The organism is Nitrincola sp. A-D6, assembly GCF_000764495.1.
In the GTDB taxonomy this organism is placed as follows: Bacteria; Pseudomonadota; Gammaproteobacteria; order Pseudomonadales; family Balneatricaceae; genus Nitrincola.
This window is the reverse complement of sequence record NZ_JRLB01000050.1, coordinates 1-49,759: the sequence shown is the minus strand read 5'-3', so window position 1 is coordinate 49,759 and position 49,759 is coordinate 1. Positions and strand designations below refer to the sequence as shown.

The following is a 49,759-nucleotide window of genomic DNA, read 5'->3' as shown; positions in this document are numbered from 1 at the left end:
TAGGTAGGGYTTTGCTTTTATATGTAAAGGATGTGCGCTATGTCGTGGGGGTATAGGTTGTAAACAAGTGTGTAGCTTATTGCACCTTATGCCACATTTGACTGGCCGCATGGAAACTGTTGACCATGGTTGCGAGTTTTTCTCCATCGATAGCTTTACAAATTTTATTTGCAGGTTGTTTAAAGGTGGGGGTGTCTTCTGCCGCTACCATGGCATTAATGATGGACTCTTCTGTTGCTTCTACAGCGGCCATGTAAAAATCATCAAAGACCTCATCGTTTAAATAGTCCATTGCACAAACCGGTGCCGATAGTTGCGGTAAGTCCCGTTCATTCGCAGTGCTAAAGGCGAGGAAAATATCGCCAGAGTTATTGCCCCCCGGAGAACCATTTTTCCCAACGCCAAGGGCGGCACGTTTGGCAAGGCGTTTGAGCTGATGGGGCAGCATTGGTGCGTCTGTGGCAATAATGACAATGATAGAGCCTTGTTCATGCACAGGGTGAATGCGGTCGTGAGGCATCAGTTTTCCAATCGGAGCACCCAACACGGTAAACCAGGGACGAATACCATGGTTGGCCTGCACTAGGGCGGCGACCGTGTAGGTTGTGTTGGCTATTTCGACCCGTCGAGAGGCGGTTCCAGTGCCGCCTTTAAAATCATAGGCAATCATCCCTGTTCCACCACCGACGTTGCCTTCTTCGATTTTACCTGACTTGGCATTGGCTAATGCTTCGAGTGCATCCTGCTCGGTAACATGCATGGCATTGATGTCATTGATGACACCATCATAGGTTTCTGCGACGACTGGCATGGCCCAAAGGTGGTTGTTATGCCATGCGTCTTTGTATTGCGCTACAGTCCATTTCACGGCGGCGTGGTGGGTAATGCCAACGGCATGGGAATTAGTGATCATAAGGGGCCCAACAAAATAGCCACCATCCTGAATCCAGTGAGTACCTGTCATTTCACCGTTACCATTGAGTGCGTACATACCTGCCCATACCGGTTGTGGTGTGGTGTTTCGTCCACGGGGTAATATGGCCGTTACACCGGTTCTGGTGGGCGAGCTTGGATCATCGTTTATCAGCGTTTTGTAACCTACTTGAATTCCGGGAACATCCGTAATGGCATTGAAGGGGCCTGTGGTTCCAGGGAAAGGTAGCCCCAGTGCACGTGCGCGTAATTTGGGCATAGTTCAGCCTTTTGTTCTTAAGTGTGTAGAGGTGTTTTTAGATTTGAAGTAAATGCCAGCCGAGGCGACGACCACGGAAAACAGCAGCATCAGTGTTGCAATAGCATTGATCTCGGGTTTAATACCACGGCGGATCATGCCAAGAATGAAAACAGGGAGTGTGGTTGAGTCGACGCCACTAATAAAATAAGTAATGACCAGATCATCCATGGAAATGATAAAACTTAATAACGCACCACCGATCACCCCAGGCAAAATTAATGGCAAGGTAACGCGTCGGAAAGTCTGCCATTCATTGGCACCAAGATCCGCAGACGCGGCTTCTGTTAGGGGGTTCATGCCGGCGAGTCGGGCGCTGACGACAATAAATACATAGCTGGTTAGAAACGTGCAGTGGCCAATAATGATGGTACTACTACCTAGCGTAAAACCAGCACCAAACGAAAAAAATCAGCAGGGCAATACCTAAGACGATATCGGGCATGAGCATAGGTACAAACAATAGCAGACGGTAAAACGATTGCAGTTTAAAGCGGTAGCGTGCCAAGGCAACCGCTGTGCTTGTCCCTAGCAACGTAGCAATCAGCGTGGCGCTGGTGGCAACAATGAGACTATTTACCAGCGCATTGAGTAGTTGATCGGTTGAGTCCACGTAGCTGGAAGAATCGGATAAAGAAGTTTTTGCACCAAAAATACTGCGGTACCAGTCTAGTGTAAAACCATCCCAGATCATGATGTTAACTGGGTTGGCGTTAAATGAATAAATAACAATCAATATTACGGGTACATAGAGAAAAACAAAAAAGAACACACTGTAAATGGATAATAATCGGCCTAAAAGCGTTTGTTTTTTCATCATGAACTCCTATAAAGCGGCTTGGCTTCTGGCTGATTTGTATAAATAAGCTGACAGAATTATTAGCATCATGAAGATAATCACCATGGACAGCGCCGCGCCAAATGGCCAATTACGTGCATAGAGGAATTGCTGTTCTACCATATTGCCGATCATTAACACTTGGGCACCACCAAGTAGGTTGGGTACAACAAAGTTGCCGAGGCTGGGTATAAATACCAAAATACAGCCAGCCACTATGCCAGGTAGTGTTAAGGGAAAAATAACCTTTCGAAAGGTAGTGAAAGGTGTGGCACCTAAGTCCTCAGACGCTTGAAGTAAATTTTTATCGAGCTTTTCAACACTGGAGTAAATGGGTAAGAACATGAATGGAATAAAAATATATACCATGCCGATAATGACAGCTGTGCCAGAAAACATAAGATTTAAAGGTTCTGTGATAATGCCTGTGGCTTGTAGAAATTGATTGGCGAAGCCTGAGTTACGTAGTATTAAAACCCAAGCATAAAGGCGCACTACCATGCTGGCGAAAAAGGGTAGAGTGATCAGGAATATGCAAAGGGACTTCTTTTTTGCAGATAAGGTAGAAACCCAAAATGCGACCGGATAACAAATGCATAAAGTACAGAGTACGGTGGCAAGGGCCAGTCCAATAGAGTTCAGCAATATTTTTAGATAAACAGAATCGAACTCTTCATAAAAACCATCGGCCCAGCCAAATACCCGGCCATAATTCCAGTGATAAAAATTCCATTCAACACCACCGTATAAGCCTGGTTCTAAAAAGCTATAGGTGAGCATGATCAACAAGGGTCCAACAAAAAAGATCAGTAAAAATAAGCTGGTTGGCGCCAGTAGAGCGAACAGCATAAGCTGCTGACGAGAGACGTTAAATACTTTCATATACGCCTCTTGCTAGCTTTGTTAATGGAAGTGTATGCACTGCGTTGATCTGATAATGCAGTGTGATTTCATTGCCTTTTACTAAAGGCTGGTTGGTTTTTCGGGTTAAGGCTGAAAATGCCATGCCATTTTCCAGTATGCCATGCAGTTGGTAGTCAGTACCGATAAACACGGTCTGTGTTAATGTCATGGTTAACTGTCCTTGAGGGCTTTGTTGATCAGTATTTGGGGTTAAAGACAGGTGCTCTGGTCTTAATAGCAGCTCAATCTCATCACCAAGCGCTGGCGAAGTGTCTTGGCTGTGGATGAGTAAGCCGTTGCAGCTTACGTCTATACCCTGTTCCGTTTTGTTGACTACGATGCCTGAGAGGAGATTACTTTCACCAATAAAATTAGCCACAAATTGCGTCTGCGGCGTGTGGTATATCTCATTGGGGGTTCCCACTTGTTCAATTTTTCCGCCATTGAGCACTACAACGCGATCAGACATGGTGAGTGCTTCTTCCTGGTCGTGGGTGACGAATATGAAGCAAATGCCGAGTTCGGTTTGTAGGTTTTTGAGTTCAAGCTGCATTTTTAGACGCAGATTTTTGTCCAGCGCCGAAAGTGGTTCATCCAGCAGTAGTAATTTAGGACGATTAATAATGGCGCGAGCCAGAGCAACACGTTGTTGCTGACCACCTGACAGTTGGGATGGTAGGCGTTTCTCAATCCCACTTAACCCGACCATGTCCAGGGCTTCTGCGACATGTTTATTACGTTCTGCTTTGTTGACTTTAGCAATGTCTAAACCGTAACCGACATTGTCACCGACGGTCATATGAGGAAACAGAGCATAGGACTGAAATACTGTATTGACCGGACGTTTATGAGCAGGTTGATGAATAATCGATTGCCCATCTAAGAGAATGTCACCGCTGTCTAGGGTTTCAAATCCAGCTATTATTTTTAATAGGGTTGTCTTGCCGCATCCTGATGGACCTAATAAGGTAATAAATTCGCTTTGAGCAATGGATAAATTAATATCATCCAATGCATTGATAACACATCCTTCAGGTGTGATGAACTGACGATGCGCATGACGAATTTTTACATATTCAGGTAAGGGAGTAGACGTTGACATAACAAGCCTCAAAGAAAGAAAAAGGGCGGGTGAACCCGCCTAAGTTCTGGGTTTATTGATAAGTAACGTTATGATGTGCGGATTCTAGTCCACGCACGGTCATAGAGTCTGATGCCTTGGCCTAACTCTTTGAATAACTGTAGTTTGTTTTTAACGTCTTCAGGTGGGTTAATGCTTGGATTGTTGCGCAAACTCTCAGGTAGCAACTCGATTGCTTTGGTATTCATTGTGCCATTGGTTTGCTGGCTGGTATTTAAAGCCGCAATCTCTGGTTGGGTAAAAAACTCCAGAAACTTCTTGGCATTATCTTTATTGGGAGCGCTTTTCAGGATACACATGTTTTCTTGGTACATGGTGGCACCTTCTTCCGGAATAATGTAAGCCAGCTCATTTGGGTTATCGAACACGTAGAGCATAGCTCCGACATACCATTGTGCGGCTACAATATCACCGGATTGCACCATAGGAATGCTATCGTAGGTAAACGCAGAAATATTGTTTTTTTGCTTAATGATATAATCTTGAGCAGCTTGTATATCATCTCGATCAGTAGTATTAACGCTTGTACCATTGGTGATCAAACCCACACTGATGACTTCTCTCATGTCATCCAGCATGGCGATATTTTTCCCTTCTGCTGGGAGTTCGAAAAAATCCTCCCACGAACTCAAATTTGGAGCCAGATTTTTATTATACAGTATTCCTACTGATCCCCAGGCGTAGGTAGGCAGTATTCACCATGCGGGTCAGACTCAGAATTTAGAAAGTTAGTATCAATATTTTCAAAACCTGAATATTGATTGATGTCGGTTTTTTCGAGCAGATCTAGTTTAGCCATGATGTCTTGCATATGTACGGAAGGGAATACTATGTCATACCCTGTCGCACCAGCTTGTAATTTGGCTAGCATTTCTTCATTTGATGAATAGGTATCCAATTTAATTTGGATGCCTGTTTCTTCAGTAAAACGCGTTAATACTTCAGGGTTAATGTATTCGCCCCAGTTATAGAGGTTAAGTGTTTCTGCGGCCGAAGCTGAGTGAATGAAGCCGAGAGAGGTGATTGCAATGCTTGTTAAAGCGAGCGCATTTTTTACCTTGTGACGACTTTTTAAAGAAAATAACGGTTTCATAGTCTGCCTTCTTGATGATGTCTTAAGGAGTTGTTTTTGCCTGTCAAAGCGCCGTCATTTCATTCTAGATGATAGTATCTTTCTTTCAATATCAAAATATGATATGTTTCTAACAATTTTAAATTCTATAAATATTAATAGTTTATGAAGATAGATTCCTTTTTAAACGTAAATTTATTAATAAGCATGCACCTTTTTGGTTTGTTTTGGACTGAAATTGCACCAGATGATGGCAAAAAATGCGTGAACAGGGGGGCATTGGTAGAATGAAAAACACCTTTTCTTCAAAACCTGAATACATAGCGACGACGACGGCGCAGAAAATTCAGGAGTGGATTCCGCTAGTGTCTAAATCAGAGGCACGTGTGGCGCAGTTTATTTTGCTTAATCTGGATCAAATTAGTTATGAAACAGGCGCTTCCATTGCTGAAAAAGCGGCCGTTAGCCAAATTACAGTCAGCCGATTTTTGAAACGGGCTGGCTATCAAGGAATTTCGGCGCTGAAAGAGGAGCTTCAGAAAGAGTTCATTCCGATTGAAGCAAATGAAAGTCAGCGATTGTCATCAGACTTTTTTTATAAAGACAATCTAAAGCAAGAATTAAAAAGTATGGTGCGCTTATACGAGCAATTTGAAACGGAAAATTGGGAGCGTTTAGTGAGTTGTGTGAGCGCGGCTACCCGAGTGTATGTGACCGGTTTTCAGTCCATACGAGGGACCTCCGAAGATTTTTCCCGGCGCTTATCGCTTGCACGTGACCGGGTGCAGTATTTGTCTCCACACGACGGTATGCTGGGAGAGTGGTTAGAAGATAAACCCAGAACGCGACAAGGCTACGATACCCTGGTAGTTCTGGATGTTGTGCCTTATGCCTCTGAAAGTAGAAAGTTGTGTGAGGTTGCTGTCGAAAAGGGCATTCCAATCGTAATAATAAGTGATGAGTTTTGCCACTGGGCAAGTGAATACAATGCCCACGTGATTTACTTTAAGTCCAAATCTGGATTGTTCTTAGAGTCGACCTGGGGGCTAGTGTTAACAACAAACATGTTGATTGATGCGGTTTCACGGCGAAACCCCAATAGCGATGCTCGAATAAAGCGCTGGCAAGATATGGCTAAACGTTTGGCACTTTTTTAGCGGGCCTTTTCTACAAATATATAATAAGTGAATGATGATGGGCTGAGTAACTATCTGGGCTGTTGCAATTCTATATATATTTACGATCAACTGCGTCATGAAAATTTGCCTTGATTCAGTGCTGATATTTCTTCAGCAGCCGATCAATGGAAATACTACCTGCTCCATGTACCATTAGATAAAGCAACACCACGGCCCAAACCCCATGAAGCGCATAGGCTCCTGGATACACCATAATCTGTATTACGGCAGTCATAATCAACAGTGACAGTGCTGAGATGCGGGTGGCAAGGCCGAAGAGAATCAGTATGGGAAACAGGTGTTCTGCGGCGGTGGCCATAATAGCCGCCATTTCTGGCGCGATCAGGGGCAGTTGATACTCCTCCCTGAACAGAAACACGGTCGAGTTGGCCAGGCTTGGCCAACCCAGACTGAACTCACCCGTAACGAAGTTGATGGCGAAACCTTCAATTTTGGTCTGCCCGGATTGCCAGAATACCGCCGCGATAGAAAATCTCCCCAGCAGTGCAATCAGCGAATGTGGGATACGCTCAAGTAACAACAAAAAGCGGCTATAGAGATCAATCATAGTATTCATTGCAGTGCACCTTTTTTTTGTGAGTGATCAATCAGATCAGTAATTGCCTGTTGCTGAATGAGCAGTTGCAGTACTGCAACCGGATCAAAGGGGTAAGTGGTTTCTGTGGCCTGTGCCAACGGCATGCCCTGGCTCAGGTGACGGATGAATTCGGCAGCACCTGGATCAATGCTATGTAGCTGCACCTTCAGCGCAGGACGTGACAACATGAAGCTTTCAGGTTGATGAATATTGATTTGACTTAAATCGGCCGGTGAGCTGCCCTGATGGGCATGCCAGATAGAAGCAACGGCGAAATCTGATGTTAAAATCCGGATCGCAGCGGCCAATTTTAGGCCGGTATAGCTAAGAGCATAGTGATCCTCGACCAGGCGAGTGAGTCGGTCGCTTTTGATCGGCTGGCTGTCGGCACAGTGGCGACTGCTTTGGATGGCGTACTCAAGCCTTGCCATATCCGCCAGATAAGGAACCGATGCGGCGGGTGGAAAATCTGCGATAAAGTCAGAAAAAGTCTGACCATAGAGCAGCATTATGGGTGTGATGGGTGGGTGATGAGTCACAAACTCCCTGGCCATGGCACGGAAAAAAGCCTCGCCTACCAGTTGTTGGACCACCGGAAAATTGCCAGCCAGAACATTGATCAGTGAGGACATAACATTATTGCGATAAACGGCAAAGCGGTGTTCGCCATCGGTTTGATTCCAGTTTGTCAGCCCTGCAGGTAGTGCTGAGTCGGCATTTAACAAGGCATCATGGAAAGGCTTATGCATGTCGCTGCTCTCCCTTGCTGTGGTGCTGGCTGAGCAAAATTTGCTCAGCCAGATTCGCTTCAGCGCACAGTGTTTCCAGAGACGGGATGTTGCCATCCCGTTCCAGCAGCGTAGGGCGAGGGCCGGTGAGTGCCAGAGTCGCCTGGTAAAGTGACCAGACCTGGGGCGCTACTTCAGCATCATGGCTGTCAATCAGCAGCGGTGCCCCATCACTGTCATGATCGGTAGCAAAGCCAGCGAGGTGGATTTCACCAACGGTATCCAGCGGTAGTGCGTGAATATAATTGAGCGAGTTCTGGTTGTGATTGGTACAGGCGACATGCACATTATTGATATCCAGCAGCAGCCCGCAGCCAGTTTCACGAACAATAGCCGTGATGAACTCGGCTTCTGACATGCTGGATTGATTAAATTCAAGGTAGGTCGCCGGATTCTCGAGCAGCATGCGTCGTCCCAGCCGGTTTTGGACGTGATCAATCTGCTCACAGACATGGCGCAGGGTTTTCTGAGTATAGGGAACTGGCAGCAGGTCATTCAGGTAATGGCCCTGATGTGTTGACCAGGCAAGGTGTTCAGAAAAAAGTTCGGGTTGGTAACGATCCAGCAGAATTTTAAGGCGATTCAGGTGTTGCTCATCGACCGGTGCTTGTGCCCCGATTGACAGGCCCACGCCATGAATTGACAAGGGATAATGGCTGCGGATACGTTCAAGGTAAAAATGAAACGGGCCGCCGTCGACCATGTAGTTTTCAGCATGAATCTCGAAAAATCCTATATCCGGCAGGAATTCGAGGATCATATCGAAATGATCGGGTTTAAGCCCGATCCCCGCCCGCTCGGGCATAGCATTGCCCAAGCGGGCGGGGATTGAATGAATCAGGTCTGACACGGCGGCCTCCTTGGGTTGGCTGGGGATTAGCCCTGCTTTTCAGCAAAGGCTTGTAGTTGGCCATAACCAGTAGGTGAGGTTTCTGATTCAACCTGCTCACAGGTGCCTGCCGGTACTAAAGACCAGGCATTTCCCTGGTAATCTTTTGTTGAGGTGCCTGCACAAGACGTGCCTGGACCAGCGGCACAGTCATTCTGGCCAGCAAGCGCTACGCCGAAACACTTTTCCTGCTCAGCGTCAGCGGCATGAACTGTCCCTGAAATGGCCGTCACAGAAAGAGCGGCACCCAGTGCCATTGCCAGAGATGCTTTGGAAAGGGTCTTATTGATAGTATTCATTGTCATTACCTCATAGGTTTATTTTGTGTGGAGCATTTTTATTAGTACTACCATGAGTCGCCTGCCACTAATTTTCCTTACACACGGATTTGAAAAAAATTAAGCCAGCATCGCAACGTCTTAACAGTACTAACCATTTAGTCATGCTGAAGGCGCGAAACCTTACAGTTTCTGTGCGGATAGCATTGAGATGTCTCTGACTTTTAATGCGTGCCTGACTATGCGCGTCCTGGCTGGTGTTTTAACAGAGGTGGGATGGTAATCCCGAATACCCAAGCAGATTAGACCTTGTAGAAAACGCTGGCTTCATAGGTATAAATGGAGAAGTTTATCTATTTTCCGGAGGCGCTACCGGACAACCAGGATGATTGGCACTGGCGCTGAGTAGCAGATCTGAGTACCAGGCGCGGGCAGCCAGGCCGGTATTATCAGCATCGGTCATCAGCGCCAGGGCTTGAATCTGTGGGTCTGGATTATCAAAGTAAATCTTGAAGTCGTCGATCAGATGGCGGCTTTCAGCCACCCAGCGATGCAGGCGTTCATCTCCGGACTGCAAGGCCAGCAGGCGAGCACGGGATGTATAGGCATTCGGCCAGTCAGTGCCTTGGGGCTGCTCACTGGCCCAGACATAGTTGATGGCTTGCACCTGCCAACGAAAAAAGCCGGTCGATGCCACGGCATATACCCTGGCCGGATAGTCATCACCGGCTTTACTGGCTTCATCCACACCGGGATAGGTAGTGCTAACCCACCAGCACCAGTGTAACCATGGGGTACTTTGCACATCGAGTTCCCCTTCCCAGCCCAGCCCTGATGCACTTTGTCGGGCATGAGCAAAGAGCACTGGCTGATCGCCTGCCTTAACGATCTGGTAGTCTGTCTGACCTTTAAAGCTTTCGGTTTCCCAGCCATGCAGTCCGGTCTGGGAAAAAGCTGGTGGCTGTTGACTGGCTAGCAGCGGGACAGCCAATAAGCCGATTGTCAGTATTGGTATGAGTGGCTTGGGTGCAAAAGTCGACATAGTGTCACCGGGTCTGAGTTAGATAGGGAGTAAGTCGTTTGCTGGAGCCTTTTCTTACAACTTGCGGTCTACTTTATGTAATAGGAACTGGTTTAATCAAGGAGTCAGCCACCAGGTGATAGATCGAGTTGGCTGACCGATTGATTCATCTATTTCTATTCACCTTGTTCCATCAATGCATTGTCTAAAATATCAGCACGTTTTGCTGCCTCTCTTTCTCCACAGCGCTCGACATATGCTGCAAACACCGGGTTTGGCTCCAGGATTTTCATCATCGTTTCCCAGCCGATATAGCTCGCCATTAGGAGATCGGCGGTCGTGAATTGATCTCCACACAGGTAGGGCTGTTTGGCCAAGGTTTGTTCGACGGTGTGCAATGTGTCCTGAATATGACCACACCCGACGGAGATTGCGTTGTCGTCATTAATCTCCCAGCCAAATGATTTTGCACTGGTTGCCATCTCAAATGGGCCGGCCACAAAAAATAACCAGCGGTAGTAACTGCCACGCTCTGGGCTATTTAATGCGGGTGCCAGGCCAGCTTGCGGAAACTGCTCAGCCAGATAGGTGCAAATTGCTGCCACCTCGGTAATCACCGTGCCTTGGTGCACCAGAGTCGGCACCTTACCCATGGGGTTTATTTTCAGGTATTCTGCTGATTTGATGTCGCCGCCGAAGGTCATGACTTTCACATCGTAAGGCTGACCTACTTCTTCTAACATCCAGCGGACAATGCGTCCTCGGGATTGGGGGTTGGTATACAGCGTCATGGTTTGCATAGAGGTTGCTCCTTGGTTTAGGTGGCTTGCAGGTTACAAATTAAGTTGTAGTGTTAGAGGAGTTGCCGCGCCACAAAAACAATCTTATTGGCTAAGTAGGCTAGAACCTGTCCTATTTCTGCGCGATGATTGGTTTTTATCGTAAAAGGAGGGGTCTATGTCCGGACCAACAGCCCGTGTGCTGGCACTGCTGGAGTTACTGCAGGCCCGAGGCCGACTCTCTGGTGCGGAAATAGCGGAGCGGCTGGGCGTTGATCGACGCACGGTCAGGCGCTATATCGCTGTGTTGGAGGATTTGGGTATTCCTGTCACTACCGAACAGGGGTGCTATGGTGGTTATATGTTGGTGCCGGGTTTTAAGCTCCCTCCATTGATGTTTACTGAAGCGGAAGTCCGAGTCATCACGCTGGCGCTGTTGGCTGTGCGCGAACACAATCTTTTGCAAGACGAGGTGGCGCTGGCAAGTGTGCAGGCAAAGTTGGAGCGTGTAATGCCTGCTCACCTTAAATCTCAAGCGCAGGCGATTGATAAGACCCTTCAGTTGATTCCTTCGCGTCAGCCATCCTGTTATCAGCAGTTGATGGAGTTGACTCAGGCGACGCAGGCCTGTCAGGGCGTCAATATGTCTTACCAGCCACCTCAGGGTGAAAGCATGCCACGTCGCTTCGATCCCTATGGTTTGGTGTTTCGGGCTGGCTATTGGTATGTGGGCGGGTTTTGTCATTTGCGTCAGGCCTTGCGCTCCTTTCGACTGGACCGATTGTCGGACATTGACCGGCTGGATAAAAATTTTGTGCGACCAGCCAAATTTGACGCAGCTAACCACTTGCAAGAGAGTTTATATAAGGCAGAGCGTAGTTACCCTGTCCGCGTGTTACTGCACACGGATATGAGTAGAGTGACGGATTACATGGGCACAGGGTCAAACTGTACGATCGACTTGGAGGGTATGTTTGAACAACAAGAAAACGGCGTGCTGCTAACCACCAGCACGGACAGTTATCACTGGTTTGCCTGGTGGTTAGCACAGCTGCCTTTTAGTTTCGTAATTCAGTCACCCGACGAGTTGAAGGCGGCGCTTAATGAGCATATTCAGCGGTTGGTTTCGGCGATATAGGCATTTGAAATCAAGGTGTCAATGGGTCATATCAAGGGTTTAGCTATCTCGTTTCAATCAAGCTGGCTGACCCCTTGAGCCCCTTGATTGCCAATGACTTGGAAACTTGCAAAAAGGAATTTTTTCCATACACTTAATGTGTTTTTAAATCTCTGCGAAGGAAGTTATGCAGAGTCACATCAAGGATAAGGAAATAAGATGGTCAGTCTGTTAGATCTCGCAAGAGCCTGTGAAGCTAGTTATAAAAATTACCCTGAATTACCCAACTGGACGACACTTCACTTTTATGGTCCCCGCCCTAGTGGATTTTTCGGTGCTCTTTTCAGACGTGAGCTAAGTGATGGTATTTTTGAGAATATCCTAGCCTATCGAGGAACTGATGGTTTGCTGGATGGTGATATGGCCAGCAATCATGATATTCTTCGTGGCCGCATGGTCCGGCAATTTCCAGATGCTCTCGCAGCGTTAAGGGATGCATTAAAGCAAAGTGAGGGTCATTCACTTTATATCACTGGCCACTCACTGGGTGGCGGCCTTGCTGCTTTATGCTCATTGGATAAATGGCGCAGAGGGCTCGCTCTGCCAACTGTCACTTTTAATGCGCCGGGTCTTGCTACCAGTGCTCGGCATCTGTGGGGTAAAACAGCCAGTTTATATGAACGTGAACTCCGATCCTCTGGATTGGAAGCGTATATGAACGAGTATCGAAAAGCACTGCATGTTCAGACTGAAGGCGACCCGATTGCTCACTTTGGTACACCGACCATGCGCAACCTGCTGACACTTCCTAACCTGAATTGCGCCCAAAGTTTAAATCACTTAACGCCCGTACACACCATAGCGAACAGCAATCGCGATTTGGGTGGGCAAATGTTCCATGGCTTTACTCAAACCGCCTTCTGTGCCCACAGCATTGGTAATCTGGTCACCCTATTGGAACAGAACCCTCGTTATCAGGAGCCGATTGAATGGTCATAACATCGCTTCGTATCAGTATTATGCTGATACTTCTGGTTGGTTTAACCGCCTGTCAACAAGGTGACAAAGAAGCTACTCAGAATGCGCCTTTACCTGCTGATCAAGCCGGGCAAGAGGGTCAATTCACTTGTCGGGAATTTAATGATGGATTGGTATATAACGCTGAGTTTGCTGAGGTTTTTTCGCTGGAGTCGGAACAGGCGATTGCACTGGATCCGGGGCTGATGGCGGTGAGAATCTATTGGACAGAAATGGCCAATCACCTTGATGAGCCTATGATGCAAGTTCAGCTATACCTTGAGCCTGAAGTGAATTTACAGTTTCCTAAGGATGAAGGCACACATAATGTTGTAGAAACTTTAGTACGCAGTGGCTTCAGGTATTTTCCGCATCGCCCTTATGCTTACCCAGATAACAACGATGAGTTCAATTTTCGTTACGTAATTCAGGATGGAGAAGAACTCGTTTCCACCTATTTACTGCGCTATCGTACAAACCTGACAAGCAGTGGTATTCAAGCCATTCAGCTCGGTACAACCTTTAGACGCAATCCTGTTGTTTATCTGTATATCGGTGAGGAGTCACCACCAGATAATCGTCAAGATCTAGGTGGTCTTCAGCATGGTTTAGCGGTTGGAATAAAACACGATCCTTCCAGGTACCTCAAACTCCGCATACCCAGTGAACTTCAACCCATCATGCAATCACCCTATCGCTCCTGCCAAGGGACGGCGGCGCAGCGATGAAGCAGGGTTTGGTTTGCGCAGTGATCGTTTCACTCCACATCCTCCGCCAGAAACCCGCCTGACTGCCGTGCCCATAACGAGGCGTAGATGCCGCCCAGTGCCAGCAGTTCACTGTGGCTGCCTGTTTCAACAATACGACCCTGATCCATCACTACCAAGCGGTCCATAGCAGCAATGGTGGAGAGGCGGTGGGCGATAGCGATCACGGTTTTGCCTTCCATCAGGCGGTAGAGGTTTTCCTGAATCGCGGACTCTACTTCAGAGTCGAGGGCCGAGGTGGCTTCATCCAGGATGAGGATGGGGGCATCTTTAAGCATGACGCGGGCGATGGCGATACGCTGGCGCTGGCCACCGGAGAGCTTGACGCCACGCTCGCCGACCTGGGCGTCATAGCCAGTATTTCCCTTGGCATCACACAAGCCGAGGATGAAGTCATGGGCTTTGGCGCGCTTGGCGGCTTGCATCACCTCAGCATCGCTAGCCTCGGGATGGCTGTAGGCAATGTTGTCACGCACCGAACGGTGCAGCAGGGAGGTGTCCTGGCTGACCATGCCGATATGGGCGCGCAAAGACTCCTGTTGCACATCGGTAATGGATTGACCATCGATCAGAATACGACCACTTTCCAGATCATAAAAACGCAGCAGCAAATTCACCAAGGTGGATTTGCCGGCACCGGAACGACCGACCAGGCCCACTTTTTCACCCGCTTTGATCGCCAGTGAAAGTGCTTCGATAACGCCTGATTGCTGACCATAGTGAAAACTGATCTGATCAAAACTGATGGCACCTCTTGGGGCGTGCAGTGCAGGTGCTGCCGGTTTGTCCTGCACCTGTTGGGGGACGGAAATGGAGCCTATGCCATCACGTACCGTGCCGATATTCTCAAACAGCGCCGCGACTTCCCACATGATCCACTGGGACATGCCCGATAGTTTCAGGATCAACCCCAGTGCTACCGCCAATGCACCGATACTGATCATCTCACCCAGCCACAGCCAGATACTCAGTGCGGATACAGCCAGTAACAGCAGTGAATTGAGCAGGTAGAGGCAGGTGTTGAACCAGGTTACCAGGCGCATCTGCTCGTGTACGGTACCCAGAAATCCATCCATACCTTCACGGGCATAGGTCGATTCACGCTGGGCATGAGAGAAGAGTTTAACGGTCTGGATATTGGTATAGGCATCCACCACCCGACCGGTCATTACTGAACGGGCATCGGCCTGCCGCTGTGATACCTTACCCATTAAGGGTACAAAGTAGCGCAGCATCAGAAGGTAGCCGATCAGCCAAACTACCAGTGGGATCATCAAACGGGTATCTGCGCTGCCATGATGACCAGGGTGCCAATAAAGTAGACGCCGATATAGTTGAGTACATCGATCAGCTTAATTACACACTCACGAACCGCTAGTGCTGTCTGCATCAGCTTGGTCGCTATACGGCCAGCAAACTCCTCCTGGTAGTAGTGCATCGACTGCTTCAACAGATAACGGTGGATCAGCCAGCGGATACGCATCGGGTAGTTACCCATTAATACCTGAAAACTGAACAGTGAATGAATTAATACCATCAGTGGCAGAGCTATGATCACAACAGCCATACCAGCCAGCTTCCAGCCTTCAGTTGCCAGAAAGGACTCCCGGTCCTGTTCCGCCAACCAGTTCACCAGATTGCCCATAAAGCTGAACAGCCATACCTCAACCAGGGCGACACAGGTCATCATCAGTGCAGCAATGAGCAGCCAGGGCCCTATGCCTCGTGAAAAATACACACAAAAGGCAATTAAGCCTTTGGGAGGTTGCCCAGGTTCTTCATCAGGAAAGGGATTAATGCGGCTTTCAAACCACTGAAACAGGCTAACTCTCTTCATCATCTCTAACATATTTGGCTGGAATTGTGTTTAAATTCAGTGAACAGGAATTACTCACTCGACATAACAATATCAGGAGTTAACCATGATCTCACTGCGCAACCTACTGACTACCGCTGGTGTAGCATCCTGCATGACCTTGCTGTCTTTACCAGCGCTGGCGCAGGACTTTCGTTTAGGGCTGATTACACCGCCGTCACACTACTGGACGCAAGCGGCCGAGCGTTTTGCTGACGAGGTGGAGACCACAACCGAAGGTCGTCATAGTGTAACAGTCTTTCCGGCTGCACAGCTTGGTAATGAAGCACAAATGGTACAGCAACTGCAGACAGGTGCACTGGATATGGCATTTCTGACTGTAGCCGAAGTGTCCAATCGTGTACCAGAGTTCGGTGCTTTATATGCGCCTTATCTGGTAGATAATATTGATGAAGCCGCGGCCTTGTTGCAGTCTGATGCAGCGCTGGCCATGTTCGATCTGCTACCTCAGCAAGCCGGTTTGGTGGGGATAGGCTACGGTATGGCCGGGATGCGTCAGATGATGAGCCGCACCCCCGTAGACACGCCAGCGGACCTGCAGGGCAAAAAACTGCGTATTACACCCTTTGATCCGATCCGGGATTTCTACAGTGCTTTGAATACCGCACCCACCCCCTTACCCTTGCCTGCGGTATATGATGCCCTGGCCAACCGTCAGATTGATGCCATCGATATGGATTTCGACTCCATTCTGATTTTCCGTTTTTATGAGCGGGCTGAGCATCTGTTGATTTCCAATCACATGATGTTCCCGATGGTGGGTGTGGTATCCGCCAGAGTCTGGCGTAATCTGGACGAAGCCGATCAGGCACAACTCGCCAGCTTGATGAAAACGCAGCTGGATGATGTAGTGGAGACCTTCCGTCTGCAGGAGCGAGATCAGGAAGCGCAGTTGCGTGCGCTGGACATCACCATTACCGAAGCTGATCGTGAAGCCTTTGCCGACAGCGTAGCCGCCTGGGAAGCGATCTGGTCTGAAAAAACCAGCAGTCTGGGTGCTCTGCGTGACGCCGTGGAAAGTAATAGAAATCCTTGATCTCAATGAATGGCAGCGGCGTTCCGGCCGTTGCCAGCAGGTTTATTGATGGCCGTAATGCGTAAACTTTCCGATTGGCTGGCCGCCGCTGAAATGTGGATGGCAGCGTTGTTGGCTGCTCTGCTTACTCTGCTGATTCTACTCAATGTGGTGAGTCGTGCGCTGGGCATGGCAATTTATTGGGTGGATGAGCTGGCCATCTATGCCATGGTATGGATGACATTTCTGGCCACATCGGTGGTGATCAAGCGCCGTCAGACTTTGTCGGTTACGCTGATAGTTGATCTTTTGCCTGCACCCGGGCGAGTATGGCTGGGGTTGTTTAGTGACTTGATGGTATTGCTGTTTGCCGGGTTGCTGTTGCTTTTTTGTGTCCGCTGGTTTGACCCCTTTACCTTGCTCCAGCAGGGCTTTGATACTGAAGCGTTTCAGATGCAAACCTTTAATTTCATCTATGCCGAAACCACTAACACGCTGGGGCTGAAGAAGTTCTGGATCTGGCTGGCCTTGCCATTTATCGCTGTTACTTTGCTGCTGCATGCCTGGGTAAATCTGCTTGAGCGTTGTGTTCAATTGCTTAAAAGAGACTATGCCGATGTTCAGGGGTAACGGGCTATGACCTTGATGGCAGTGTTTTTTGTATTGCTGTTTGCCTCTGTGCCGATTGCATTGGTGTTGGCGCTGTCGGCCGCTTTTTATATTGCTACGTCTGGTAATGCGGTGCTGTTTGATTCTTTTGCTCAGCAGTTGTTCGGGTCTATCGAGAACTACGGTCTGCTGGCGATTCCGCTGTTTATGCTTGCCGGCGAGTTGATGAATGAAGGCGGGCTCACGCGTCGGTTGATCAATATGGCGCGTATTCTGGTGGGTGGCTTTCGGGGTGGTATGGCCTACATCAATCTGGTGGCTAACATGATGATGGCGGCTATTATGGGGTCGGCTGCTTCCCAGATTGCCATCATGTCACGTGCCATGGTGCCGGAGATGGAAAAGGAGGGCTATAGTCGCCCTTATGCAGCGGCTATCACGGCGGCTGGTGGCTTGCTGTCACCTATTATTCCGCCTTCTATGCTATTTGTGTTATATGGTGTGTTGGCACAGGTGCCGATTGCCGATATGTTTATTGCTGGCATTATTCCTGGCTTGATTATGTCGGCACTGTTTTTGGTTACCATTACCCTGATGGGGCTAGTACACCAGTATCCGCCCGGTAAATGGCTGTCTTTTATCGAGGCCCGTCAGGCATTTTTGCTGGGTTTGCCGGCCCTGGGTATTCCAGTGTTGATTATTGGTGGCATTCTCACCGGTGTGGTTACACCCACCGAATCGGCAGCCTTAGCGTCTTTCGGTGCCTTGCTGGTCGGGCGCTTCGTATATAAAGAGTTACATTTCTCTCACCTGCCAGCGCTGTTAAAACGTACCGCGCTGAACTCTGGTATGGTGATTATTCTGATTTCAGCCGCAGGTGTATTTGGCTGGGTGCTGGTGTATGAACATATCCCTCAAAATGCTGCCGCCTGGATAGTCCAGCAGACCTCTGATCCGTTTGTGTTTTTGTTAATGGTCGTGGCGGCTTTGTTGCTGGTTGGGATGGTGCTGGATGGCATTGCCGCCCTGATTTTGGTGGTGCCGATTTTGCTGCCGGTTGCACAGGCTGATTTTGGAATTAGTCCGTATCAGTTTGGTGTAGTGGTTTGTCTGACACTGGTGATGGGATTGCTGACGCCCCCAGTGGGAGCTGGACTGTTTATTAGTTCAGCCATGACGGGTGAGCCACCGATGCGCATCTTCAAGTCACTGTTGCCCTTTTTGTTGATGACACTGGTGACTTTGGTGTTGCTGAGCTGGAAGTCTGAGCTGGTGCTGATGCTGTTGTAAAAATAACGTCATCTTTGCTTTACTTTTATCCCGTAACATGGGAAGAATAGATAAACTTGTGCATCTGCACAATGCGAATGAAGCAAATTTGCGATGAGTATAATTCAGATCATGTCAGCCATGCCGCAATCCCATGAAAACCAAGAAATTACTCAGATATACGACAGTATTACCCGGCGTATGAATGGCTTTCTTTATCGCTGCCGTAATGACGAACATTACACTATGTTGGTGATGTCCGGACGCGTCAAAGACACCACTGGCTTTGAGCTGCATGAGCTGCTAAATAACCGTAAGGCTTCCTACGTTTCGCTGATTCATGCGGATGATGTTGCCAGTGTTGATGCTGCAGTTGACCTGGGTGTCAAAGCGCGTAAAAACTGGGATATTGATTACCGTATCCGTACCTCCAGTGGTAAAACTCAGTGGGTGAATGAGCATGGTGGTCCTGTTTTTGATGCTCAGGGTGAGCTGGTCTTTCTGGAAGGTGTTGTGGTTGATATCGGGCAACGTAAAGAAGAGGAGCGCCAGCGAGCTGCCAATATGAAGCAGGTGGCTGGTGTCAGTAGTAATATTATTACCGAAACGCAGAAAATCCTGTATATGCTCAAGTCGTTGCGCCTGCTGAGTCTGAATGCCAGTATAGAAGCGGCCCGAGCCGGTGATGCGGGGCGGGGTTTTGCCGTGGTTGCGGAGCATGTAAAAGGGTTGGCTGAAGACACCGGCAAATCAGCTGAGTATATTAATGAATTGATCGGTGAGCTTGAACGGCAAATGGGTTCCCGGTCAAATAAGTAATAGCTGGTAATATAGTGCAAAGCGGGGTAATACCAGAGGTTTTCAAACCCAGGTGTTTCCCTTAAACTCCAATGAGATTTTTTAATCCTTCTGTTATCTTCCGGAGATCCATGATTGTTGTCTGATCCGGTTAAAATTCTTATTACAGGCGCTGATGGTCAATCAGGCTCAGCGATTGTCAGGCTTGCTGAATCGGATGCTTTTTTTTTCCGTAGTGGCTTTGAATCGAAAACTAATGGATGTGACTCAGCCTGCTAAAATCGTAGCGGCACTTGATAAGCATCTGCCTGATTATGTGATTAACTGTGCCGGGCTGAATAGTGCAGATCGTGCTGAGCGTGATCCACAACGCGCTATGTTGCTTAACGCAGAAGCCGCGCGCAACCTGGCGCAAGCCTGTGGTGATTTGTCGATTCCACTGATCCAGTTGTCGACTGATTATGTGTTTGATGGTCACTATGCCAGCGGCTATACCGAAGAGGACGACACCCGGCCTCTGGGAGCCTATGGTGAAAGCAAGTTGCAGGGCGAAGCGTATGTACGGCAACTGCTGCCGCAACATATCATTTTAAGAACCAGTTGGTTGTTTAGTGACCGCGGTGATAATTTTATGCTGCGCTTGTTGGCTGAGGCTCGTGAGCATAGCCTGATGCATGCCGTGGATGATCGCCGTGGCTGCCCTACATCCGCATTTGATCTGGCGCGTGTGGTTTTGTCGATTATTAAACAGCTGTCCTGTGGTGCTGACGCCTGGGGAACTTACCATTACTGTGGGGCTGAAGTGACCACACGTTACGGCTTCAGCGAAGCGGTCATCGCGGCGGCGCGTCAGTATGAAGACCTGAAAGTAGACAGTATTCAGCCAGTGGCTTCAAAGGACTATGTGACTGAAGCCCAGCGTCCGGCCACGTCGGTATTGAAGTGCGGTAAGATTTTGAATGCCTTTGGGATCAGGCAGCGCCCCTGGCGCATTGAACTCCAGCGTTTAATCCGGGAGTACTATGGCCAGGTACGCTTGTAGTCTTTCTTAGAACAGCCCAAGGGTGGGGGTCTTGCGTACGGCCACCATGGCAATGTAAGCCAGTGTTGCACCTGTTAGCAGTACGCCCAGCAATCTTGCTGGCAGGGTGTTTGCAATTTTGAAGGCATAGACCGAGAAACCGATATAAGCCAGCAAAGCGATGATCTTCGCTAACACCCAGCCGACATGGATCGGATTCATGTTCATCACCACCAGCAAGGCAATGGCAGAAAGGATCAGCAGAGCATCCACGCTGTGCGCCAGAATTTTCATCCAGCGCTTACGAATACCAGCAGGCCAGACGATGACAAACCCTGCACGGACAATAAACAGCAGAATGGTCAACGCAGCCAGTGTTAGGTGTAGGTGTTTAAATGCCATGTACATAAAGTCAGTTTCCATCAGTTCAGTTAACAGGTGCAGACTGTGTCATAAGCTCAGGCAGCAAACAACTGGTTCAGTGCGGTTTTCGGGTAAATGACGCCAGTCTTAACATGTCTTCGTCATACCAGCTCCAGGTTTCACCTTCCACACTACTGTAACTGGCCTTCTCCAATAGCTGTAACAATGTATTTTCGATCTGCGCGGCTTGTTCACAATACATTCGGGTGCTGGCCACCTGGCTGAGCTGCATACGTTCGCCCTCTAACTTAATCTGGCCTGCCATAGCATTACAGCCGGTATGGCCGGAAAGCTGCTGGCCACTGAACTTGACGTAGGGGCGCGTCTGTAAGGCCTCCAACTGATCCGGTTGAGTGTTCTGCAATTCGACCAGGTCCCATTCATGATGTTCCAGTGCCTCAATCGGGCTGTCACAGGTGGTGGCTGGCAGGGTTTGTTGCAGATGATTAAAGTATAAGTGGTGACGAGTGAGACCCTCTTCCGGAGTGTTCCATTTAAAAGTGACGTCAGCCAGGGTTTTCAGGTAGCTGTCGCCAGCACTGCTGGATGCCAGGTAAGCGCGTTCAACCGGTAACCAGCCCTCGGTCATAATGACCGGGAAGCGTTTGCCGGTCGAACACTCAATAAAAGAGGCCGCATCAGCCATATAGGTCAGCATGCCCTCAACTGAACCTGTCACCTCGGCAGGATTCCATCCCTGAGGTTCAATGCTGTAATTGAGTTCAGAGACAATTGGACGGCCCTGTATATCAGCCTGCAACCAACCACCACTGCCGGTAGCGAAATAAATCAACTCTCGGTCTTGGCCTTGAAGCAGTAAACGATCATTATCCAGCGTCCAGCGACCTAATTGACTGACGTTGCTGTCAGGTCTGTCCTGATAAGTTTCTGTCAGAAAATAGCTGCCATCGGCCAGCAGGTCGAGATGGGTTTCAATACCAGGACAGTTGGCGCAGGGTAGTACACCGAAATAGCTCTGATCTTGCAGAGCAACGGGTGCGCCTTCAGTTGTATCGGCTGGTGGCTGAGTGATTGTTTGACTGCAACCGCTGATCAATAAGGCGGCTGCAATGCAGGATGACAGGTTTAAAAATAGCTTTTTAGGCATAATAGATTCTCGTTAGTATGTTTCCAATGCCTTATCAGACAAACGGCTTGCTCACCAATATAGCTGGACACAGCTGAATGCACCAGCGCCTTAACCGGAGACCTCTCTCCATTGTAAACTCATCAACGCCCCCGTGAGACCCGCTAAGCCCAGCAGGATTAATGTAGCCTGTACGGAAATTAATGCTGTAACTGCACCCACCAGGCCAGTTAGCAATAACACTGCGCCAATCACAGAGTTACTCACGGCTACATAGTCGGTGCGCTTGTTGCCTGAAGCCATGTCCACCATATAGGTTTTTCGCCCCAGACGAACACCCGCATGAGCAACACCCAGGCCAAAAAATGCCAGCAGATAGACCAGCATAGCCAGTGTGGGATCTAGCGCAAGCCAGGAAATAATAGCCACAAGAATAGAGAGTAAGCCCGCCAGGGTGCAGGCAACCGCAAATACCTGCCGACTGGATCGATCAGCCAACGTCCCCATATGGGAGAGCTGATCAGGCCAGCCAAACCTTCAATGGCAATAAATAATCCCAGCAAACTAATGGCACTGCCCAGGTCATCGCGAGCCAGGGCTATATAAAAGGGCGCCGCCAGTCCTGAACCCATGGCCAGTGCTCTGGCGATAACAAAGCGCCGAAAAGGCTTGTCATCCCGTAGCAGGCTGAGCTTTTTCAAGGCTTCCGTAAAGCCATTGGCGCCTCCCTCTGTCGCACCTGGAAACTCAACGATACGACTGAACCACCAACTGGCTAAGAACCAACAAAATGCCGCTAACAACAGCAAGCCGACATAGAGTAATTGTGAGGCATCCGTCTGCACCAGGCTGAGCAAAATACCCACTCCAAGTGCAATCAGGCCAGATACCGCACTAATCCAGCCAGATAGTCGCCCACGCCGTGATTTTGGAAGGGTTTTGCCCTGTACATCCTTGTAAGCAACAGAGCAGGCTCCGCGAGCCAGACTGAATAGCACCAACAAGGATAATAGAACAACACCCGCGGTGCTTCCTTCAAGGACCATGGCTGTCCACCCCATCGCTATCAGGCTGATCCCTTGCAGAGCACCACCCCAAACCCACACCCATTTACGCACAGGTTGGCGTCTGACCAGTGCGCCGATTAACATCTGTGGCAGCATCGAGCCGGATTCGCGAATGGGTACCAGAAGACTCAACATCCAGGCGGGTGCACCCAGATGTAATAGCAACCAGGGTAAGGTAGTTTTAGCACTGGCCAGTTTGTCGGCTAGACTGCTCAGGGTATTGGCTGTCAGCGTGTGGATGAAGTTACCGGGCGTTTCATGGCAGGCTTCGGCGGATATATCTTTGCACACACGCCCTTCATCATCTTCGGCAAGACGTGTATAGAGGGTGTCCTTCCAATTCGGATGTCGGGGCTGCATGACTCTTCCTGAACGTTAACGGCGTAAGGCGATAGCCTGTATACGCTGATCATCGGGTTGTCGGGCACAAAACTCCTGAGAATCTCCACCGGCATAGCGCACACTGACATTAAATCCCAGACCCGGATCATGATTCAATAGCAGCAAACGCTGCTCACCGGGAGCCAATCGCAGAGCTAATAGATCTGACTGACCATTGGCGTTGCCAAAATTCAGCTGAATGGACTCAATCATGACACTATCCTGATTTTCAAAGGTAACGTACATTCCGGCGCTGGGTTGCTGTAGATAGTTATTCAGGCTTATGCCTATGACCAAGCCAATGATCAGAGCGGGCAATGAAAATAGCAATAGTTTTTTCATCAGGAATCCATGTTGACGATTTATAGCAGAGGGGGTATGCCTGGCAGTTTGGTTAGGCTGCACGAGCATTCATGAATCAATACTAATATAATAAAACTGATCGGTCTATAAGCGTTTTTGAGCTGAACTTTGTGACATTACAGGTTAAGCTTCGTGATTGTCTAAGGAGAAACTCATGCAGGGCTTGTTGTTGGCATTGGCTGCCTACACTATCTGGGGATGCTTCCCGCTATTCTTTAATTTACTCGGACATGTCTCTTCAGTAGAGGTGCTGGCAAACCGTATTATCTGGTCGATGCTTGTCACCCTGCTGGTGATTCTGGTTTTGGGGAAATGGGATTCCTTTGTACGTTTACTCAAAGATCCGGTGTTGATGCGTTGGCTGGCGCTGACATCCTTATTGATTTCGACTAACTGGTTGATTTTTATCTGGGGAGTCGCGCAGCATCGGGTTATGGAAACGAGTCTGGGTTACTACATGACGCCACTGGTTAGTCTACTGTTGGCACGTGTTCTACTCAAAGAAGCCTTGCATCCTCTCCAGGCTATTGCTGGCGGCTTGGCTGCCGTGGCTGTAGGCTGGGAACTGTTCAGTCTGGGCAGCTTTCCTTGGGTATCCTTATCCCTGGCAATAAGTTTTGGTTTTTATGGCCTGGTGCGTAAACGCTACCCTGTTGATGGGCTTAACGGGCTGACGGTCGAAACCATGCTGATTTTTCCGCTAGCGATCAGTTGGCTGGCGTGGCAGTTTATCAGTCCAGCCTATGAGCTGGATTTTGGCGGTGACCTGACTACAACCTTGCTGCTCGTTGCTTCGGGTATTATGACGGCGATACCCCTGTTATTGTTTGCGGCGGCCGCCAAGCGGCTGGACCTGTCAGTGGTCGGCTTTGTTATGTACATTAACCCGACTATGCAGTTTTTGATTGCGGTGCTGATTTTTAAAGAAGATTTTCCACCACAGCGCCTGGTAACTTTCCTGTTTATCTGGACAGCGCTGGTGTTATTTATGTGGGGGATGTGGCTGGCTAATAAGAAATCAGCCGCAAATGAACAGTTGAAGATAGCGACAGAATCTCTGTCAAAAGAGTGATATGCTGCAGTTGATCGTCTATTGTATTCAATTCACCTAATGTAACGTGGGGTGTTGGTAAAATGTTTTTTTCGGCTCGCTATCAGCGTTTGGTTTTCACCTTCCTGATGTCAGTGTATATGGTGTTTATCATGACATGCGTTATAACCTTGGTGAACACTGGCTTTACTGAGGGGTTTGCTCTGCGCTGGTTTAAGGCGTTTATTGTGGCCTGGCCGGTGGCGTTTGTGTTGATCCTGATCGGCGCACCACGGCTGCAGACATTAGCGGGTAAGTTGATCAAACAGGCATGAGGATCATGCCTGTTGTGTCGACAGGGTTTAGGCTTCCAGTTTCCAGCGCAGTGTTTCCCCAGCGCGTAGCGGCACGATAATATCCTGGCCAAACGGCATTTCTGCAGGCACCTGCCAGGCTTCTTTAACCAGAGTGATTTGATCCGTGTTGCGTGGCAGAGCATAGAAGTCAGCCCCATTAAAGCTGGCAAAGGCCTCCAGCTTATCCAGTACTCCCAGATCTTCAAAAATCTCCGCATAAAGCTCTATGGCCGCATAAGCACTGTAACAGCCAGCACAGCCGCAGGTACTTTCCTTGGCGCCTCTGGCGTGAGGCGCTGAGTCAGTCCCTAAGAAAAACTTGTGACTACCGCTGACTACAGCATCCTGTAGCGCTTGCTGATGCACATTGCGCTTAAGAATCGGCAGGCAATAGAGGTGAGGCCGAATGCCTCCGGCCAGCATGTGGTTGCGGTTATAGGCCAGGTGTTGCACGGTAATCGTCGCCCCGACCTGGTCACCATGTGCTAGAACAAACTCGGCGGCATCACGGGTGGTGATATGTTCCACCACCAGTTTCATCTGCGGATGGCGTGCCGCCAAAGGTGCCAGAATGTCATCCAGAAACTGTTTTTCCCGGTCAAAAATATCCACATGACTGTGCGTCACTTCACCATGTACCAGCAGCGGCATCTTCGCTTCAGTCAGTGCTGCACAGATATCATCCAGCTTACCAAGATCGGTCAGTCCGGCATCTGAATTGGTGGTGGCACCGGCAGGGTAGAGCTTCACGGCTTTAACATGCTCGCTGGCACCCGCCGCGGCAATCATGTCGGCAGTGGTGTTGTCGGTCAGATAGAGCGTCATCAAGGGGGCGAACTGGGTGCCCGGAGGCAGATGTGCCAGTATCCGCTCACGATAAGCCAGCGCCTGGCGCACATCGGTGACCGGCGGCTTCAGGTTCGGCATTACGATGGCCCGCCCCATCTGACGTGCGGTAGCAGGAACAACATGTTGCAGTACCTCACCATCACGCAGGTGTAGATGCCAGTCGTCGGGGCGGGTAATCGTTAAGCGGTCAGTCATTGCTTTGTGCGTTCCGTAAATTGAGTTGGGTTAGATTAACATAGACACAGGGTCCGGGTTAAACGTAGATTTGATATGTGCGCGCTCCTTTAGATACGGAAGCTAGTTTGCACAGCCATTCTGACGCCAACCTTAAAAAAGCTGATTTTTGCAGTGAATAAATGGGAGTATGGAGTTACTGGTTCGGGAGGATGTCTGGCGGGCTTTTGCACAGGAACAGGCCTGAGCTGATGTTTTCGCTGGAGGAAATGCCGGGCAACCACAGGATGCCCGGCATAGGTTTAAACGTATCTGCGGCGCTTGAAGCTTACTTTGTCGGCGTAGTCTTCAATGCGTCCAACTCGGCGAACATCTGCCAGGTTCCCTTATAGTAGGGGATAATATTCCTGTCAGTCCAGGGCGTCACCAGGTCACCCGTCACAGAGTTAAAGTACATCGCTTCCATAAACACATGGCCCTGTTTAATGTCCGGTTCAATATACGCCATAGCCGTTGTCGCACCATAATCGTTGAACAGTTCCACTAAGTCGCCAGACTCGATGCCAAGATCCCTGGCATCCTCTGGATTGATCTCCAGTGGAGCCATGGGATAGCGGCCACGACGAAATTCCACGTATTGATCATGGTAGGCAGTTTGCCAGATCTGGTTTGTTCGACCATTGTTAATCCAGAAGCGATACTTTTTACGCTGAGCTTCGACAACATCTGGCATGCCATTCCAGGGCGCGGCCTGGAAGTGTGCTTTACCATCGTCAGTATCGAACTTATTGTCAGTGTAGAGCATTTCCGTTCCGATCAGCTGGCCGTCTCTGTATTCCTTGATCGGCAGTTGTACCCCGTTATTTCCAGCAGCCCGAAGTCGTTCGTAGGTGGCCAGATGGCCGGTTGGCCCACCTTGACTGTCGATGTGAGGAGCACCGGGCTGGCCAGCTCGGCGAAAACCATCGTTGAAAGCATCTTCTTCAGTTGTCCAGTCAAAACCTTCAAAGCGTTGCGCCATGTCGGCGTTGCCTTCAGACTCGTAACGCTTGCGAAGAGCATTGGCCATGTCCGCGGCTATCATGCAGTCCGGTTTAGCGGTTCCAGGAGGGTCCATAAATCTTTCGGACAGGCGCAAACGCCGTTCGCCGTTCATGGAGGTCAGGTTCATTTCACCCGCATGTGCGGCTGGCAACACCAGATGAGCAGCTTCAGCAAATTTGGTGGAATACAGATCAATTACTGTGACAAACAGACCACCATCTTCCTTCACCGCTTTGTGTATCACCTCCGCCATTTGTTCCGGGCTGGCCCCGCGGACCTTGCGCATGGCCTGTTTAACGATGTCGCTGCGGCGCAGGATTTCGTTGCGGTATTGCTCGGCATTCAAGGTGGTCTGGAAGGCATTGCAGGCCCAGACAGTGAGCATCTGACCGTTACCCTGAATAATCTCCTGGTCCACATAGGGCGCTGGACGACCACCAGGATAGGGCGGACGACAGTAGCCTTCCTGATGACCACCCATCCGGACTACCCCGGTACCCCGGCGCCCGACGTTATGTGTGGCCAACACCAGATCCACAAGAGCCGACTGGATACGGTAATTATCATTGCCCCAGATAATGCCCTTCTCGTAGCCATGCATGGTGCGAGGCAGGTGGCCGGAGGGTTTTGGCTTGTATGCCATTCCGCTGCCTTGATGATCTTGTCCTTGCTGATGCCGGTAATCCGGCTGGTTTCGTCCAGACTCAGCCGGTTGGCGGTTACCGCGTCCTCGAACCCGGTTGTATGTGCTTCGATAAATGCCGTGTCCTGCCAGCCTTGATCCACCACATACGTCAGCAGGCCGTTGAACAGTGCTGTATCCGTGCCTGGCTCAATATCGAGGAACAGCAGGTTGTCCATGCCGATAGTCTGTTCCAGCAAGGCCACGGTGAGCGCCCGGCGAGGGTCAATTAGAATGAGCTTGGTCTGCTGAATGGTTTCTCCATCTTCATAGACGGCCTGTTTTTTATCAGTCGTCTGGCCGTTTAAGCTGGGTAGCCAGTGATTGAGAAAATAGTTGGTCTGGGTCTCGTAGGCATTTGCGCCTATAGAGAAGATGCAGTCAGCCATTTGAGCGTCTTCATAACTGTTGTTCAGTTCGCCGATGCCCATATCCCGAGTAGCATGGCACTCTGAATTGTAAGCAGGGCGGTTGTGAATCCGCACCATTTTTGTACCAAGACCGGTAAAAATCAGCTTGCCGGTACCCCAGGTATTCTCGAAGCCGCCGCCAGCGCCACCGTGATCAAACAGGTTGAACATCAACTGGTCAGGGCCTGCGTCATCGAGTATCAGCTTGGTCAGGTGGCTGTACAGAGCAATGGCTTGCTCCCAACCGGTATCCCGCCATTCGTCTCCGGCGAATAGCCTCGGGTATTTTAGTCGTTGACTGCCTACCGGAGTCTGTGGCGAATGCATGATGGATGCCATTTGACCGCCTCGAGTAGATGACAGGCCTCCATTCACTTTGCAGTCTTTGTCAGGCACGATCATGATCCGGTGATAGCTGCCATCGTCATCCTGGATAACGTTGGTCATGGCCTGGGTCATTGTGATTGCCAGCGGCGGCAGTTGACGGCGGAAATCGAGGCCCAGAGCATTCTCTTCAGGTGCCAGTCCGCCTTCCTGATCCGCTGGCCATTTATACACATGGTAGCCGCAGCCGACAATGCAGAAATGACAAGCAGTCTGGGTTTTCTGAGCGTTGGAAGGTGGCAGTGCGATACGGTCTTTTTTATGTTCAAACATGATGAGTTCCTCCTTCAGGCGCTCGGCAGAATATTTGCCTGGCGGCCGTAAATAAGACCTTCCACGCCAACGGCTTCGATGGAACCATCCGAATCCCTGTAGCTCAGGATAATCCGGGGCAGGTTTTCCGTGGCCTGGCCAGATACCATCTGTCCATTAAGCTCGGAGTCGAAGACACTGTAATGGCATGGGCACTTGAAGGTGCGCTCCTCTGTCGAGTAAGACACAGGACAACCCATATGGGTACACAGGATGCTGTAAGCAACAATATCGCCGTCAGGGCCTACGCCTCCCTGGGTTTTGCGCCCGGTTTTTATCAGTGTGCAGGGTGACGAAGGATCAGGGTAGGTGAAGGCAACCGGCTGATTGACCTTCAGGTTACTCGCCTTGCTGACAGTGGTTATCGGATAATCCAGGTGGACTCTACCGGGTTGCTGGGCGCCTTCGGCAGCCTGGGCCGGATTCAATAACAGGCTGCCGCCAAGGGTGGCGGAACCGGCTGCCGTTGTGCCGGTAACGGCGAGAAATCGCCTTCTTGACAGTTGCATTGCTGCTCTCCTTTGTTTTTTTTATGAGGCATGCTTGTGTCCCATTTTGTTGGCTGTTGGGCTTTCCAGGTTTCAGTGTAGGTCACCCACAGCATGGGAGCATGATCTCCCCGATTAACCTTAGATTAGAAGTGTGATTATTGCCAGCCGATTTAATTGTTTTCCGGCTTGGTGATAGCATTTCTATCCAGGTAATCTGCAGCTGAACCCTGCTCGTTGAATTTTATTTCCAGTTCCCGTATTTCCAGAGATGCGGGTGAGTATGTCGCTTCGAAGCGGTTGCCAAGCGTATCCATGCCCTTAACCTCATAGCAGCCATCATCAACCTTGATACGGTTCACCTGCCAGTTATTGTCTTCCAACATCTGTTGCAAGCTCTCCTGGGGCTGCCAGGTATCAATTGGATCATTACAATCATCGCTGGCAAACGCTGCTCCGCTGGTAAGTAAAGTGGCGATAAGCAAGGGTCGTAATACTTTTTTCATGGTATGTCTCCGATTTGGTGAGATGTTTGTTAGTGTCGGGTTACTTTACTGCACTTTCCTGACAGTGGCCTGAACAGCTAATCTTATAGAGTGTAAAAAATAATAACGATTCAGGTGCTTGTCAGAAAAGCGGGTTAAGATGGTTTTTTTGGGAAGTGATTATGCGAATACTCCTGGTAGAAGACACACAAGGTCTTGGTGAAGCGATCCGAGATCAATTACAGGATGAGGGCTATGCCGTTGACTGGGTGCAGCGTATAGAGGCGGCTGCAAGCTGTTTGCGCAGCACAGACTATGATCTGTTACTTTTGGACCTGATGCTACCTGATGGTTCCGGGCTGAGTTTTCTGCAGCAATTACGCAAAAAACGCAGCCTGCTGCCAGTGATCATTATGACCGCCAAGGATCAGATTGCTGACCGTATCAGCGGGCTCAATGCCGGTGCCGATGATTATTTGGTTAAACCCTTTGATCTTGATGAAATGATGGCGCGCGTTGCAGCCGTGGCACGGCGCTATAGCGGTAATCCCAATCCGAATATCCTGTTGGGCGATTTACAGGTGAATTTGGCGGATAAAACCGTTTACCATTTGCAGCAGCCTGTTGAGTTAACCTCACGCGAATGGGCCATTTTTGAAACCTTTCTGCAGCACCCCGGACAGCTCTTAACCCGGTCACGCCTGGAAGATGCCCTGTATGCCTTTGGTGCTGAAATTGAAAGTAATACCATTGAGGTGTATATCAGCCGTTTGCGTAAAAAGCTAGGTAAAGGATGCATCGAAACCGTGCGAGGCATGGGCTACAGGATGCCGCGGGGATGAAATCGATCAGCCTGCAAAAACAACTCATTTTACGTCTGCTGATTCTGGTGACCTGCGTATGGCTGCTAGGGCTATTCCTGGCCGGTGTCCAATTAAAAAAAGAGCTGAATAAAACCTTCGATAGTGCCTTGCAGGAGACCGCAGAGCGTATTTTACCCTTGGCGTTAGTAGAAATATTTAACCGGGAAGAGGCGAAATTGCTGCAACAGTTACCTGCACTGAGTGCTCATGAAGAGCGCCTGACCTATCAAGTGCGTAATGCAGACGGTGAAGTGTTATTGCAATCACATAGTGCCCGGCAAAAGTCCTTCAGTACTCCTCTAAGGAATGGATTTGTGAGTCAGGAGGGTTATCGGATTTATACGGTGTCAGCCGTACAGGACGCCTACTTTATACAAGTGGCTGAGCCGATCACCAAGCGTCGTGAGGCGGTACTGAACACCTTGTTGATCATGGCGATGCCCTTGTTGCTGTTACTGCCTCTGTGTTTGCTGATGGCCGTCTTCCTGGTGCGCCAAGTGATCAGGCCTGTCAGGCAATATGGGAGTCAGCTGGCTAAGCGAGGTGCCGGCGACTTGACCCCCGTCACGTCCAACAATCTGCCCCAAGAGCTGCAACCTATGAGGCAAGCGGTTAATCAATTGATGCAGCGCCTGCAAACGGCCCTGGAGGCTGAACGGCATTTTACCGCCAATGCGGCACATGAATTGCGCACGCCACTGGCGACAATGATGGCACAGACGCAGCGCTTGGAAAAAACACTGAACGATGAAGCGTCGCGGTTAAAGGCGGGTCAGTTAGTGATTAGCCTTAATCATTTGGTGAATCTATCCGATAAACTGTTACAACTGGCCAAAGCTGACAGCAGTGGGTTGTTGACCGATACGCCTCAGGATTTAAGCCTGCTCTTGTCCCTGATTGTGGATGAGTATCAACGATCAGGAGTGCAAGACCTGCAACTGCAGCTTCCTCAGCAAGCGATAAAAGCTTGTATCGATGCCGATGCTTTCTCTATTTTGGTCAAAAATTTGATTGAAAATGCCATTAAGCATGGAGACTCGAATAGTAGCATCATTGTGAAGCTGAACGGGCAAGGTGAACTGCGGGTTGTGAATGCCTGTGAACCCTTGAATGCAGAGTCGTTGAAACACCTGCATGAGCGTTTTTTTCGTGCCTCTGCGACGACTCCAGGCTCAGGTCTGGGATTAGCTATTGTAGATGCATTGGTGAAAGGGATGGGCGGGAAGATACAGTTACTGTCGCCTGCGAGTGAATCCGGCAGCGGATTTGAAGTTGTTGTTCAGCTACCTGTGCAGCCATAATTTGCACTGCAATGGCACCTCTGTATCGAGCAGAGGTGCCAGGCAATACAAACTGTTAAGGTTTTCTTCTTCCAAACAGTAACAGCAGACCGCCTATCGCTATCGAGCCCACACCTGCCCAAACGGGAACATTGATCGTCTCTTTTTCCTGGACCGAAAACTCAATTGGCCCTATCTTGGCCTCATGGTTTTCTTTCGTATAGCTGAAATTCCCGTAGACCAATCCCAGGACGCCCGCGACGATCAACAGGACACCTACAATTTTGACTGCATTCATTTTATCACTTCACTTTATAATTGAATTTTTGTTACAGGCGTCGGCCGCGGATGACGCGGATCAGTATTATCACCACAGCAATCACCAAAAGGATATGAAGAAATCCACCTATGGTGTAAGAGCTGACAAAACCCAATAGCCAAAGTACAACTAGAACAATAGCAATAGTCTCAAGCATGAGGTTTTTCCTGTAGGTAAGTATTTAGCAAACCCGGATGCTGTTGTCGTACAGCTGGTTTGCTATAGAGGGTTCACTTTATCGTGTATTGGGGGAGGAAGATATACATATTAAATGCTGGCATTTGCTCACAACAGGCTGAACCAGGAACCAGGATGATGCTGATGAGCGCTGCCCAGTATGTAGATAAATATTAGCACGGCAAGAAAGGCGGCTATCAGGCGGATTCGGGGTGTGGAACCACGCTTAATCGCTACTGTGCCCAATAGAATATAAATGATCAATCCCACCAGTTTTGCGCTTAGCCAGCCTGGTAGGGGCCATAGACTGAGTAATGCAGCCATAGTCACACCCAGTGTCAGCAACAGGGTGTCGAGTAAGTGTGGGGTGATTTTAACCCAGGAAGTTTGTAGCAGGCTGTTTCCACGAATCGACCAGATAGCACGCAAGACAAAGAATGCCAGGCTGGCATAAGCCGCGGTGATATGCAGATGTTTCAGCAGAGGATAATGTTCAAGCATGGTGCACCTAAAATAGGTATAGGGTAGCTAAAACAATTACTTTGATTAGCTTATACATCCTGCCAAACAGGCGGACGTTTCTTGATAAACAACGCGCAGTCGCAGATCATTCGCTGGCATGGCTGTTCTCCTTTTTAAGGCACTGTAACGGTAACAAGTTTTCGATGCTACAATATATTGATCTATATACTATATTGAGTATGCCAGTGGTGACCCCTGAGTGCGCTGCATAATATTTACAAAATAGTAGTGAGGAGAAACTGATTCATTGACTAGTGCAAAAAATGAAGAGCAGTCCCGCTTAGCGTCCTGCCAAGACAGTATACGCCGCATGCTACACACAATCGATGCCCGTTTATCCAGTTATTCCCAAGAAATTCAAACACGTAAAGAATATCTTTGGGAAGCACGCCGGGATATGGATCACATTGAAAAAATCTCAGTACGTCAGTCCATTGAACAATCGCTGGATTCTGCCGAGGTGATCAAGGCGCAACACCAAAAACTGGTAAAACTACTGCGATCGCCTTACTTTGGGCGCTTTGATTTCATCAAGGTGGGAGCATGTGAAAGCATCCCTGTTTATGTTGGTGTGCATCACTGTTATGACGAGGATACCAGGCATACCCTGATCTATGATTGGCGGGCGCCTATATCGTCACTGTTTTATGATTTTGAAAGCGGCCCTGCACATTATCAGTCACCCAAGGGTGTGATTGAAGGTCAGATAACCCTGAAACGTCAGTTTCGTATTCAGGATGGCGAACTGGAGTTCGTGATTGAATCTGGCGTCAATATTGTCGATGACGTGTTACAGGAAGAGTTGAGTCGCGCCAGTGACGATGAGGGTATGAAGCAAATAGTTGCGACTATCCAGCGTGACCAGAACGCGATCATACGCAATGATGACGCGCATACCCTGATCATTCAGGGGGTGGCTGGGTCTGGAAAAACCTCGATTGCCTTACATCGCATTGCTTACTTGCTCTACCGGTTTAAAGATACCCTAAGCTCAGACGATATTTTGATTATCTCGCCAAACCGGGTTTTTTCAGACTATGTCGGTAATGTATTGCCAGAGCTGGGAGAGGAGCAGGTGTCTGAGGTCGGCATGGATGACCTGGCTGTTGAGTTGCTGGATCATCAGTACCGTTTCCAGACATTTTTTGAACAAACGACACAGCTTCTGGAAAAAAATGATGAGGCGTTGCGGTTACGAATCACGACTAAAGCGTCTACCGATTTTTTACGGCAGATAGATAAGTTCGCCGGAGAGGTTGAAAAACGCTCATTCGTAGCGGTTCAGTGGCGCACAGGTCGCAAGATTGTGCCGGACTGGTTTTTTGCTGAAACCTGGACCAAACACCGTGGCGTTCCGGTAACTGAGCGTATTGCACAGGTCGTGAAAGCGACAGAAAGTCAGATAGGTATACACTATAACTATGACTTGAGAACGGATGAGCGCCAGGCTTTGCGTGAAGCCATACGCGGTATGGTGCGAAAGAGCACGCTGCGTCAGGCCTATCAGGAACTGTTTAACTGGCTGGGACAACCTGAGCTTTTCAAGCCCGTTGGTGGCAAGTTAGAGTATGCTGATGTGTTTCCGCTCATTTACCTGAAGATGCGTTTGGAAGGAGTAAAGAACCCACGTCCTAGAGTCAAACATCTGTTGATAGATGAGATGCAAGACTATACCCCAGTGCATTACGCTGTATTGGGAAAATTGTTTTCTTGCCGCAAAACCATCCTGGGTGACGCTACGCAATCGGTGAATCCTTATACCAGTTCAAGTGCCGGACAAATTCAACAAAGTCTGGCATCGGCCACGCAGGTCAAACTGACCAAGAGTTACCGCTCAACCTGGGAGATCATGCAGTTTGCACTGGCTATTTCACCTAACCCTGAGTTGGAAGCAATGAAACGTCATGGCGAGCAGCCCCAGGTCAGGGTATTCAAGCGGCCTGTACAGATGATTGAGCGTATCGTTGCAGAGGTTACAGACTTTCATTCGTCGGATCATCATAGTCTGGCGATTATCAGCAAAACACAAAGACAGGCCAGTCGCCTACACAAATCACTGCATGAAAAAGGCATTGAAACGCGTTTACTGGATGCGACCAGTGCCGGTTTCTCCACTGGGGTTATCGTCTGTACAGCGCATCTGGCAAAGGGATTAGAGTTTGATCGTGTCATCATCACGGATGTGAGCAACAATACCTTTTATTCTGAAATGGATCGCAATCTGCTTTATGTTGCCTGTACCCGTGCGATGCATCGGTTGGCTGTTTATGCCGTAGGCGACATTTCTCCATTAATAGCTGATGCTGTTTCGCATCAGATTCACTAAAGCCCGGGAGGCGCTATGCACGAAAACAACACATCTCAAGCTAACACCCTGTTCCTTGAAGTTTCCGGCGCAGGCCTTCCGGAAGTGGACGGTCTGTATATTCCCTCGGAAGCCCCACCCACAGAATCAGAATCAGGGGTAGTTTCTAGCCCGGGTTACTGGAACGGAAAAATGGCATGGGATCGTGCTGACGGTAAATCAGCAAGAAGTCCGGCGATTTCCTATTCTAACAGCTACAAGTCCTGGCGTATTAGCCGACTGGATGGTCATCTCGCCTACGAAATCACCTGTGAGGATGTGCTGCCTCCGATCGACCGGCCCTGGAATGTATATAAAATGGGCGTGGCACCCGCCCCACAAGTCGTGATTCATCATGTGGATCCAAGGGAACCCTGTCCGGAGCCTAATATTGTATTTGTGCTGGGTGGGCCCGGTGCAGGTAAGGGGACGATGTGCGAATTAGCTGAAATTCAATTAGGTTGGACGCACTTATCCACCGGCGATTTGCTGCGTGCCGAGCAGGAAGCTGGTGGCCCCACAACCGAAATTATTAAAGAGTATATTGCAGCGGGTAAACTGGTACCTAATGAGATAGTGGTGCGCTTGTTAAAAGATGCCATGGAACGGACTACGCGGACCACCGGTAAACGTAATTTTCTTATCGATGGTTTTCCACGTTCTTTGTCTAACCTCGACGCCTGGTATGAAGTGTTTGGCCAGGATATTGAGCTTCCCACTATGGTGTATTTTGAGTGTCCTTTTGAGGTGCTTGAACAGCGTATTCTGGGGCGGGCAAAATACTCAGGGCGCGCAGATGATAATGTTGCGGCAATGAAATTACGTTTTTATACCTTTAAACAAGAGACGCTACCGACCGTGGAGTTGTTCAAAAGTAAAGGGAAATGTGTCGAACTGGATACCAGTCAAACACGCGAAACTGTCTATTCCCTGATGAGTCAGCAGTTGGCTCCCTGGACAGACGAGGCGCTGATGGCGCAGCCGCTGGCTGAAAAAGCAGAAATTCTGCTGGGGCTGAGACCTTACCCGGCAAAGGCATAAGCTCAGGCTAATGCATCCTGTGGCTATTGGCTGAGTGAAAAACAGGCCATTTGTGTGGAACTGCCGAGTAATGGATCACTCGGACCGATAGCCTCAAAGCTTACCTGATAGCCGTGCCGTTGAGCGACACCTTCACACCATGCTTGAAACTGAGTCCGAGTCCATTCGAAATGGTGTCCTGGATGGCGTCGTTCTCCCCATGCCATGCCATGCAGTGGATTGTATTCCTGGTTCGGTGTGGTAATCACCACCAGCTCAAACCGCAGCCGGTTGAACAGTGTTTGCTCCACGCGTGTCAGTCGCCCTGGATTAATGTGTTCGATAGTTTCCAGCAGGACGGCTGCTTCCAGGTCCTGTTCAGCCCAGTCATCGTCTTCAAATGAGCCTAAACAGACATGCAGTCGCTTATCTGGGTTAAACAAGTCGAGATTGAGCAGTTCACGAGCACGGCCAATGGCATGGCTGTCAATGTCTATGCCCAGTAAACGTGTGAATTGTTGATGTCTGTACAGATGTGTCAGCAGTTCGCCCTGTCCGCATCCAAGATCAGCGACGCGTTGAATACCTGAATTCAAGAGCGTTGTAATGACTGCCTCAATGCGGGCCTGATGGAGTGATGTCGCCACTAGAATATTTCGCTTATAAAATCGTAATGCACCGGTTGGTGGATAAATGGTACCAGATTCCGCTACTCAATATTAATGGCTACTGGATCACTTCGGGTTCGCCAGCGGGCTTATGAATGCCGCGTGTGGCGGCATGCGTAGGCACCAGAGCTTTCATTAGTGCTTGCATGCTAAGCAGACCTACTTGTTCCCCATTGCGCATGACCTGGTATACCAGGTCCGTAGCCCCATCAGATTTAGCAATCACCTCTTCAAGGTTGGTGTGCTCGGTTATCTGACCGGCACTTTGTTCGGGTATCTGAGTGGTTTTTTGCATGACGGAGCGTGCCCTGAGTACACGGGCACGATTGATATCACTAATAAAGTCAATGATATATGGGTCATTTGGGTGCATCACTATGTCTTGAGGTTCGCCTTGTTGCACTATATAGCCATCTTTGAGAATGACCAGGTGGTCGGCGAGTTTAAGCGACTCATCCAAATCATGGGTGATAAATACAATGGTTTTTTGCAACTCCTGTTGCAGATCAAGAAGCAAATCCTGCATATCGGTTCGTATCAAGGGATCTAATGCTGAAAATGCTTCGTCCATCAGCATGATGGGTGAATTAGAGCTTAAGGCGCGCGCTATACCCACGCGCTGTTGCATACCGCCGGATAGCTGGTGCGGGTACTGATTGCCATTGCCCTCCAGGCCGACACGGGTTAACCACTTATTGGCTTCTTCTTCAAAGTCCTTCACATCATGGCCCCGGACCCAAAGTGCCAGGCCTGCATTTTCCAGTACCGTACGGTGAGGGAGTAACGCAAACTTCTGGAACACCATGGACATCTGTTCACGCCGGAGCTGGCGCAATTGATTTTCATTGTAGGTCAGAACATTTTCGCCATCGACATGAATGCTACCTTCAGTGGGTTCAATCAGGCGGTTCAGGTGACGAATCAAGGTAGACTTGCCCGAGCCGGATAAGCCCATGATAACGGTGATTTTACCGGCTTTCATATCTACGTTGATATCATGCAAGCCCAATACATGGTTGTGTTTTTCCAAAAGCTCGGCCTTACCCATACCTGCTTTTACAGCTTGTATGGCCGTGGCTGGATCATCACCAAAAATCTTATAGAGGTTACGAATTGAGATTCTAATATCGTCAGTCATCTGCATCTGTCTCACTGTTTATGGGAGGCATTGATTCGCGCTAAGGAAATTTTGGTGACTCGGTCAAGGATAACCGCCAGGATGACGATCCCCAGGCCTGCGACCAGGCCTACCCCCAATTCCAGATTACGTATTCCGCGCAGTACCAAGACGCCTAATCCTGGTGCTGACACCAGGGATGCAATGACTACCATGGCAAGACTCATCATGATGGTCTGGTTAACACCCGCCATAATGTTTGGCAACGCGAGTGGAATTTGTACCCGATAGAGCTTTTGCCGTTTGGTCATACCAAAAGCATCCGCCGCTTCAATAACGTCTTTGTCTACCAGGCGGATACCCAGATTGGTCAGGCGGATCACGGGAACGATGGCATACAGGATGATAGCGATACCATACAGCTTGGATTCGGTGACACTAAACAAGAAAATCAGCGGAATCAGATACACAAACGGAGGCAGGGTTTGCAGCATGTCCAGAATCGGAATGGTGAAGCGTTGCATCGTATCACTGCGGGACATCGCAATACCGATAGGAACACCAAACAGTACACAGATAAAGGCACAGACCAAAATGATAGCAAGGGTCTGCATCGCGTATTCGTAATGATCAATAAATGCCAGGGTAAAGATGCTGAATGCAACGAATGCAACCAACTTCCAGGATTTGGTCACCAGTTGGACGATGATTAGAAGGAGTGGAATGATAATCCACCAAGGGGTTGCCAACATAAAGTGAAGCGCCCCATCCAGAAACCAGCTCAACGGCTGGGTTAAAGGGTCTAGAAAAATGCTCAGGTTGTCCTTGATAGACAAAAAACCGTTTTCAAGACCCTTGGTAAGTTCGCGTGATTGAGGAAAGGCGCTACAAGCTTCGTTCAGGTTGTCCATGGATGGGAAAGGCAGTTCCCAGATGGACTGACTGGTTTCAGTTTCGCCCCGTGATTTGGATAACAGGTCTTTCATGGACATGGGGCCGACAGTTTGATTCTGCGCGCACCACTCCTCTAAACCCAGCTTGGAAAAAACAAAGTCATAGGTTGCCATTGGATTTTGGATTCCTCGTTATAAGCGCTGAAAGGCGGGATGAAAAGGCAGACAGAGGTTAGCCTGTCTGCCTTCGGTGTTGCAGCTGAATCAGTTTAACAGGCTGGTCAGTTTTTCACGGGCTGAATCATTCAGCCAATGAGTCCAGATGTCAGGATTGTTGCTCAGGAAGTAAACTGTAGCTTCTTCAGCTGAGGCATTGTTCTCATCCATCCAGGCCAGCAGAGCACTCATGTGTGCAGTTTCAAACGTCATCTTGCTCAGCATATCGGCGACTTCGGGCTCGCGATCTTTAAAGTCTGTGGTGATCGACGTCAGCACAGGTGCGGCTGGGAAGTCAGAAACGCCCGCATTCGGTGAGTCAGGGTTCATATTGTGGTTATGAATCTCTTCATCATAGCCACCCATATCAACCTTGGTCATGTCGTATTTGCCCAGCGGCACGGTTGGACCCCAGTAATAACCAAACCAGGGTTCTTCAGATTGCACCGCCGAAGCCATGGACGACGCCAGTGTTTCCCCAGAACCGTGATTGAACACACTGATTCCCGAGCTTTCCAGATCAAGGGCGCGAATCAGGTTGTCACTGACGACACGGCAGCCCAGCCATCCGGACAGTTGTTAAAGCGCGCACCAACCAGCTCAGGATTTTCCATGATGCCGCTTATGCTGGTAAGTTCGGGATGTGCATCTGCCAGGTAAGATGGAATCCACCAGCCTTCAACACCACCGGGCGTGAGTACCTTACCCAGACGCTCTACCTTGCCTTCCTCTTCAAGACGATTGTAAACCTCGCCTGTAGAGTTAAGCCAAAGCTCAGTAATAATATCAGGTTCCCCGTTTTCGGCTACCGAAGTAACAGCAGGGACAGTATCGGATGGCACAACAGTTACATCGCATCCGTAGCCTTCTTCCATAAGGAACTTGGCAACGCCGGTAACAATGGTATTAGAGGCCCAGTTCATTTCAGTGATGGACACTTCGCCACAATCAGCCTGAGCTAATGCAGGAAGAGCAAGTGCACACAAGGCTGCACTGATGAGTGTTTTACGCATGTAGATAGCTCCTATTCGATGACATAAATCCAAGAATCACGGAGCAATCTATAAGCAAAAAAATGTAATTTATTCGTTTAGCTGTGAAATGTGTGATGAGATTACTCCAACGATCAACAGCCCTTTAGCATACAGCCTTAGGTATAGTTTCAAGTTTGAGCGGGTTTTCCCTTACGGCTTAGAATATCTCCTGGTGAATTGATAACCGCTGGTATTGCGATTTATTATTCAGGAAATATGAGCTTGGGTCGGGCGTAAATAACGAGACCTTTTCATTCTACCGCTGCTCTAGCCTGCTTGGGAGTATGTCCATACCACTCTTTGAAAGCACGATAAAATGAGTTAGTTTCACTGTAACCCAGTAGCAAACTTATTTCTGCAATAGACAGTTGAGTCTTGTTGACGTAATGGTCAGCCATGGATTTTCGACAATTACGCAAAATTTCTTTAAATGTTAAACCATTTTGGTTCAGTCGCCGTTCCAGGGTACGTTTACTCAAGCCGAGCCTTTCTGCAACACGCTCTATATTGACGACACCTGAGGGCATTAGATTTTGCAAGACAGAGTGAACGTTGGTGATGAGTTGGTCTGGATCCCCGTCTGCCAAAGATGAGCTGCCTATTAAAGCATCCAGGCCATGAACTATTTGCGGATTAAACGACAAGACAGGGAGGTCCATCAAGTGAGAAGGAAATTCAATAAAGGGTGTGCTGGCGATTGAAATCGGGCAACCCATTTCTTCCTCTATTTGTGATTGGTAAGGCACCTTTTCAGTGATACAGACCCGGCTAGGCACGATGCGTTGCGTCGTCACATTGGAACCACATTTAACCAGCCAGTGAAAGCCCATGATTTGAAATTCTCCTGTCAGATAAAAGTCCGGCGATTGTCCGCGAAACTCAATCCTGAAGGTGCCTTCAGACTCGCTTATTATCCAGTCAACCGGTGCCAGCAGACGGATAAAATGCGCCACTCGACGTATGCCCTCGCGTAGGGTCTCACTAAATTGTATGGCGACGATATGATGACCACAGGCGACTTTGGAATAACCGTCTGCCAGGCGAATATGGTAATCATCGTGCTGATATTCTTCAACGACTGCTCCGAACACGGACATCAGCTTCTTTGCTGAAACGTTTAGCCCATGATTTTCCAGGGACTCAACCGGCAGCCCCGTACGTAATAAAATCGTTTTTATATCAATTTCTAACACTTGACACATTACGATCAGTTCTTGAGTCATGTTATAGGTTTTATTACTCATTTCTGTCTACTGCCTTTAAAGCCAATAACCCTCCCCAAAATAAAGCGACTCAAATTAACGATCAGTATCGATCATTAGATCTATTTTGTTTGAAAAGTGGTCGTTTGGCGAATATTGATAGAAATTTGGCAGCCAATGATACCAGCTTAGCAACGGTTTTGTCGGAGAATAGCGAGCTCTTTATGGGCAAAAAATCGAGCGTTGAATAGATCTTTTTTCTGTTTAAACACCCTGCAGGTCTAAACCGGATGTTTACTTGCTTTTTAAGATCACGGACCACGGAGTTCACACATGAATCACGTTTATAAAACAGTCTGGAATGCAGGCCTGCAAGCCTGGGTGGCGGTCAGCGAGATGGTTAAAGGTAAGGGCAAGAGCAAGAGTGCGGCCGCGAGATGTCTGGCGCCCGTCAAGAAAGGTGTTGGGCTGCTTATTGTTTCAAGCCTCGGTCTATCGATGGCTCCATCAGTGGCGAACGCAGTGGCGAACGATGTAATCTGGAGCAATTCATCCACCGGAGAGTGGACCGATACAAACAACTGGGATGGGAGCAACCTACCGACCGACACTGATACCGCTGTCATTGCCAATGGAGGCGCACTCGTCTCCGCTGGCACTACCACTGGTGGGAATTTCGACACCTTTGTGGGAACCTTGGCATTCAACACTTCTACTTTTTATAAAGGTTTCCTTACAGTTGATGGTAACTTGTCCACCGGGCAGTTGGTGGTTGGCGGACGCCTGGAGACCGGCGGCGCCCAAAATAGTGCGATTGGCCGCTTGACTATTCAGAATGGTGGGGTAGTAAATAGCACATCTGCTTTACTGGGAGGTAGTGCAAATAGCAACGGTACCGCAACTGTGACTGGTAGCACATCACGATGGAATATCGTGGACGCTCTTATTGTAGGTCATTCGGATATTGGCACCTTGTCAATCATAGACGGTGGTGTGGTTAGTAGTGCTGAAGGTACTATTGGCTCCCAAAGCAATGCGCATGGCACGGTCATTATCGGTGGAGCTGGATCGCAATGGATCATTGATGGAGGAGCTGGCACGTTACAGCTCTCATCTTTAGGTGGCGCCAACTTGATTATCGGTGAGATGAACACAGGGAACCCATCTGTAACGGCGCCCGGCACGCTAAGTGCCGCCGGTATCGACTTCGGTTCGTTCGGCGGCTTGCAGTTTAATCACAACAGTGACAACTATTCCTTTGCACCTGATATAACCTCGGGTGCTGGCGTAATCCATCTGCTTTCCGGCACAACCCGTTTCAACAATAATCTGACTAACCCCAACAACTCGTTCGCAGGGCCTGGCGGCGGTAGTTTGAATGTCCAGCAGACCGGCACGCTGGAATTGGAGGCTGGAAAATCGCTATATGTATCGGGCTATTCCATGAGCTCTGGCACAACCTTGCAGGTGAATGTTACTAACGATACTACCTACGGAAAGCTAGTGGCTAATACTATGTATTTGCCTAGTGATGCTAAGTTCCATGTGAATGTCGCCAACCCTAATTTCGGATTTACCACGGCTGTGAACAATGGGTTGACTGACATCCTTAGCGCTAACGACCAATTACTAATTGGCGGTGTTGAGGTCCCTGACGGCCCGATATCGGATTTACAAGTCACTGATAATTCCGTGCTGTTCGACTTCAGTGCGGCCAGAAACGCGAATAGCATCGATTTGATATTGTCTGCCGTTGGTGGCGGTGGCGGTGGCGGTGGCGGTGGTGATACTGGCAGCGATAGTGGTTTGGTTGAGCAGATCGTCGTTGCTCAAGGCAATTCACCGGCTACGGGCGCGGCACGTGCGTTGGATACGATCATCAACGCGGAGCCTGGCGGCGCCATCGGCAGCCTGTTCGTGCCCTTCACCACGAATGAGCAGGTCAATGACGCAGTCACCCAGACTTTACCTTTACTGACTGGCGGCTCTCAGGTGGCAGCAACCTCGGCATTGACTGGTATGAATCGCGTTGTGCAGGCGCGCATTGAATCTAATCAGGCTTGAGTTCAGGTGATCATTTCTACGGTGACGAGAAATTCTGGTTGAAGCCATTTGGTAGTTGGGCCGACCAGAAGGATCGTAAGGGTGTCTCAGGATACAAGGCTGATACGGCAGGTTTAGCCTTCGGTGGTGATGTTAATATCTCCGATACCACCAGATTGGGTTTATCCCTGGCGTATGCAAACTCCAGTGTGGATGGTAACTCTAACATTGCACCTAACAGTGCCAAGGTGGATGTATACCAACTTATTGGCTATGGCAGTCATGCCTTGGATGAATCCACTGAAATAAATTTTCAGCTGGGTATTGGCCAGAACCGCAATAAAGGCACACGTAATCTCTCTGCTTTTGGGGTACAGGCCGAATCTAATTACGACAGTCTGGTGGCAACTGCAGGTGTTGGTGTGGGGCGTAGCTTCACGTTAAGCGAAGCCACAACCTTTACACCGACTGTGCGTGCGGATTACAGCTGGATTCGTGATGAAGGCTATACCGAAACGGGTGCGGGTGCGTTGAACCTGAAGGTTGATAGTCGCACTACAGATGAACTGATCCTTACTGCGGATGGCAAATTCACCCATGAAATTAAGCAGGGTGTAGCACTCTCTGCTAATTTAGGGTTGGGCTATGATGCTTTAAATGAGCAAGCCAGTATTGCCTCAAGTTTTGCGGGTGCCCCAAGTGCTGCTTTCACCACTCAGGGACTGAAAAGCAGCCCTTGGCTAGCCCGAGGTGGTCTGGGTATTGTGAGCCATACGTCTGGAGGAATGGAAATCTCAGCGCGTTATGATGCAGAGTATCGTCAGGATTTTTTGAATCAGACGGCCAGTGTTAAATTGCGCTGGACATTTTAGTATCGTCTGATCGTCAAAGGGTTGTAATATTAAAGCATAGCCTTGGTTAACCCGACTTGCCTTGGCTATGCTGTGTTTGTTTATTGATTTCATATTTTCATGGGCATCTGGAAAAAACGCTTATGATGCTTCGGCGACTGATTATCCTTTTACTTCCTCTTGGTCTTGTCGCCTGCTCGGGTATCCCCAGTGTAGATGAGCGGAAAATTCATGCTAATCACTTGGCTGCAGCGCAACATTGGCAGCCCTTACGCATACCGGCAAAAAATTTCAACCTTATGGCATACCTTCCTGGTGATGAAGTGGAAGGTGATGTTTTGACTCTATACCTGGAAGGCGATGGTTTTGCATGGGTAAATCGGAGCCAGCCCTCTGCCAATCCAACCCCCCTTAATCCACTTGCGTTGCGTTTAGCGCTCGCTCAGAAATATGGTAATGCGGCGTATTTAGCTCGTCCGTGCCAGTACATTGATGCTGCAGATGAGGCGTGTTATCAGCGTTATTGGACTGATGCCCGTTTTGCTCAAGAAGTGATAGATGCGACAGATATTGCTATAGATACCCTTAAGCAGCATTTTAATGCCAGCGAACTGATTTTAGTAGGATATTCCGGTGGTGCTGCTGTTGCAGCACTGGTTGCAGCACGACGTACGGATGTCGTGCATCTCATTACTGTGGCTGGCAACCTTGATCATCTCGCGTGGACAGCACACCATCGAGTTCGGCCTTTGAGTGCATCACTCAATCCTGCAGATGTTGCCTTAGTCCTTGCAGACCTTCCTCAAACCCATTTTATTGGTGGGCTTGATCAAATTATTCCACTTCAGCTTGCTCAGCGTTGGCCGGTTGCATTCAGAGGTATAAATGATACTAATTTGCGTATTCTGCCAATGGCCGATCATGCATGTTGTTGGGTGCCTTTGCCTTCAGAAATCTGAGATCAAGCTTGTTGAAGTGTGGTAATCCGAACCATCAACCCTCCCAAAAATATAGCGACTTAATCTAACGATCAGTATCGATCATTAGATCTATTTTGTTTGAAAAGTGGTTGTTTGGCGAATATTGATAGAAATTTGGCAGCCAATGATAGCAGCTAATCATCGTTTTTGCCGGACAATAGCGAACTCTTTATAGGTAAAAAAGCGAGCGTTGAATAGATCTTTTTCTGTTTTAACACCCTGCAGGACTAGAGCGGATATTTACTTGCTTTGCTTACCTGAGCGATACGCTTGCAATATGTTTTGGGATGATTTTAATGATAAAAAGATGCTTGGTTAATGGCAAAAAGTATTCGCTCACACTGTTCGCCCTTTTGATACCTACAACTGTCGGCTACGCCCAAACCCCGCCCGATGCTGGATCCCTGTTGCGTCAGCAGGAGCAGCTCCAGCAAACTCTTCCGCAGCAGCAACTACCAGAAGTCGAAGCGCCAGACGCAGACAAGCCAGTGATAGCCACGGTGCCTGGGGTGAAGGTGCGGGTCAAGTCTATCCGTTTTAGCGGTGATTCGGGTTTGGTGAGCGAGGCTGAACTTCAAAACCTGTTAGAAGATGCCATTGATCAGGAACTTGATTTCGCCGGTTTGCAAGAACTGGCTGACAAGGTTACTCAGCATCTGCGTACCCAAGGCTGGTTGTTAGCGCGTGCCTACCTGCCACGTCAGGATATTACGGAAGGCATCATTGAAATCGCCATCATCCAGGGGCGACTTGAGGGTAATGCAAGTGACGGGGGTGCCTGGAAGGTATCGCTCAACGAAGATGCCCGGATCGATGCCGGCAGCCTGTCCGCTATTGCTGAAGCCGCTGCTCCTTCTGGCAGTGCGGTGCGCCAGGAAGCACTTGAGCGTGCCCTGCTACTGATGAATGACCTGCCAGGTATAAGTGCACACTCGAGGCTGGAACCAGGCAGCGAAACCGGCACTACCCGCATCCTGGTTGATGCCACTGAAGGGCCACTATTCACCGGCAACATCTGGCTGATAACAATGGCAACTACAGCACCGGCGAGCACCAGCTCAACGCGGCACTTAACCTGAATAATCCAGGTGGCTATGGTGATCACGCCAGTCTATCAGTCACGGCCAGCGAGGGCATCCGCATGGGTCGTCTGGGCTACAGTGCACCGCTGAATAGCCATGGCTTGCGCGCCAGTGTGGACTATACCGATATGCGCTATGAGGTGAAAAAGGGCACGGGTGTCTCTGTTGGGCTCGATGGCTACTCCAGTATTGCTCGCGTGGGACTGAGTTATCCCATCATTCGCAGCTCCGCATTCAGTTTGCACGGCAGCCTAGACTACCAACGCAAGGCTCTGACTGACGAAAGTTTTTTTGGCACTCTTCGCGATAAACGCATCGACGTATTTTCAATCGGACTCAGTGGCGATAGCCTTGATCGTTGGCAGGGAGGAGGCCATAACAATTTCGGCCTAAGTATCACCCATGGCAATCTCGATCTCTCCAAAGTCGCCGATGATCAGGCGGCTGATGCTGCCACTCTGCGTACCCAGGGCGACTATTCCAAGATCAATGTCAACGCCTCGCGTCTGCAACGACTGCCAGGCAACTTTACGCTATTGGGCAGGTACACCGCCCAGCTAGCAAATGGCAACCTGGATTCGTCTGAAGGATTTATCCTCGGTGGCCCCAATGCTGTGCGTGCTTATCCATCGGGTGAGGCACAGGGTGATGAAGGCTGGTTTGCCAGTGCTGAACTTCGCTACGACTGGCCCGGCGGCACCCCCTTGGGGGCGCTGCAACTGAGTGCCTTCGCTGACACAGGCGGTATCCGCGTGAATAAAAACCCCGGCAGCATGGCCATTCCCACCGCCACCGGAGAAAACAGTTATCAGCTCAGTGGTGCGGGTCTGGGTGTGAGCCTGAGTCAACCGAGTAGCTACAGTGTGCGTCTATCGTGGGCCCAGACCCTGGGTAGCAATCCCGGTCGCACCCTTAGTGGAAAAAATGCTGATGGCAAGAGTGATAACAACCGTTTCTGGCTGCAAGCCGTGCTTTGGTTCTAATTGAGAAGGCGTAATAATAATGAATAAAATCCACCGTATCATTTGGAGCCGAGTCAGAAACGCCTTTATCGTTGTGGGGGAACTTACCCGCAGTGCTGGCAAGTCGTCCACCTGTGATCAGCGCTCCTGTCAAACCATATTGTATAGTGAAAACACGGCCAAAGTGCTGCATAAGCACCGGCTCACCCGTCTTGCGGCCGCCATGCTGATGGCGTTGGGTTCGTCTTCAGTTTTTGCAGTTCCTGCTACCAACGCCTTGCCTACGGGTGGCCAGATTGCATCGGGTAACGGCAGCATCAGTCAAAGCGGTGCTAACATGACGGTGCAGCAGAACAGCGACAAACTCATCGCCAATTGGCAGAGCTTTGATATCGGCAGCCAGGCCAGCGTTACTTTCAATCAACCTGGCAGCGACAGCATCGCGCTCAACCGTGTGCTGGGGCAAGACCCCAGTCAGATCATGGGGCAGCTTAATGCCAACGGTCAGGTTATGCTGGTCAACCCAGCGGGTGTCGTATTTGGTGCGGGTAGCCAGATCAATGTCGGTGGCATCACTGCCACCACACTGAATATCAGTGACGCTGACTTTCTGGCTGGTCACTACCACTTCAGTGACAGCAACAACGCGGCGGCTGTCGAAAATCTCGGTCATATCCTTGCCAACGGTGGTGTGGTCGCTCTGGTAGCACCCATCGTCAAGAACGCTGGCAGCATCGAGACCCCTAATGGCAGTACTGCATTGGTGGCAGGCAACGACGTCACCCTCGACTTCAGTGGTGACGGCCTGATCAGTGTCACGGTCAACCAGAGCAAACTCGACAGCCTGGTCGAAAACAAAGGCGCCATCCGTGCCGACGAAGGGCTGGTCATCCTCACCGCCGGTGCAGCCAGTGACCTGCTTTCCGGTGTCGTTAACAACCAAGGCATTGTCGAAGCTCAAGGCATCACACAGCAAGGTGGGCGCATCGTGCTCGATGGTGGCGATGTTACTAACGATGGACGTCTGGATGTCAGTAGTAATGTCGCATCGGGCGGTAACGTCGAGATAACCGGTCAGAATCTTGTGCTAGCGGAGAACAGCACCATTGATGCCACAGGCGCTACCGGCGGCGGCAATGTGTTGGTAGGGGGCGATTGGCAAGGTGGGGCTAACGAAGCGCGCCGCGTATTCGATGAGCCCAATGCACTGCACCAAGCCACCACCGTGACCATGAAATCTGGGGCCAGTATTGATGCCAGTGCTACAGATAGTGGCGATGGTGGTACGGTGGTACTCTGGAGTGACATCGAAAATCCTGACTCCGTGACCGCTGCACATGGCGCTATTAATGCTAAAGGTGGCGAACAAGGCGGAGATGGCGGGCAGATTGAGACTTCGGGCGCATCCTTAAATACCGACAATGTAAAGGTCAATGCCGGTGCTGAAAACGGGGTAGGTGGCCTCTGGCTGCTTGATCCTTACAACTACAATATTGATGCAGCTGCGGCTAGTAGTATTGTTTCAGCATTAAACACAGAAACAAGTGTTGAAGTTGAAACTTCAGTAAACAATACCACTTACGGCAGTGATGGTGATACTGATGGTAATGGAGATATAACACTCTCCTCAGCAATTACGGCTGAGGGTCTTGGCGGACTCATCCTAAATGCTGCTGGCAACATTGCCCTGAATGCAGAGATAAGCATCGCAGGCTCGCTGACGCTGAATAGCGATGCTATTGCGATTGGCGAAAGCATCACCACGGGTGGAGCGCAACACTACAGCGGTGATGTTTCCATTGCTGCAACTAGTGTCTCCTTATCAACCGTGCGTAATAGCCCCTTAGGCAAGGCCATTACCTTTGGTGGCGACATCAATGGCATCAGTGCAAATGCCAATAGCCTGTTTATGTTGAGTGGCGGTGGTGCCATCGATGTGACAGGCAGTGTGGGTAATACCCATGCGCTAAACTTCTTTGGTTTGGGTGGTACAGGTATGTTTGTTCCTGGCTCAACAACAAACCTTACCTACACAGGTGGCGCTCAAACATATACAGCCACGTATGCTGGCACTTATACCTTTTATGTTTGGGGCGCTCAGGGTGGAACTGGGTTGGATACTTCAGTTGGTGGTAAAGGTGGATATGCTTATGGCGAATACATATTGAGTGCCGGCCAAGAGATATCCATTTATGTGGGCGGCAAGGGTGCTAGTGCAAGAACTGGGGGATGGAACGGTGGCGGACAAGGCGGCTTAGCAACAGGTGCATTTGGTGGACAGAATGGAGCTGGTGGTGGCGGTGCGACTGATATTCGTGTTGGTGGTACAGCACTTGAAAATCGTATGATTGTGGCTGGCGGCGGCGGCGGAGGTGTTTGGTGGTTAGGTGCTGCTCCGCAAGGTGGGGCTGGTGGTGGGTCTCTGGTACAGCGGGTACTGGTGGCG

The 49,759-nt window shown here is 49.5% G+C and carries 49 protein-coding genes and 3 pseudogenes; 21 read left to right on the top strand and 31 right to left on the bottom strand.

The window, feature by feature from the left end; all coding sequences use genetic code 11:
* Positions 1-76: 76 nt before the first annotated feature.
* The 7 genes from LH51_RS09350 to LH51_RS22520 form a co-directional block, all read right to left on the bottom strand.
* A complete protein-coding gene (locus LH51_RS09350) occupies positions 77-1,192 on the bottom strand; it encodes a DmpA family aminopeptidase (protein WP_036521786.1) in 1,116 nt (371 codons plus the stop codon).
* Positions 1,193-1,195: 3 nt separating this feature from the next.
* Positions 1,196-1,558 (bottom strand): ABC transporter permease, encoded by a 363-nt coding sequence (locus LH51_RS22535; protein ID WP_235263640.1) that lies wholly within the window; start codon positions 1,556-1,558, stop codon positions 1,196-1,198.
* Between the two features lie 49 nt (positions 1,559-1,607).
* Positions 1,608-2,048 carry an ABC transporter permease gene (locus LH51_RS22530; RefSeq protein ID WP_235263638.1) on the bottom strand — a complete coding sequence of 147 codons (441 nt, stop codon included), beginning with the start codon at positions 2,046-2,048 and terminating at the stop codon, positions 1,608-1,610.
* Between the two features lie 9 nt (positions 2,049-2,057).
* Positions 2,058-2,951: an ABC transporter permease gene (locus LH51_RS09340; RefSeq protein WP_036521784.1), complete on the bottom strand. Its 894-nt coding sequence runs from the start codon at positions 2,949-2,951 to the stop codon at positions 2,058-2,060.
* A complete protein-coding gene (locus LH51_RS09335; RefSeq protein ID WP_052063626.1) occupies positions 2,938-4,074 on the bottom strand; it encodes an ABC transporter ATP-binding protein in 1,137 nt (378 codons plus the stop codon). The genes LH51_RS09340 and LH51_RS09335 overlap by 14 nt, the downstream gene beginning before the upstream one ends.
* A 68-nt stretch (positions 4,075-4,142) precedes the next feature.
* Complete coding sequence (locus LH51_RS22525; protein WP_235263637.1) at positions 4,143-4,745, bottom strand: extracellular solute-binding protein; 603 nt, start codon at positions 4,743-4,745, stop codon at positions 4,143-4,145.
* A 32-nt stretch (positions 4,746-4,777) separates the two neighbouring features.
* Entirely contained in the window at positions 4,778-5,206 is a 429-nt protein-coding gene (locus tag LH51_RS22520; RefSeq protein ID WP_235263636.1) for an ABC transporter substrate-binding protein, read from the bottom strand.
* A 239-nt stretch (positions 5,207-5,445) separates the two neighbouring features.
* On the opposite strand from LH51_RS22520, the gene LH51_RS09325 reads away from it, so the two are divergent.
* Complete coding sequence (locus LH51_RS09325; protein ID WP_235263635.1) at positions 5,446-6,342, top strand: MurR/RpiR family transcriptional regulator; 897 nt, start codon at positions 5,446-5,448, stop codon at positions 6,340-6,342.
* 115 nt (positions 6,343-6,457) lie between these two features.
* On the opposite strand, the gene LH51_RS09320 is transcribed toward LH51_RS09325, so the two are convergent.
* The 6 genes from LH51_RS09320 to LH51_RS09295 form a co-directional block, all read right to left on the bottom strand.
* Positions 6,458-6,940, bottom strand: coding sequence for a DoxX family protein (locus LH51_RS09320; protein ID WP_235263634.1), 483 nt, complete (start codon positions 6,938-6,940; stop codon positions 6,458-6,460).
* A complete protein-coding gene (locus LH51_RS09315) occupies positions 6,937-7,710 on the bottom strand; it encodes an HvfC/BufC N-terminal domain-containing protein (RefSeq protein WP_036521779.1) in 774 nt (257 codons plus the stop codon). Before LH51_RS09315 ends, LH51_RS09320 begins: the two co-directional genes overlap by 4 nt.
* On the bottom strand, positions 7,703-8,599 hold the full coding sequence (gene bufB, locus LH51_RS09310; protein ID WP_235263633.1) for an MNIO family bufferin maturase: 897 nt from the start codon (positions 8,597-8,599) through the stop codon (positions 7,703-7,705). Before bufB ends, LH51_RS09315 begins: the two co-directional genes overlap by 8 nt.
* A gap of 26 nt (positions 8,600-8,625) precedes the next feature.
* Complete coding sequence (locus LH51_RS09305) at positions 8,626-8,937, bottom strand: BufA1 family periplasmic bufferin-type metallophore (RefSeq protein ID WP_036521777.1); 312 nt, start codon at positions 8,935-8,937, stop codon at positions 8,626-8,628.
* Between the two features lie 328 nt (positions 8,938-9,265).
* Entirely contained in the window at positions 9,266-9,958 is a 693-nt protein-coding gene (locus LH51_RS09300) for a DUF3047 domain-containing protein (protein ID WP_036521775.1), read from the bottom strand.
* A 155-nt stretch (positions 9,959-10,113) separates the two neighbouring features.
* A complete protein-coding gene (locus tag LH51_RS09295; protein WP_036521774.1) occupies positions 10,114-10,737 on the bottom strand; it encodes a glutathione S-transferase family protein in 624 nt (207 codons plus the stop codon).
* A 157-nt stretch (positions 10,738-10,894) separates the two neighbouring features.
* Between LH51_RS09295 and LH51_RS09290 the strand changes: the two genes are divergently transcribed.
* The 3 genes from LH51_RS09290 (at position 10,895) to LH51_RS09280 (ending at position 13,578) form a co-directional block, all read left to right on the top strand.
* The gene (locus LH51_RS09290) at positions 10,895-11,854 is read left to right on the top strand and encodes a helix-turn-helix transcriptional regulator (protein ID WP_036521773.1); all 960 of its coding nucleotides are present in this window, start codon (positions 10,895-10,897) and stop codon (positions 11,852-11,854) included.
* Between the two features lie 198 nt (positions 11,855-12,052).
* Positions 12,053-12,832: a lipase family protein gene (locus tag LH51_RS09285; RefSeq protein ID WP_036521771.1), complete on the top strand. Its 780-nt coding sequence runs from the start codon at positions 12,053-12,055 to the stop codon at positions 12,830-12,832.
* A complete protein-coding gene (locus tag LH51_RS09280; protein WP_036521770.1) occupies positions 12,823-13,578 on the top strand; it encodes a hypothetical protein in 756 nt (251 codons plus the stop codon). The genes LH51_RS09285 and LH51_RS09280 overlap by 10 nt, the downstream gene beginning before the upstream one ends.
* A gap of 29 nt (positions 13,579-13,607) precedes the next feature.
* On the opposite strand, the pseudogene LH51_RS09275 reads toward LH51_RS09280, so the two are convergent.
* Positions 13,608-15,439: pseudogene (locus LH51_RS09275) on the bottom strand (ABC transporter ATP-binding protein).
* A gap of 100 nt (positions 15,440-15,539) precedes the next feature.
* On the opposite strand from LH51_RS09275, the gene LH51_RS09270 reads away from it, so the two are divergent.
* The 5 genes from LH51_RS09270 (at position 15,540) to rfbD (ending at position 20,226) form a co-directional block, all read left to right on the top strand.
* A complete protein-coding gene (locus LH51_RS09270) occupies positions 15,540-16,529 on the top strand; it encodes a TRAP transporter substrate-binding protein (RefSeq protein WP_036521767.1) in 990 nt (329 codons plus the stop codon).
* Between the two features lie 57 nt (positions 16,530-16,586).
* Complete coding sequence (locus tag LH51_RS09265; protein WP_235263632.1) at positions 16,587-17,138, top strand: TRAP transporter small permease; 552 nt, start codon at positions 16,587-16,589, stop codon at positions 17,136-17,138.
* A gap of 6 nt (positions 17,139-17,144) precedes the next feature.
* Complete coding sequence (locus LH51_RS09260; protein WP_036521763.1) at positions 17,145-18,407, top strand: TRAP transporter large permease; 1,263 nt, start codon at positions 17,145-17,147, stop codon at positions 18,405-18,407.
* Positions 18,408-18,500: 93 nt separating this feature from the next.
* Positions 18,501-19,205, top strand: a complete 705-nt coding sequence (locus tag LH51_RS24210; RefSeq protein ID WP_200881946.1) for a methyl-accepting chemotaxis protein — start codon at positions 18,501-18,503, stop codon at positions 19,203-19,205.
* A 154-nt stretch (positions 19,206-19,359) separates the two neighbouring features.
* Complete coding sequence (gene rfbD / locus LH51_RS09250) at positions 19,360-20,226, top strand: dTDP-4-dehydrorhamnose reductase (RefSeq protein ID WP_235263631.1); 867 nt, start codon at positions 19,360-19,362, stop codon at positions 20,224-20,226.
* Positions 20,227-20,232: 6 nt separating this feature from the next.
* On the opposite strand, the gene LH51_RS09245 is transcribed toward rfbD, so the two are convergent.
* From LH51_RS09245 to LH51_RS19135, 5 genes are all read right to left on the bottom strand, one after another.
* Positions 20,233-20,607 (bottom strand): SirB2 family protein, encoded by a 375-nt coding sequence (locus LH51_RS09245; protein WP_160173710.1) that lies wholly within the window; start codon positions 20,605-20,607, stop codon positions 20,233-20,235.
* A gap of 76 nt (positions 20,608-20,683) precedes the next feature.
* The gene (locus LH51_RS19145) at positions 20,684-21,736 is read right to left on the bottom strand and encodes an META domain-containing protein (protein ID WP_052063624.1); all 1,053 of its coding nucleotides are present in this window, start codon (positions 21,734-21,736) and stop codon (positions 20,684-20,686) included.
* 90 nt (positions 21,737-21,826) lie between these two features.
* Positions 21,827-22,102 (bottom strand): hypothetical protein, encoded by a 276-nt coding sequence (locus tag LH51_RS21400; protein ID WP_200881945.1) that lies wholly within the window; start codon positions 22,100-22,102, stop codon positions 21,827-21,829.
* 14 nt (positions 22,103-22,116) lie between these two features.
* Positions 22,117-23,142, bottom strand: coding sequence for an MFS transporter (locus LH51_RS09235; protein ID WP_052063622.1), 1,026 nt, complete (start codon positions 23,140-23,142; stop codon positions 22,117-22,119).
* A 15-nt stretch (positions 23,143-23,157) separates the two neighbouring features.
* Positions 23,158-23,505: a hypothetical protein gene (locus LH51_RS19135; RefSeq protein ID WP_052063621.1), complete on the bottom strand. Its 348-nt coding sequence runs from the start codon at positions 23,503-23,505 to the stop codon at positions 23,158-23,160.
* A 175-nt stretch (positions 23,506-23,680) separates the two neighbouring features.
* On the opposite strand from LH51_RS19135, the gene rarD reads away from it, so the two are divergent.
* On the top strand, positions 23,681-24,598 hold the full coding sequence (rarD, locus tag LH51_RS09225; protein WP_036521759.1) for an EamA family transporter RarD: 918 nt from the start codon (positions 23,681-23,683) through the stop codon (positions 24,596-24,598).
* 62 nt (positions 24,599-24,660) lie between these two features.
* Complete coding sequence (locus tag LH51_RS09220) at positions 24,661-24,891, top strand: DUF2798 domain-containing protein (protein ID WP_036521757.1); 231 nt, start codon at positions 24,661-24,663, stop codon at positions 24,889-24,891.
* 27 nt (positions 24,892-24,918) lie between these two features.
* Here LH51_RS09220 and pyrC read toward each other — a convergent pair whose 3' ends face one another.
* The 4 genes and pseudogenes from pyrC to LH51_RS09200 form a co-directional block, all read right to left on the bottom strand.
* Positions 24,919-25,956 carry a dihydroorotase gene (gene pyrC, locus LH51_RS09215; protein ID WP_036521755.1) on the bottom strand — a complete coding sequence of 346 codons (1,038 nt, stop codon included), beginning with the start codon at positions 25,954-25,956 and terminating at the stop codon, positions 24,919-24,921.
* Between the two features lie 307 nt (positions 25,957-26,263).
* Positions 26,264-28,728: pseudogene (locus LH51_RS09210) on the bottom strand (arsenate reductase (azurin) large subunit).
* 14 nt (positions 28,729-28,742) lie between these two features.
* A complete protein-coding gene (locus tag LH51_RS09205) occupies positions 28,743-29,276 on the bottom strand; it encodes an arsenate reductase (azurin) small subunit (protein WP_036521752.1) in 534 nt (177 codons plus the stop codon).
* A gap of 152 nt (positions 29,277-29,428) precedes the next feature.
* Positions 29,429-29,761 (bottom strand): PepSY domain-containing protein, encoded by a 333-nt coding sequence (locus tag LH51_RS09200; RefSeq protein ID WP_036521749.1) that lies wholly within the window; start codon positions 29,759-29,761, stop codon positions 29,429-29,431.
* A 161-nt stretch (positions 29,762-29,922) separates the two neighbouring features.
* On the opposite strand from LH51_RS09200, the gene LH51_RS09195 reads away from it, so the two are divergent.
* Both LH51_RS09195 and LH51_RS09190 read left to right on the top strand, forming a co-directional pair.
* Complete coding sequence (locus tag LH51_RS09195; RefSeq protein WP_036521747.1) at positions 29,923-30,582, top strand: response regulator; 660 nt, start codon at positions 29,923-29,925, stop codon at positions 30,580-30,582.
* Positions 30,579-31,904 (top strand): ATP-binding protein, encoded by a 1,326-nt coding sequence (locus tag LH51_RS09190; protein ID WP_036521745.1) that lies wholly within the window; start codon positions 30,579-30,581, stop codon positions 31,902-31,904. The genes LH51_RS09195 and LH51_RS09190 overlap by 4 nt, the downstream gene beginning before the upstream one ends.
* A 55-nt stretch (positions 31,905-31,959) precedes the next feature.
* Here the strand turns inward: LH51_RS09190 and LH51_RS09185 are convergent, their stop codons facing one another.
* From LH51_RS09185 to LH51_RS09180, 3 genes are all read right to left on the bottom strand, one after another.
* Complete coding sequence (locus tag LH51_RS09185; RefSeq protein WP_036521743.1) at positions 31,960-32,181, bottom strand: hypothetical protein; 222 nt, start codon at positions 32,179-32,181, stop codon at positions 31,960-31,962.
* Between the two features lie 31 nt (positions 32,182-32,212).
* Positions 32,213-32,359 (bottom strand): lmo0937 family membrane protein, encoded by a 147-nt coding sequence (locus tag LH51_RS20500; protein WP_144244229.1) that lies wholly within the window; start codon positions 32,357-32,359, stop codon positions 32,213-32,215.
* Positions 32,360-32,487: 128 nt separating this feature from the next.
* A complete protein-coding gene (locus LH51_RS09180) occupies positions 32,488-32,880 on the bottom strand; it encodes a SirB2 family protein (RefSeq protein WP_036521742.1) in 393 nt (130 codons plus the stop codon).
* A 268-nt stretch (positions 32,881-33,148) separates the two neighbouring features.
* Between LH51_RS09180 and LH51_RS09175 the strand changes: the two genes are divergently transcribed.
* Positions 33,149-35,227: a HelD family protein gene (locus LH51_RS09175; protein ID WP_036521740.1), complete on the top strand. Its 2,079-nt coding sequence runs from the start codon at positions 33,149-33,151 to the stop codon at positions 35,225-35,227.
* Between the two features lie 15 nt (positions 35,228-35,242).
* Complete coding sequence (locus LH51_RS09170; protein WP_036521739.1) at positions 35,243-36,286, top strand: nucleoside monophosphate kinase; 1,044 nt, start codon at positions 35,243-35,245, stop codon at positions 36,284-36,286.
* Positions 36,287-36,309: 23 nt separating this feature from the next.
* On the opposite strand, the gene LH51_RS09165 is transcribed toward LH51_RS09170, so the two are convergent.
* The 5 genes and pseudogenes from LH51_RS09165 to LH51_RS19130 form a co-directional block, all read right to left on the bottom strand.
* On the bottom strand, positions 36,310-36,912 hold the full coding sequence (locus tag LH51_RS09165; RefSeq protein ID WP_036521738.1) for a methyltransferase domain-containing protein: 603 nt from the start codon (positions 36,910-36,912) through the stop codon (positions 36,310-36,312).
* A gap of 79 nt (positions 36,913-36,991) precedes the next feature.
* A complete protein-coding gene (locus LH51_RS09160) occupies positions 36,992-38,071 on the bottom strand; it encodes a betaine/proline/choline family ABC transporter ATP-binding protein (RefSeq protein ID WP_036521736.1) in 1,080 nt (359 codons plus the stop codon).
* Positions 38,072-38,082: 11 nt separating this feature from the next.
* A complete protein-coding gene (locus LH51_RS09155) occupies positions 38,083-39,117 on the bottom strand; it encodes an ABC transporter permease (protein WP_036521734.1) in 1,035 nt (344 codons plus the stop codon).
* Positions 39,118-39,207: 90 nt separating this feature from the next.
* Positions 39,208-40,082, bottom strand: a pseudogene (locus LH51_RS22505) (ABC transporter substrate-binding protein).
* A gap of 362 nt (positions 40,083-40,444) precedes the next feature.
* Positions 40,445-41,437, bottom strand: coding sequence for a helix-turn-helix transcriptional regulator (locus tag LH51_RS19130; protein WP_052063620.1), 993 nt, complete (start codon positions 41,435-41,437; stop codon positions 40,445-40,447).
* Between the two features lie 291 nt (positions 41,438-41,728).
* On the opposite strand from LH51_RS19130, the gene LH51_RS09140 reads away from it, so the two are divergent.
* The 6 genes from LH51_RS09140 to LH51_RS19115 form a co-directional block, all read left to right on the top strand.
* Positions 41,729-43,459, top strand: a complete 1,731-nt coding sequence (locus LH51_RS09140; RefSeq protein ID WP_036521732.1) for an ESPR-type extended signal peptide-containing protein — start codon at positions 41,729-41,731, stop codon at positions 43,457-43,459.
* A complete protein-coding gene (locus LH51_RS09135) occupies positions 43,456-44,310 on the top strand; it encodes an autotransporter outer membrane beta-barrel domain-containing protein (protein WP_036521730.1) in 855 nt (284 codons plus the stop codon). The genes LH51_RS09140 and LH51_RS09135 overlap by 4 nt, the downstream gene beginning before the upstream one ends.
* Before the next feature lie 83 nt (positions 44,311-44,393).
* On the top strand, positions 44,394-45,248 hold the full coding sequence (locus tag LH51_RS09130) for an alpha/beta hydrolase (protein WP_200881943.1): 855 nt from the start codon (positions 44,394-44,396) through the stop codon (positions 45,246-45,248).
* Between the two features lie 317 nt (positions 45,249-45,565).
* Positions 45,566-46,348 (top strand): ShlB/FhaC/HecB family hemolysin secretion/activation protein, encoded by a 783-nt coding sequence (locus LH51_RS19125; protein WP_160173709.1) that lies wholly within the window; start codon positions 45,566-45,568, stop codon positions 46,346-46,348.
* Positions 46,270-47,334 (top strand): ShlB/FhaC/HecB family hemolysin secretion/activation protein, encoded by a 1,065-nt coding sequence (locus LH51_RS19120; RefSeq protein ID WP_160173711.1) that lies wholly within the window; start codon positions 46,270-46,272, stop codon positions 47,332-47,334. Before LH51_RS19125 ends, LH51_RS19120 begins: the two co-directional genes overlap by 79 nt.
* Before the next feature lie 19 nt (positions 47,335-47,353).
* The coding region (locus tag LH51_RS19115) for a two-partner secretion domain-containing protein (RefSeq protein ID WP_144244228.1) at positions 47,354-49,759 on the top strand (2,406 nt) is incomplete at its 3' end.

What these genes read in the sequence shown, in the direction of transcription:
- LH51_RS09155 (WP_036521734.1), bottom strand. Translation starts at nt 39,117, where the DNA reads ATGGCAACCTATGACTTTGTTTTTTCCAAGCTGGGTTTAGAGGAGTGG.
- LH51_RS09300 (WP_036521775.1), bottom strand. Translation starts at nt 9,958, where the DNA reads ATGTCGACTTTTGCACCCAAGCCACTCATACCAATACTGACAATCGGC.
- LH51_RS09190 (WP_036521745.1), top strand. Translation starts at nt 30,579, where the DNA reads ATGAAATCGATCAGCCTGCAAAAACAACTCATTTTACGTCTGCTGATT.
- LH51_RS09220 (WP_036521757.1), top strand. Translation starts at nt 24,661, where the DNA reads ATGTTTTTTTCGGCTCGCTATCAGCGTTTGGTTTTCACCTTCCTGATG.
- LH51_RS09305 (WP_036521777.1), bottom strand. Translation starts at nt 8,937, where the DNA reads ATGAATACTATCAATAAGACCCTTTCCAAAGCATCTCTGGCAATGGCA.
- LH51_RS09350 (WP_036521786.1), bottom strand. Translation starts at nt 1,192, where the DNA reads ATGCCCAAATTACGCGCACGTGCACTGGGGCTACCTTTCCCTGGAACC.
- LH51_RS09180 (WP_036521742.1), bottom strand. Translation starts at nt 32,880, where the DNA reads ATGCTTGAACATTATCCTCTGCTGAAACATCTGCATATCACCGCGGCT.
- LH51_RS09315 (WP_036521779.1), bottom strand. Translation starts at nt 7,710, where the DNA reads ATGCATAAGCCTTTCCATGATGCCTTGTTAAATGCCGACTCAGCACTA.
- LH51_RS09335 (WP_052063626.1), bottom strand. Translation starts at nt 4,074, where the DNA reads ATGTCAACGTCTACTCCCTTACCTGAATATGTAAAAATTCGTCATGCG.
- LH51_RS09235 (WP_052063622.1), bottom strand. Translation starts at nt 23,142, where the DNA reads ATGCAGCCCCGACATCCGAATTGGAAGGACACCCTCTATACACGTCTT.
- LH51_RS09280 (WP_036521770.1), top strand. Translation starts at nt 12,823, where the DNA reads ATGGTCATAACATCGCTTCGTATCAGTATTATGCTGATACTTCTGGTT.
- pyrC (WP_036521755.1), bottom strand. Translation starts at nt 25,956, where the DNA reads ATGACTGACCGCTTAACGATTACCCGCCCCGACGACTGGCATCTACAC.
- LH51_RS09320 (WP_235263634.1), bottom strand. Translation starts at nt 6,940, where the DNA reads ATGAATACTATGATTGATCTCTATAGCCGCTTTTTGTTGTTACTTGAG.
- LH51_RS22530 (WP_235263638.1), bottom strand. Translation starts at nt 2,048, where the DNA reads ATGAAAAAACAAACGCTTTTAGGCCGATTATTATCCATTTACAGTGTG.
- LH51_RS21400 (WP_200881945.1), bottom strand. Translation starts at nt 22,102, where the DNA reads ATGCTGGTCTATCTGCTGGCATTTTTTGGCCTGGGTGTTGCTCATGCG.
- LH51_RS09265 (WP_235263632.1), top strand. Translation starts at nt 16,587, where the DNA reads ATGCGTAAACTTTCCGATTGGCTGGCCGCCGCTGAAATGTGGATGGCA.
- LH51_RS09295 (WP_036521774.1), bottom strand. Translation starts at nt 10,737, where the DNA reads ATGCAAACCATGACGCTGTATACCAACCCCCAATCCCGAGGACGCATT.
- LH51_RS09260 (WP_036521763.1), top strand. Translation starts at nt 17,145, where the DNA reads ATGACCTTGATGGCAGTGTTTTTTGTATTGCTGTTTGCCTCTGTGCCG.
- LH51_RS09325 (WP_235263635.1), top strand. Translation starts at nt 5,446, where the DNA reads ATGCGTGAACAGGGGGGCATTGGTAGAATGAAAAACACCTTTTCTTCA.
- LH51_RS09160 (WP_036521736.1), bottom strand. Translation starts at nt 38,071, where the DNA reads ATGACTGACGATATTAGAATCTCAATTCGTAACCTCTATAAGATTTTT.
- LH51_RS09270 (WP_036521767.1), top strand. Translation starts at nt 15,540, where the DNA reads ATGATCTCACTGCGCAACCTACTGACTACCGCTGGTGTAGCATCCTGC.
- LH51_RS09140 (WP_036521732.1), top strand. Translation starts at nt 41,729, where the DNA reads ATGAATCACGTTTATAAAACAGTCTGGAATGCAGGCCTGCAAGCCTGG.
- rfbD (WP_235263631.1), top strand. Translation starts at nt 19,360, where the DNA reads ATGGTCAATCAGGCTCAGCGATTGTCAGGCTTGCTGAATCGGATGCTT.
- LH51_RS09340 (WP_036521784.1), bottom strand. Translation starts at nt 2,951, where the DNA reads ATGAAAGTATTTAACGTCTCTCGTCAGCAGCTTATGCTGTTCGCTCTA.
- LH51_RS09290 (WP_036521773.1), top strand. Translation starts at nt 10,895, where the DNA reads ATGTCCGGACCAACAGCCCGTGTGCTGGCACTGCTGGAGTTACTGCAG.
- LH51_RS19135 (WP_052063621.1), bottom strand. Translation starts at nt 23,505, where the DNA reads ATGAAAAAACTATTGCTATTTTCATTGCCCGCTCTGATCATTGGCTTG.
- LH51_RS09185 (WP_036521743.1), bottom strand. Translation starts at nt 32,181, where the DNA reads ATGAATGCAGTCAAAATTGTAGGTGTCCTGTTGATCGTCGCGGGCGTC.
- LH51_RS09200 (WP_036521749.1), bottom strand. Translation starts at nt 29,761, where the DNA reads ATGAAAAAAGTATTACGACCCTTGCTTATCGCCACTTTACTTACCAGC.
- LH51_RS20500 (WP_144244229.1), bottom strand. Translation starts at nt 32,359, where the DNA reads ATGCTTGAGACTATTGCTATTGTTCTAGTTGTACTTTGGCTATTGGGT.
- LH51_RS09205 (WP_036521752.1), bottom strand. Translation starts at nt 29,276, where the DNA reads ATGCAACTGTCAAGAAGGCGATTTCTCGCCGTTACCGGCACAACGGCA.
- LH51_RS09195 (WP_036521747.1), top strand. Translation starts at nt 29,923, where the DNA reads ATGCGAATACTCCTGGTAGAAGACACACAAGGTCTTGGTGAAGCGATC.
- LH51_RS19125 (WP_160173709.1), top strand. Translation starts at nt 45,566, where the DNA reads ATGATAAAAAGATGCTTGGTTAATGGCAAAAAGTATTCGCTCACACTG.
- LH51_RS24210 (WP_200881946.1), top strand. Translation starts at nt 18,501, where the DNA reads ATGAGTATAATTCAGATCATGTCAGCCATGCCGCAATCCCATGAAAAC.
- LH51_RS09170 (WP_036521739.1), top strand. Translation starts at nt 35,243, where the DNA reads ATGCACGAAAACAACACATCTCAAGCTAACACCCTGTTCCTTGAAGTT.
- LH51_RS09245 (WP_160173710.1), bottom strand. Translation starts at nt 20,607, where the DNA reads ATGGCATTTAAACACCTACACCTAACACTGGCTGCGTTGACCATTCTG.
- rarD (WP_036521759.1), top strand. Translation starts at nt 23,681, where the DNA reads ATGCAGGGCTTGTTGTTGGCATTGGCTGCCTACACTATCTGGGGATGC.
- LH51_RS09285 (WP_036521771.1), top strand. Translation starts at nt 12,053, where the DNA reads ATGGTCAGTCTGTTAGATCTCGCAAGAGCCTGTGAAGCTAGTTATAAA.
- LH51_RS19130 (WP_052063620.1), bottom strand. Translation starts at nt 41,437, where the DNA reads ATGAGTAATAAAACCTATAACATGACTCAAGAACTGATCGTAATGTGT.
- LH51_RS22520 (WP_235263636.1), bottom strand. Translation starts at nt 5,206, where the DNA reads ATGAAACCGTTATTTTCTTTAAAAAGTCGTCACAAGGTAAAAAATGCG.
- LH51_RS19145 (WP_052063624.1), bottom strand. Translation starts at nt 21,736, where the DNA reads ATGCCTAAAAAGCTATTTTTAAACCTGTCATCCTGCATTGCAGCCGCC.